Raw genomic sequence first — 57,671 nt, forward strand, 5'->3', positions numbered from 1 at the left:
CCTCTCTTACTTGCGCTTACGGGGTTAGCTGTCGGGTTCGGGCATAAGAGAGACGCCCTATCTCAGGTCACCCGCTCACGGCGGTTGCCCTCAAATTCACCCCAAAGACCACGTGAAGAAATCAAATAAAGTCTGCGGCAATTCTGTGTTGTACTCTATGTACGGGCATGCGGCAGGGCATTTATTGGTTCCCCCGTTCTCCATACGGAGACTCAGCGAGACGATCCATGAAATAGTGACTGTCACAGTAACAACAGCTCACTGCACTGAAAAGATGATATCCTGTTTTGATACATGTTGTAAAGGACGATTCAACCACGTTTACGTAAAAAAATGATTAAAATATTGTAATATTCAGCCGTTTTTAGACTATAAAAGTTTAATATATCGGCTATACTTCATTTTTCACCGCTTTTTCTCCCGTTTTCAGACAATCCCAAATCGTTCCAGTGCGTTCGCATACGTAATTTCCGCCAATTCCTGTAAATCAATCCCTTTTATTGCCGCAGCTGCCTCCGCTACCAGTCTTACATGTGCGGTCTCATTCCGCTTGCCGCGGAAGGGGTGCGGAGTCAAATATGGGGAGTCCGTTTCGATCAGCAGCCGGTCCAGAGGAGTCTGGGCGAGCACCTCTTTGGGCACCCTGGCATTCTTAAACGTAATCGGTCCGCCGAAGGACAAATGGAAGCCGAGATCCAGACACATTTTGGCGCTTTCCCAGCTGCCGGAGAACGAATGCATCACCCCTCCAACCTCACCCGCTTTTTCCTCCCGCAGAATCCGGATTACATCCTCGTGGGCATCGCGGTTATGGATACAGATTGGCATCTTCAGTTCACGAGCCAGGCCAATTTGCTTGCGGAATACCTCATGCTGCACATCCTTAGGAGAGGTGTCCCAATAATAGTCAAGTCCGATCTCACCGATGGCCACTACCTTGGGATGACTGCAAAGCGAAGCGATCCATTCGAGGTCGCCCTCCTTCATACTGAATGCATCCTGTGGATGCCAGCCCACCGCTGCATAAATATAATCATATTTCTCTGCGAGCTCCATCGTTGTCGGAATCGTCTCCCGGTTGAAGCCGATATTGATCATTTTACTGACTCCGGACTCCAGCGCCCGGGCGATTACCTCCTCGCGGTCCTCGTCGAATTGCGGAGCATCCAGATGGGTATGTGTGTCGAATAACTGCATTATATTTCATCCTTTCCGCCTTGATTTCTATGATGAATTACAAGTATTTTAGGTTATTTTGCAAAAATATCTGCGATGGAGGGCGGCAGCTGTGAAAGGGCTTTCTGCAGCCTGTCCTGCGGGAAATAGAGATGGTATCTGCCTCGGTGAATCCCGCTGATTGAGCGTACAATATCCGATACCTCTGAGATCTCCCGCAGCTTATCATGACGGTCCAGAAGCAGAATCTGTTTGCTGTCAAAAGCATCCCCCGGACGGAATACATCATAAGGAAGATCTGTCGGAAAATCGATTTCCAGATCATAATCAGCACGCAGTCCGGCACCGGCAAAGCTGCGGCGGATTTCGTCAATTGTCTCTGTATCCAGATGCTCCATCTCCACATATTTATACAGTTTACGATGAATAAACCGGCTGCACAAGTCGCTTAAAATTTCATCTTTCTCCAGCGTCCACTGCATGAAGGCTGTCTGCATCAATGCCTCATCCAGCAGCAGGTACTGCTCCACCGTTACATCCCCGCGGAACAAATCACTTAGCGGCTCAATCATGAACCGGAAACCATAATCCTCCTGCACCAGCTCCTTGGCTCTGCGGAGAATCTGGCGCAGAATAATTTCCGAGCTGCGTGTTACCGGATGGAAATAGACCTGCCAGTACATCTGATAACGTGACATCAGGTAATCCTCAATCGCATGCATCCCGGATTCTTTAACAACTACCCGGCCGTCATAGGGGCGCAGCATCCGCAGAATCCGGTCAATGTCAATGGTTCCGTAATTTACCCCTGTATAATAGGCATCACGCAAAAGATAATCCATCCGGTCCGCATCCAGCGGCCCCGACACCAAATTGACAACAATTTCATGCTCATACGTTTTGGAGATCACAGAGGCTACTTTATTGGGGAAATCCTCAGCTACATCACGCAGAATAGTGGTGATTTCCGTATCCTCCAGAATGATCCGGCAGGTCCAGTCCTCATGATCCATTTCAAAAGCTTCTTCTATAGAATGGGAAAACGGGCCATGTCCCAAATCATGCAGCAGCGCCGCACACAGGGTAAGCAGACTCTCCTCAGGCATCCAATCCTTATATCCGCTCCGTTCAAACTGCGATATAATCCGCCGGGTAATTTCATAAACACCAAGCGAATGGGAAAACCGGCTGTGTTCTGCGCCATGGAAAGTCAGATAAGAGGTACCGAGCTGGCGGATGCGCCGCAGACGCTGGAACTCCTTGGTGTTAATCAGACGCCAGATAATGGTGTCCTGGACGTGAATGTAGTTATGAACCGGATCTTTAAATACCTTCTCTTCTGTCAGCGGTTGCTTCATGAGATCAACTCCTTTGAATAATATCCATAGAAATAGGGTGGAATTACAGTTATAATAATAAATATTGTCGTACTTTGTCGAATTATGACAATTTAGCAATTTACAAATCGACAAATATTTTCGAGGTTCTTTTTGGGATATATGCCTAACCAATGGCGGTATGAATGTTTCCTTCAAAGTTTCCTTAAAATTCGCCTCAAAAAAGGTTGACTGTTTTGGGAATGGTTGGTATTATAAATATCATAAAACAGTGAACAATGTCGAATATTGACGCTTTTGATAATTGAGAGGAGCAACGATTGTAATGATGAAATCAACAGGAATTGTACGTAAGGTAGATGAGCTTGGACGGGTCGTTATTCCAATTGAATTGCGCCGCACACTGGGTATTGGAGAAAAAGATGCGCTCGAAATTTACGTGGACGGTGAGCGGATCATGCTTAAGAAATATGAGCCTGCCTGCATTTTCTGCGGTAATGCTGAGAATGTAACCTATTTCAAAGGTAAAATTGTTTGTCATGAATGTATTTCTGCTATCCCTACCCCTGTGACAAACTAAACCAAATAGGTTATAATAGGAACTAATCAAATTGTTAATTCTAACCTTTTTATATCTCCTTGGCCTCCCGTTAGCGCGGGAGGTATTTTTTTGCACTTTTTTCGGGGACTTTCCCCGGATACCCCTTTACCCTATTTAAACATTAACTATTAAATTCATAACCCTTAGATCATAATCCTTAACTTCTTCTTACCCTCCCAAACCCTCCCTATAGGGAGGCCCCCAAGGGCCCCGGCCCTCTGGACACCCGGAAGCTTGGTTAACTGTGCAGATGGGGCGGAAGGAAGTCATGTTCGGCGGTGGACCGGCCCTTTTCGGACTCCCTGAAGGTGCATCCTCAGGGCCTTGCCATGCGCAGTGTTTCGCCGCACGCTTCGCTCTTGCGGCGGATGTGCGGTTACGCTCTTGAGTGACGTTGGAGTGTGGAACCGCTCTCCCTGCACGAATCGCTTTAAGTCGGAGCCGATTAGCAACTTTGGTGCGTGCTGGTTATTTGCCTTCATGTTACCTTCGTGCTGCGGCACGCTCTCCCTGCGGGAATTGCTATCTGTCAGAGTGGCAGTTAACACTGGTGTAGCCAGTTGATACGGGCAAATGTTTAGGTGCAATATTGGATAATCGGTCTTGGAAAAAATGGATAGCTGCATTCTGTACAGTTATTTAATGCCAAAGTGAGCGGATGATTAATTTAGTTGCATTTCATACAATTATATCCATACATATCCTCTAAATCATCCTTTTTCCATAAATATAAATGTACAAACTACACTTATATCTAATATAAGGAATAATTATATCCAAATAAGTGTACAGAATACAATTATTTCATCAAGCATTCTAATCATCTGAGCTATTTCGGAGTTTATCTAACAGATGCTTAACTCGCAATAATGTGATCAGTTACGCTATCCCCTTATTCCCGCTCCAGCAGCGCATTATAAATATCGCGCTTGGCCAAGCCACGGTCAGAGGCAGCTTTTTTCATCGCGTCTTTGCGCGTCAAGCCTGATGTTTCATAATGGGCAACATGAGCTTCGATGCTCAGCTCCCGCCACCAGGAGGACTCGGCGAGCTCCGCCTCTTCTTTGCTCTCTCCCTCAAGCACAATTACGTACTCACCAAGCGGAGGATGCTCCTCCAGCCAGGCACAACACTCTTTAATCGTACCGCGCAGAAACTCCTCATACCGTTTGGTCAGTTCACGGGCCAGTGTAACCCGGCGGTTGCCGAAGGCTTCCTGCAAATGGACCAGCGTCTTAGCGACACGATGTGGTGATTCATAGAAGAGCAGTGTGCCTTGAGCAGCACGGAGAGGTGCCAGAACGGCCCGGATATCCTTGCGCTCTCTGGGCAGAAAACCGATAAATGTGAAGCTGGCGGTAGGCAATCCTGAAGCAATCAAAGCTGACAGCGCCGCGTTAGCTCCAGGAATCGGAATGACCGGAATTTGATGACTTACAGCCAGTGCTACCAGGTCCGCTCCAGGGTCTGAAATCGCCGGCAGGCCGGCATCGCTGACAAGGGCTAAATTTTTACCTTCTATTATATAGCGTATCAATTCAGGTCCGCTTGCCGCCTTATTGTGCTCATGGTAACTGAAAAGCATCGAGGGTGTAATTTCAAAATGGCTCAGTAATTTACGCGTCTGTCTTGTATCCTCTGCGGCGATAATATCGCATTCCTTCAGCGTGCGCACCGCGCGGTACGTCATATCTTCCAGATTGCCGATCGGAGTAGCCACCAGATACAGACAGCCGCATCCTTCGGGCTTTGCTCCATCATTATTATTTTGAAAGCTGCTTTGGCAGGTTATCGTCATTGGCTGTTATCCTCTTTGTTCCCATAATAAATATCCATTATCTCAGGGCAGTATTGATTGTCCTCATTATATACGATTAAAGGCGGTTGTAAACGCACCTCCGGCTTCCCGTCGCGCGCCGCTTCAATCAGTACCATATTCGCCTCCAGATGCGCACGGGGATGTACAAAGCGGATCAGCTTCGGCTCCAGCCGGTGCTTACGCATTAGACTGATGATATCCACCAGACGCTGCGGCTTATGTACCATACTGACTTTGCCTCCAGTGCGGACCAGCCGGACACAGGCCTGAATGACCTCCTCCAGCGTACAGCCAATTTCATGACGGGCCATGGCCTGATGTGAATTCAGCTTCAGGTCGCTCCCGTTAAGCGGCATATAAGGGGGATTAACCGTTATTGCATCATATACACCATACCCTGCGGTATTATGCAGCTCCCGCAAATCACCTTCATGGATCAGCACCCGCTCCTCCAGCCTGTTCAAGGCTACACTGCGCCGGGCCATGTCGGCAAGACGGGGCTGAATTTCTATCCCTTCAATAGAAGCTTTGGTACGCGTGGTCAGCAGCATAGGGATAACTCCGTTGCCGGTGCATAGATCAAGTACTCTTCCGCGCGGCGGTATACTGGCGAACCGGGCCAGCAGCACAGCATCCATCGAGAAGCTGAATACTTCATCACTCTGGATAATCCGCAGATCATGGGTTAGCAAGTCATCGATCCGCTCTGCACTATGCAAGGGCACCGGGGTATCGTTAAACGAATGGGTCATTGTACATTCCTCCAAATTCAAAAAAAACCGTAGGCGAAAATCTCCTACGGCTGGATATCCTCATTTATTAAGAAAAGAAAGGCAGAACAGACAATCGCCTTCCGTCCGCAAATGCCCGAAATAGACATTGCAGATGTGGAAACCTTCATGGTACAGTCTGGCCAGGTTATCGTAACCTTCTCCGACAACCTCTTCTTTGCCTTCGGCAGCCAGTATAGCCTCCGCCTCAGCAGAAAGCGCGGCCTTATCCAGAGGGGCTTCCCTTTTCAATATGATACGTAGCTGCTCATTCTCCAGACTAAGCTTCTGATTTGCTTCCATCAGCTCTTTAACCGTCTGTTTCCAATCTCCTAGAGTGGCGCGCATTTCATCCATCTGCGCTTCCATCTCCTGCATGTGTGCAAATATATTTTTCTTCTCCAAGTTTCCACCCCGAAAGTAACCTTATAATGGTTTACTTGACGACAACATCATCCATTGGAAGTTCTTTAACTTTGCCCACTTCAAACAACTGCACATGAACCGTGCGGCTTCCGGCATTGATACCTACTACTTTGCCATCACCCAGTGAGGTTACGACGATTTTGCCTACCGCCGGCATTTCTTCCTTCGTGCTCTCATAATTATCATGCTCAAACTTCAGACAACACATCAGCCGTCCGCATAATCCCGAGATCTTGGTCGGGTTCAGCGAGAGATTCTGGTCCTTGGCCATCTTGATGGACACCGGCTCGAAATCACCCAGCCAGGAGGAGCAGCAGAGCACCCGTCCGCAAGGTCCAAGTCCGCCAAGCATCTTGGCTTCATCACGCACACCAATTTGCCGGAGCTCGATGCGGGTTCGGAAAATACTTGCCAGGTCCTTAACCAGTTCTCGGAAATCCACGCGGCCCTCGGCAGTGAAATAAAAAATGATCTTATTACGGTCAAACGTAAATTCCACATCCACGAGCTTCATTTTGAGGCCATGATCGCGGATTTTATTTAAACAGGTGGTAAAAGCGTCCTTTGCAGCACCTTTGTTCTCTTCGACCACACGGGCGTCGGTTTCACCGGCAATACGCATGACCTTCTTGAGCGGCAGTACAACGTCTGCTTCCTGCACCTCTTTTTTGCCAACGACAACCTTACCGTATTCGACCCCTCTTGCTGTCTCAACAATGACGCATTGATCGCGCTCAATCGGGAAATCAAGTGGATCAAAATAATATATTTTACCCGCTTTTTTGAAGCGGACACCTACTACGCTGTACAAAAATTAACCCCCTTGTTTGCCGGTAAAAGGAATCCTTAAGCAAGCCTGCTTCCCAGATGATTCATGCTTGTCCTTCCTCATCCGTTAAACCCGTACTTCCAGGTGCTGAAGCGTTTATCCGGAGGATTTATCATAAATAACCCGGCCTGTTAACTTTCTAACCGGATTAAGAACTGCTCCAAACACAACTGGGTATTGGTATTGGAGCGGAGCCTGCGCTTGCTCTCCACCGCAAATTCCATGTAAGCCACCCATTGTTCCGTACTCCGCTGACGGGCAGCCTTGGAAATGAAGTCTAACTGATCTATGAAAACGATACTTTCGTGCTTTCGGTACAGGAAGTAGAGCATATCTTTGAACCATAAGTGAAACATGCTGAATAGAATATCCAAATGTTCACCAAGCCCGGTCTTGAACACCTTCTGCCCTGCAGTTGCTACTGCGGAGCTGCCTTTGCCCAAAGACTCCTTTGCTAATTGTAACACTAGATTTCTCATTTCTGCAAACCAATTCTGTGCCAAAAGTTCCCTGCAGCCGTCAAGACCTGCAGTCAGTGATACCGCGCACCGTGCCAGCGGCACCGGAACCCCTTCACTGGACAGCGCCTGAAGCATAATATCCGGATGCAGCGGGCTAAAGGGAATGCGCTGGGTTCTGGACTGGATCGTCGGCAGCAGGGAACTGCTGTTATCGGAGATCAGAATTCCTACCGCAGGAGCAGGAGGCTCCTCCAGAAATTTCAGCAGACTGTTGGCGGCTTGCACCGTCATTTTGTCCGCTCCTTCTATAATATAAACCTTCGGGTTAATTCCTTCCGAGCGGTAGGAAAAAACACGCTGAAGTTCACGGATCTGGTCAATCTTAATACTCGCCCCGTCGGGCCGCAGCAATGATAAATCGGGATGGTTGCCATGCTCCACCTTACGGCACTCCAGACATTCTCCGCAGGCATCATCCTTGCACTTCGTGCAGAATATCGCTTGGGCGAACGTCATAGCCATTCTGACCTGACCGCTTCCTGGCGGGCCGGTGAACAGATAAGCATGACTTACAGCGTCCTTGCGTAAGGCATTTTGAAGCAGCCGCTTGGCATCCTCCTGGCCTAATAGATCATGAAAAGACATATATTCCTCCAAGTTTGTCAGAACGAAAGGTTAATCAGCAGCCCGCGGATCTCTCCGACCCGTCCGAGCAGATCAATCCGGCCCTGCTCGCTGTCCAGCAGATCATCTGCCATATTCAGCAGAGCGGCATCAATTTCATCCAGCAGCTTGTAGCGTTTGCCCCGGCCGCGCCGGTCCCAGCCCTTGGTCTCCTTCAGGATCACTCCGCGGCGGGCGGTCTCCTCCAGGAACCGTTTGATCATGTTCCGGTAGATAGCCAGTTCACGGACGGTCATGGATTTGGATAGCCGGTCGCCTTGCTGCTGGATATCTTTAATCTGGCGGTTCAGTTCATCTATTGTTTTTTGCTCACTTTGCTGTTGAAATACATCGGTAAAGTTCTTTTGCTGAACAGGCCGCCGGTCAGCTTCCGTGGTCGACAATTCACTTTTTAAGGGCCTGTAGCCCGGGTTGATCTTCAAAGGTATCTACCGCCCTTATGGTTTATTGCTATATTATGCGTTAGTAATGCTCGAAACGATCAACCGGAAGGACGAATACTGTAGCTCCACCTACCTGAACTTCCACGGGAAGAGGCAAATATGAATCTGTCGTACCACTCATCGGTGTTACAGGTGTGACCAATTGTTCACGTACTTTACAGCTGTTGCGGATTACACTCAGTACTGCATCAACCTGAATATCATCTACCCCAATCAGAAAAGTGGTGTTGCCCGCCCGCAGAAATCCGCCTGTACTGGCCAGCTTGGTTGCACGGAAATTCGCTTTGACTAGTTCACTGGATAGCCGGTTGCTGTCCTTGTCCTGGATAATTGCAATGATCAAATTCATCTTCGTTTCCCCTCCTGCATGTTGTGTAATCACAGAATTTCTCGCAGCAGCAGCCAGCCCGCTGCAGGTCTGTGTGTAATCATTATACCTCTATTGTTTATTTGACAAAACCTCTTAGAAATCCTTTAATATCCGGTCTTTCAGTGTCTGTACAATGTCCTGCTCCACCATATGGATCGGGCGGTTGGCATCTAGTACAACAATCCGCTGCGGATCGGAATCCACCACGAGCTGATAACCGGCCTTAACCTTCTGGTGAAATTCAAGGCTTTCCAGATCCAGACGATTGACTTCCCGGTTCTGATTGGCTGCTATCCGAGACAATCCCACCTCAGGATCAACATCAAGATAGAAGGTAAGGTCAGGCATCCTGCCGCCGGTCGCGAACCGGTTAATTCCCCACACTTCCTCGATGCCAAGTCCTCTTGCATAGCCTTGATAGACCAGGCTGCTGTCAACAAAACGGTCGCAGAGCACAGTAATCCCCTCCTGCAGTGCAGGCTCGACTACTTCCGCCAGATGCTGGCTTCTTGCTGCCGCGTATAACAGGGCTTCTGTCCGGGCATCCATAGCCGTATGGGCCGGGTCCAGAATAATGGAGCGGATCTTCTCGGCGATTTCAATTCCGCCCGGTTCGCGGGTGATTAAGTAGGGCATGGAATGATTCTGCAGATAAGCCGCTACTCTGCCGAGTACGGTTGTTTTACCGGAGCCGTCGCCTCCCTCCAGAGTAATGAAGAAACCATCTCGCTTCACTTATACTTCTCCGCCCTTCTGAATGTTGTATACCTTAATATGCTGTAAGGCGGGATCGGCACAGGCCTGAAATTTAGCCCCGCCATCGCGGAGGCTGCCCAGCCTGCCGCATATGGACTCTGTTATGATCTCTCCGGGATAAAGCAGCGGTATTCCGGGCGGATAGGGGATAACCATTTCGGCCGCCACCCTGCCCGCACTTGCTTCAAGCGATATACTCTCTGTCTCCTCAGCGGCAACCGGCTTCGTGGAGAACCGGACCGGAGCTGAGATCAGCGATGCGCTGAAATTGTTCCACGTGGAATTTGGGCTGGAAAAGGCTGACATAGCCTCTTCCCCATTATTGTATGATGCAGACGCCAGTATGGTCATGGAGGTGGGATCCGATTGAGATTCTGCGATAGGGCTAGAGGCAGCGACAAGGCCAGCGCCTGCTGCCTCATCAAGAACAGAGCCGGAACCAGCAGCATACTTGGCCCCGGAGTCACAGGCTGCTTCTGTGCCTTCCGTCTGCGGCACCCCGCAGGCTGTCTGCGCCGCGATATCCCGCAGCGCCTCCAGCAGCACCGCTGCATCCTCTGCCTTCGAGCCGAGGCTGAAGGCCAGTATTACGTGCCGGTCGTCGCTCATCTCCGGCACGATCCCTCTTTCTTCGAGCCTGCGCTGCAGCTCGAAGCCCCCCAGGACCCCGGCGGCGTCATAAATGACGGCCTTAAAGGGGTCCTGTGTCCCGTACGCCGCCCCGCACGGCGGCGGCGTATCTGTCTCTGCGGCGTCAGCATCGCCGCAGGTGCGCTGCAGCGGCCCGGCGGGCTGCAGCAGCTGGAAGCGCGCCAGCGAAGCCAGGCCGCGCCGCAGGACGTCCACGGCGGTGAGTCCCGCCGTGAAAGCACCGGCGCGCTGGCTGTGCAGCAGCCGCCGGGCCAGATCGAGCGAAGCCATCACGGGGTATGATGGGCTGGAGCTCTGCACCATGGCGAGGCGCTGGCGAAGCAGCGCGCGGTCGAGCCATGGCCCTTGCACATGCAGCATGGCGCCCATCGTCAGCGCCGTCAGCATCTTATGCGTGGACTGCACCACGCCGTCCGCGCCACAGGCAAGGGCCCCGGCTGGAAGCGCCGGGTGCTGGCCGTAATGCGCCCCGTGCGCCTCATCCACCAGCAGCGGAATCCCGCTGTCGTGACAGGCCTGCGCGAGGGGCGCAAGATCGCTGCCCATGCCGTAGTAATTCGGCATGGTAACCAGTACGGCGGCAGCCTGCGGATATGCCGCCAGTGCAGCCTGCACCGTTTCTGCCGCCGGTGCCACCGCAAGCCCGCTGCCAGGATCCATCTGCGGCTCCAGGAACACGGCATGTGCCCCGGCCAGCATTAGTCCGTGGATTACAGATTTGTGGACATTACGCTGCAGAATAAGCAGCATTCCCGGCTCATAGCAAACGGTCAGGATAAGTGCAAGGTTCCCCGCTGTGCTGCCGCCAACCAGGAAGAAGCTCTCCTCTGCGCCGAAACAATCCGCCGCCAGCTCCTGTGCCTCCTGAATTACCCCTTCAGGATGATGAAGATCATCCGTTCCGGTAATCTCGGTCGCATCATAGCGCATCACGTCAGCCAGATACCCTGCACCGCCGGTATTCAGGTAAGCTTCGCCATTCTTGTGCCCCGGCACATGATAAGATATATTGCCCTTAAGTCTATATTGTTCCAGCATTTCGTATACAGGTGCCCTGCCAGGCTGTAAATTGTTCATTTGTTCTTCCTTCCCTGGGGGTTACCTTCTATTTTAACGCAAATATACCCAAACGCCTATTATTATGCACAAAGTCTTCCCGAAACAACAAAACGGCTTCCCACACCAGACCCTGGCGGAGAAACCGTTAGAGGAACTCTTTTATTTGCAGCCAACGCGACACACATCCACCGCCCGCTCTTTATATACTTACTTGTAAATCGTTGCTGCTGTTCTCGGGTTAAGCATTCTTCTGCAGATTGATTTTCTTCATCCGGCCAATGAAAAAACGGTACTTGGCATCTTCAGCCTCTGTGCGCACCATCTCACTCTCACAATCTTCACAGATGAAATGCGAGACAATCACAATGCCCTCTTCCTTTTCTTGCCCGCAGATGATGCAGGCCTGTGCGGTTTGCTGTTCCATATTCATCCCACCTTGACTCTTTTAAGATCAGTATGGTACACCTTCTATCATTTTAAACCTTTTCATAGTTTTTTCCTAATCCTTCATAGCCTGAAATATATATATTCGCCTAATGCCCATTCGGTGTATCGGATCCCGGGTTTAATAAAACACACGGTTAGGCCGATATTAATAACAAGAGAACTTGTGAGGAGGTCTGAATTTTCTTTATGGAACCAAACACCAAAGGCGCTGCTACATTCTATCAATACAAGCTTATCAAAAAAATTAATATTTCCGCATCCCTGCTGCGGGTCTATATTGCGCTTCCTTTTGTGTTCCTTGTGCTGGAGACAGTTTTCCTGTCCTGGCTAAGCATTCTGTTCATGATTATTGCCGGACCCGTAATGCTGTGGATTCAATATGTTATTTCACGTTCAGTTCTGCTGATCTCCGGTCACCCTATCGTAAAACGGTGGAAAATGTCCCTGCACCTGCCCTGGCCCGGTTATATGCCTGATCAATATATCAACTATGGCATCTTCCGCAAAGTACAGATGCATAACCTGTGGATCGGTCTCTGTATTACAGCGCTCTTTATCGTCTGGGCACCGCCTGCATTTACCGCATCTTTAGTAATATGCCATCTTTGGCTGCTGCTGCCCCGCCTGTATACTCTTCTGCGGCTGCGCAGCGAAGGGAAAGACGGCATGCTGAAATTTAATCCGGCGGATGCCTCCTATTACGCCCAATAATCTTAAGCGATCATACATACGGGCGCATATTCAACTTGCATCCCACATAAAAAAATCGCCATCCCTACACGGACGGCGATTTTTTTATTTGCTTTTTAATCCTTTGGTGGTGACTTTCTTTTCCTTCGGGATCATTACAATGAAGTAGCCATCATGCACGGTTAAGTGTACAATAAGTCCTTCCTTCTGAAAAACGCGTGAGCTTCCTGAATCCTCATTACTCTGCTCTTCCCATCCCCATGCCTTGATCTCCTCCAGATAAGGCTCAGGTACACCCTTCTTCTCTTTCAGCCCTGGCAAAGAGTACCTTACATAATCCATGGCCACGTTCGTAGTGGTCCTGTCGGGGGAACTGGCTTCTTTAGGAACGGGAAAGCTTTTCTCATTGAGCGCACCGTCAAAAGTCTCCCAGGCCGGCTCCTTCGTTCCGCAGCCGGCCAGCATAACTCCAACTATACAAAGAATAACTAATATCCATAAAGGTTGGGTTCGCTTCATACCTTAAATCCTCCTTACCTCTACCATGCATCTAAAGACGCAAGAAAATTCAAAGTTAGAATTTATCTGTAGTTCATTCGTATTAAGGCCTCTGCTTAATATTTGCACTTTTCTATTATACTTGGAACTATCGACACGTCGGTAACAAAAATGTCACTCGTTTGTAAGCGTTTCATTTATTGTTTCTGCTTATTTGCCCTCTATTTCTCACTATATAAACAAAAAAGCCATTGTCGATTGCTCAACAATGGCTTCATGTGCTTGGCGGCGTCCTACTCTCCCAGGACCCTTCGGTCCAAGTACCATCGGCGCTGGAGGGCTTAACGGTCGTGTTCGGGATGGGTACGCGTGGAACCCCTCCGCTATCGCCACCAAACATGCGTCTGTGAAACAGACGCTGCCGCTTGAAATTCGGTTCATCACGGATGTGTGAATGAATTTCGTTGCGTTCAGGAATTTGATTCCTGAAAACTGAATCCGAAACGAATCTGCGTATTAAAAATTTGGATAAGCCCTCGACCGATTAGTATTGGTCAGCTCCATGCATTGCTGCACTTCCACCTCCAACCTATCTACCTCGTCGTCTTCAAGGGGTCTTACTAATTGGGAAATCTCATCTTGAGGGGGCTTCACGCTTAGATGCTTTCAGCGCTTATCCCGTCCGTACGTAGCTACTCAGCCATGCTCCTGGCGGAACAACTGATGCACCAGCGGTACGTCCATCCCGGTCCTCTCGTACTAAGGACAGCTCCTCTCAAATTTCCTGCGCCCACGACAGATAGGGACCGAACTGTCTCACGACGTTCTGAACCCAGCTCGCGTACCGCTTTAATGGGCGAACAGCCCAACCCTTGGGACCTACTTCAGCCCCAGGATGCGATGAGCCGACATCGAGGTGCCAAACCTCCCCGTCGATGTGGACTCTTGGGGGAGATAAGCCTGTTATCCCCAGGGTAGCTTTTATCCGTTGAGCGATGGCCCTTCCATGCGGTACCACCGGATCACTAAGTCCGACTTTCGTCCCTGCTCGACTTGTAGGTCTCGCAGTCAAGCTCCCTTATGCCTTTGCACTCTGCGAATGATTTCCAACCATTCTGAGGGAACCTTTGAACGCCTCCGTTACTCTTTAGGAGGCGACCGCCCCAGTCAAACTGCCCGCCTGACACGGTCCCCGTACCCGATTAGGGCACTAGGTTAGAACCTAGATACGATCAGGGTGGTATCCCAACGGCGCCTCCGCAGAAGCTTGCGCTCCTGCCTCAACGGCTCCCACCTATCCTGTACAGATCGTACCCAAATTCAATATCAAGCTGCAGTAAAGCTCCATGGGGTCTTTCCGTCTTGTCGCGGGTAACCTGCATCTTCACAGGTATTAAAATTTCACCGGATCTCTCGTTGAGACAGCGCCCAAGTCGTTACGCCATTCGTGCGGGTCAGAATTTACCTGACAAGGAATTTCGCTACCTTAGGACCGTTATAGTTACGGCCGCCGTTTACTGGGGCTTCGGTTCACAGCTTCGGATTGCTCCTAACCACTCCCCTTAACCTTCCAGCACCGGGCAGGCGTCAGCCCGTATACTTCGCCTTGCGGCTTCGCACAGACCTGTGTTTTTGCTAAACAGTCGCTTGGGCCTTTTCACTGCGGCCCCCTCGGGCTATTCACCCTACCGAGGCACCTCTTCTCCCGAAGTTACGAGGTCATTTTGCCGAGTTCCTTAACGAGAGTTCTTCCGCGCGCCTTAGAATTCTCTTCTCGCCTACCTGTGTCGGTTTGCGGTACGGGCACCTTCTCCTGGCTAGAGGCTTTTCTTGGCAGTGTGAGATCATGACCTTCGCTACTACAATTTTCGCTCCCCATCACAGCCCAGCCTTAGTGATGTGCGGATTTGCCTACACATCAGCCTCACTGCTTAGACGGACACATCCATCAGTCCGCGTCACTACCCTCCTGCGTCACCCCATCGCTCATAGCGGATTACGGTGGTACAGTAATTTCAAACTGTTGTCCTTCGACTACGCCTTTCGGCCTCGCCTTAGGTCCCGACTTACCCTGAGCGGACGAGCCTTCCTCAGGAAACCTTGGGCTTTCGGCGGATCAGATTCTCCCTGATCTTTTCGTTACTCATACCGGCATTCTCACTTGTATGCTGTCCAGCGCTCCTTACGGTACACCTTCAACCTGCATACAACGCTCCCCTACCCCAGATGCAAAGCATCTAGCCATAGCTTCGGTGGTGTGTTTAGCCCCGTTACATTTTCGGCGCAGAGTCACTCGACCAGTGAGCTATTACGCACTCTTTCAATGGTGGCTGCTTCTAAGCCAACATCCTGGTTGTCTGTGCAACTCCACATCCTTTCCCACTTAACACACACTTGGGGACCTTAGCTGATGGTCTGGGCTGTTTCCCTTTTGACAATGGATCTTAGCACTCACTGTCTGACTCCCGGCAAGAAGTTAATGGCATTCGGAGTTTGACTGAGCTTGGTAACCCTTGCGGGCCCCGCACCCAATCAGTGCTCTACCTCCACCACTCCATTCACCGAGGCTAGCCCTAAAGCTATTTCGGGGAGAACCAGCTATCTCCGAGTTCGATTGGAATTTCTCCGCTACCCCCACCTCATCCCCGCATTTTTCAACATGCGTGGGTTCGGGCCTCCAGTGCGTGTTACCGCACCTTCACCCTGGACAGGGGTAGATCACACGGTTTCGGGTCTACGTCCACATACTTAGTCGCCCTATTCAGACTCGCTTTCGCTGCGGCTCCGGCTTCTCACCTTAACCTTGCATGTTAAACGTAACTCGCCGGTTCATTCTACAAAAGGCACGCCATCACCCATAGATCGGGCTCTGACTTTTTGTAAGCACACGGTTTCAGGTTCTATTTCACTCCCCTTCCGGGGTGCTTTTCACCTTTCCCTCACGGTACTGTTTCACTATCGGTCGCCAGGTAGTATTTAGCCTTAGCAGATGGTCCTGCTGGATTCATACGGGGTTTCACGTGCCCCGCACTACTCGGGATCCGTCTCGGAGAGAACACAGTTTAGGCTACAGGGCTTTTACCTCTATCGCGGGCCTTTCCAGACCTCTTCGCCTACCATATTCCTTTGTAACTCCATGTGAGACGTCCCACAACCCCAAGAGGCAAGCCCCTTGGTTTAGGCTGTTCCGCGTTCGCTCGCCGCTACTGACGGAATCACTATTGTTTTCTCTTCCTCAGGGTACTTAGATGTTTCAGTTCCCCTGGTCTGCCTCTGCGTATCCTATGTATTCAGATACGAGTAACTGCGAATTACCACAGCTGGGTTTCCCCATTCGGACACCCCCGGATCAAAGCTTGCTTACAGCTCCCCGAGGCAGTTTCGTTGTTCGCCACGTCCTTCGTCGGCTCCTGGCGCCTAGGCATCCTCCGTGTGCTCTTATTAGCTTAACCGTCACTCCGGTGTTTCGCTTGCTTGCTCATCTTGTTTTGAATGCCGCTCATGGATTGCTCCATTCACCAACACATTCAAAGCCAAAGGTCGCTGCACAATCGAAAACCTTCGTTCTGCACTAATAACTATTTCAACTTGCTTACACAAGTTTCAGCTAAAAGATGTTCTAAAACGCAAATTTTTTCGGTATCCAGTTTTCAAGGATCAAGGTGCTGAAATTTCGGGACAATCACGACTGTGATGTTCGAAAATTCAGACAGTTTAAAGATGAGAGCTTAAACTCTCAAAACTGACCAACGAGTGAGTAACAGGCCTAGACCTGAGTTTTGGAAGCTTACGCTTCCGATTTGAATGTCACCGTTGCAGGTGACGATTCTCCATAGAAAGGAGGTGATCCAGCCGCACCTTCCGATACGGCTACCTTGTTACGACTTCACCCCAATCATCTACCCCACCTTCGGCGGCTGGCTCCCTTGCGGGTTACCCCACCGACTTCGGGTGTTGTAAACTCTCGTGGTGTGACGGGCGGTGTGTACAAGACCCGGGAACGTATTCACCGCGGCATGCTGATCCGCGATTACTAGCAATTCCGACTTCATGCAGGCGAGTTGCAGCCTGCAATCCGAACTGAGACCGGCTTTGCTGGGATTGGCTCCACCTCGCGGTTTCGCTTCCCGTTGTACCGGCCATTGTAGTACGTGTGTAGCCCAGGTCATAAGGGGCATGATGATTTGACGTCATCCCCACCTTCCTCCGGTTTGTCACCGGCAGTCACTCTAGAGTGCCCAGCTTCACCTGCTGGCAACTAAAGTCAAGGGTTGCGCTCGTTGCGGGACTTAACCCAACATCTCACGACACGAGCTGACGACAACCATGCACCACCTGTCTCCGATGCTCCGAAGAGGGGCACTATCTCTAATGCTTTCATCGGGATGTCAAGACCTGGTAAGGTTCTTCGCGTTGCTTCGAATTAAACCACATACTCCACTGCTTGTGCGGGTCCCCGTCAATTCCTTTGAGTTTCAGTCTTGCGACCGTACTCCCCAGGCGGAGTGCTTACTGTGTTAACTTCGGCACCAAGGGTATCGAAACCCCTAACACCTAGCACTCATCGTTTACGGCGTGGACTACCAGGGTATCTAATCCTGTTTGCTCCCCACGCTTTCGCGCCTCAGCGTCAGTTACAGCCCAGAAAGTCGCCTTCGCCACTGGTGTTCCTCCACATATCTACGCATTTCACCGCTACACGTGGAATTCCACTTTCCTCTTCTGTACTCAAGTCACCCAGTTTCCAGTGCGACCCCAGGTTGAGCCCAAGGTTTAAACACCAGACTTAAATGACCGCCTGCGCGCGCTTTACGCCCAATAATTCCGGACAACGCTTGCCCCCTACGTATTACCGCGGCTGCTGGCACGTAGTTAGCCGGGGCTTTCTTCTCAGGTACCGTCACTCCGGTAGCAGTTACTCTACCGGACGTTCTTCCCTGGCAACAGAGCTTTACGATCCGAAAACCTTCATCACTCACGCGGCATTGCTCCGTCAGGCTTTCGCCCATTGCGGAAGATTCCCTACTGCTGCCTCCCGTAGGAGTCTGGGCCGTGTCTCAGTCCCAGTGTGGCCGTTCACCCTCTCAGGTCGGCTACGCATCGTCGCCTTGGTGAGCCGTTACCCCACCAACTAGCCAATGCGCCGCAGGCCCATCCCCAAGTGGCAGATTGCTCCGCCTTTCATTCTCTCTTCAGGAGAGGAAAGAAATTATCCGGTATTAGCTACCGTTTCCGGTAGTTATCCCAGTCTTGAGGGCAGGTTGCCTACGTGTTACTCACCCGTCCGCCGCTAAGTAAGAATGGAAGCAAGCTTCCATTCTTACTCCGCTCGACTTGCATGTATTAGGCATGCCGCCAGCGTTCGTCCTGAGCCAGGATCAAACTCTCCAAATTGTATTTAGAAAGAGCGATTGCTCATTTTGAAACATCTGACGAGAATTTTCATTCTCTTTTTTGGAAGTCACTTTCGTGATTTCCGATACTCACTCGTTGTTCAGTTTTCAAAGATCAAGCTCGTTGTCAGCGCCGCTCATCGCGTCACCAGCAACTCTTATAATATATCACATCCAGCCGATCAATGCAAGCTCTTTTTTCAACTTCTTTTTCGAGCTCGGCGTTGATGTTTCGCGGCCAGAAATAGAATATATCATGTATGGATTCTGATTGCAAGCATTATTTTGAAATCAATTATAAAAGCTATGCCCCTAATAACCGCCCATACGCGGCCAGCCACAGATGACATAGCTTCTGTTCATCGTACGCGCTTCCCCTTAAGCAATAATCTCCTGAATATGCAGCTCGCGTTCATTGACCAGATTCACAATCCTGCCCTCTACCTGAACCATTGGTCTTGTGGGATTAGTGCGATCCGTGAAGATGATTTCTCCGTGACGCCCGTCGCTGAGCCGTATCCGTGTGCCATTATACAGATCCGTTGTTTTTTGAATGAAGGTTTGTACAATAACCGGGTCGAGCTTCCCGAAGCTCTCCTTCTGAAGCTGCTCCAGTACCAGATAAGGCGACTGAGCCTTTCTGTAGGCCTTTTCAAGCGTCATGGCATGAAAGATATCGGCTACTGCAACAATCTTGGCGTAGAAGTGAATCTGGGTGCCTTCCAGCTTAAGCGGATAACCGGAACCGTCGACCTTCTCATGATGCTGCAGGGCGGCTAGTCTGACGCCTTCGTTGATTGCTGTAACATTACGCAGCAGCTGGTATCCATAAGTGGTGTGCCTGCGTACTTCTTCTATCTCCGCACCCGTCAGGGGAGTCGGTTTGTGCAGCAAAGTCTCATCTACCTTAATGTTACCTATATCATGAAGCAAGCCGGCAAAGGCAGCCTGCATCCAATCCTTTTGCGGATATCCGCACCACTGGGCAATTTTATATGAAGTTAGGGCAGATAATACAGCGTTATGATAATTATAATCCTGGTCAAACAGGACACGCGGTGTAAACTTCAGGACATGATAATCCTTCAAATGGCTGATCAACAGCTCCAGTTGGCTCCGTAATTCAAAAATCGGAAGTACCGCTGCGGTTGCTGCACGATAGCTCTGCTTGATAAGCACCAGCATTTTCTCATATTCATCATGAAGCGGAGAATTACTTTTGGCTAGTACGGACTCATTGATCAGCGCACCTGTTTTGGCGGTCTGCTGCTTCGCTGGCGGTTTGGACACCTCTGGGGCTTTGTCCTCTCCCTGAACTCCCTCAATTTCAACTTGTCCTATCAAAAAAGCTTGGAGAATCTCAATATCCCGCGGAAGTATGATCTTGCCTTTACCGAATAACACTCCTCCCAAAGGAGTAATTACATCCTTAATAATCTTTGATCCCGCCTTGATCTCTCCAACGGATATGTTTGGCATAAATTCAGCCCCTTTATTTCTGTGACACCTGTAATTCTCTAATTATAGTATGTAACCCGGCAAGCGGCTAGAGAGAGGACTTCCATTCCATAAATAAAAAAGCATGAGCTTCTATAATCAGAAACTCATGCTTTTGCTGCAAAGGATTATTCGACGCTATCGTCTTCGTTCCCGGTATCAGTTTCCGCTTCAGGCTCGCTGACTTCGCCATTGCCTTCCACTACTGTACCTTGAATTTCTTCGCCATCCTCTTGCTCGGACTGGTCATCTTCCTCTTTATCTACTCTGCTCAGCGTTGCAACTGCGTCATCCTCACGGATATTAATCAGCTTAACACCCTGCGCATAACGGCCCATGGTAGAAATTCCATCCATGCTGGTCCGGATCAGTGTTCCACTCGTTGTAATAATCATCAGGTCCTCGTCATTCTTGACAACCTTCAGCCCCACAACCGGTCCGTTCTTATCTGTAAGGTTAATGGTCTTGATGCCTTTACCGCCACGGGTCTGGGAACGATAATCGCCGGCAGGCGTCCGTTTACCATAACCCTTGGTTGTTACGATCAGCACTTCAAGCTTCTTGTCCACACAGTCCATACCAATGACATGGTCATTGTCGTCAAGCGTGATACCCTTAACCCCTGTAGCACTGCGGCCCATGGAACGGACATCGCTCTCCGAGAAAGTAATCGACATTCCGCGTGCCGTACCGATAATCAGATTCTGCTCTCCATCTGTCAGCTTCACTTCGATCAGTGAATCTTCCTCGCGAAGATTGATCGCTATCAGACCGCCCTTGCGGATGTTGTTGTAGTCTTCCAGAGGTGTCTTCTTCACGATTCCCTCACGGGTAGCGAAGAACAGGTATTTGTCGCTGTCCGCTTCCTCCACCTGGATTACCGCACTAATCTTCTCGCCCTGCTCAATTTGAATCAGGTTGATGATCGGCGTTCCCCGGGCGGTGCGGCCAAGCTCCGGAATCTCATAAGCCTTAATCCGGTACACCTTACCCTTGTCGGTGAAGAACATCAGGTAGTTGTGGGAGTTACTCACGAAGAGATGCTCCACAAAGTCCTGGTCCTTGGTGTCCATCCCGATTACCCCGCGGCCGCCGCGCTTCTGACTGCGGTAAGTGCTGACCGGAAGACGTTTGATGTAACCGGTATGTGTAATCGTGATTACAACCTCTTCACGCGGAATCAGATCCTCATCGAGAATACTCTCTTCCCCAACCGTAATTTCCGTACGGCGGTCATCAGAGTACTTATCACGAATCTCCTGCAGCTCATTGCTGATAATCTCCAGTACGAGATGCTCGTTAGCCAGAATCTCCTTGTATTCAGTGATTTTGGCGAGCAATTCGTTATATTCATTCTCGATCTTCTCACGTTCCAGACCGGTCAGGCGCTGCATCCGCATATCGAGGATCGCCTGAGCCTGCTCCAGGCTTAGACTGAAGGTCTCCATCAAGCCTTCACGGGCAATATCTGTTGTCCGTGAAGCACGAATAAGAGCAATAACCTCATCCAGATGATCGAGGGCAACACGCAGGCCTTCCAGAATATGCGCCCGGGCTTCCGCCTTCTTCAGGTCAAATACGGTCCGGCGGCGGATAACTTCGATCTGATGCTGCAAATAATGATACAGCACATCACGCAGGTTCAGAATCTTCGGTTCATTATTGACGATAGCCAGCATGTTAATCCCGAAAGTAGACTGCATTGAGGTATGTTTGTAGAGGTTGTTGAGCACGACGCTAGGATTCACATCACGTCTCATTTCAACGACTACACGCATTCCGTTACGGTCAGATTCATCACGCAGATCCGTAATGCCCTCGATACGTTTCTCACGCACCAATTCAGCAATCTTCTCAACCAGTCTGGCTTTGTTGACCTGGTAAGGAAGCTCATGCACAATAATCCGAGCTTTACCGTTATTCTCTTCAATCGTCGCTTTGGCACGCATAGTAACCGATCCGCGTCCAGTGCGGTAAGCCTGACGGATACCTTCACGGCCCAAAATATAACCGGCCGTCGGGAAATCCGGGCCCTGAATATATTCCATAAGCTCCATAGGCGTAATGTCAGGATTCTTGATCATTGCCTGTACACCATCAATGACCTCACCCAGATTGTGCGGAGGAATATTGGTAGCCATACCGACCGCAATCCCCGAAACCCCGTTCACAAGCAGGTTAGGGTAACGCGCCGGCAATACTACAGGCTCATTCTCTTCACCGTCATAGTTGGGAGCGAAGTCAACCGTTTCTTTGTTCAGATCGCGGAGCATTTCTCCGGCAATTTTGGACAGCCTCGCTTCGGTATAACGCATCGCAGCTGCCATATCTCCGTCAATAGAGCCGAAGTTTCCGTGGCCGTCTACGAGCATATAGCGCATGGAGAAATCCTGTGCCATACGTACCATTGTTTCATAAACCGCCGAGTCACCGTGAGGGTGATACTTACCGATAACCTCACCGACGATTCTCGCTGATTTCTTGTGAGGTTTATCCGAGGACATTCCAAGTTCCGACATCGCAAACAAAATGCGTCGGTGAACAGGCTTAAGTCCGTCCCGCACATCCGGCAAAGCCCGGCTTACAATGATGCTCATTGCGTAATCCATAAAGGATTCGCGCATTTCCACGCCAATGTCCCGATCCCTGATTTGCGGGTTATTTTGTTCAGCCATGAGTTGGTGGACCTCCTTCAGTTAAAAACCGCTACCCTTTATTATATTACTTTCACAAAAGCAGCACAATTAAACATGATAGCCTTTTATCTTCTATATTGATTTTCTTTTAGTACGGATAAGGATATACGCCCTTTCCGCTGGTGTCTTCAGTACATAGACTGTAAAGACAAGAAGAATGGCTTTATGACCCTGATTTCGTCCAAAAAAGCATAACCCCATATCCTTATATTATAACATTGTTTAGTTAGATTGTCCTGAAAATTCGCCACAGATGAACAAACGGATATACGTTCATCTGTGGCAAAACCGGCAACCGCACAACTACCCAAGGAGGCAGAAAATGAGGATTCAGCGCGTGTCCAGCAAGTGGGCAAAAACGAAAGTCATTCTTCAGAACCGCCTGCTCTCGGTCTTCATTCCGGAAACACGTAAATACGCCCTGGAAGATTTGAAAGAGCTGCTGGGTCTGTACGGAACGGTATATATCAAACCTGACCGCGGCACCTACGGCAGCGGAGTCATGAGAGCTGAACAGCGGGTGGTACATTTAAGCCCAAGCGAGCAGCAGCCGGACTTCAGCCAACCGGAAACAGAACCTTTGACATGTGAAACAGAAGCACCGGCAGAACCCAAGCTGATGTATATTCTGAGATACGCCAAGGATGCAGAAATTTTCAATACACCGGAAGAGCTTCATGCTGCCCTATTGCCGCGGATTAAGGGGCGTTCCTATCTCGTTCAGCAAGGCATTGATTTGCTTCAGCATCAGGACCGGCCGTTTGACCTGCGGGTACTGACCCAGAAGAATCTTCAGGGGTCCTGGGAGACTACAGGCATGCTCGGGCGGGTGGCTGCGCCGCAAAAGGTGGTCACCAACTATCACAACGGAGGCAGCATTTTTTCGTTGGATGCTCTGTTCAAAGAACATATGACGCCCGAAGAAAGGACGGCAACCATCCAGCAGCTGAAATCGCTGGGAGTCAGAATCGGGTCCCAGCTGGAAACTGCCTATCCGGGTCTCAAAGAAATTGGACTGGATGTGGCGATGGATCAGCATCATGATTTATGGCTGCTTGAAGTGAACACACTGCCTTCGATCATTGTTTTCAAAATGTTTCCGAACAAAGCCATTTACCGCAGAATCCACCGCTATGCTGTTGCCTATGGACGCTTGAAGCGCACCCGCCCGTCGCCAACCTACCGCCGCAGACGAACAGTCAAGCATTAAAATCACGCCAAAAAACTCTCTGCCTGCATTAAAAAACCTCCGGTCCCCCCTATAAGGGAGGATCGGAGGTTCGTTATACAGCTTGCATTTAAATATCGAGATTTTTGACGGACTGGGCATGCTCCTGAATGAATTCACGGCGCGGCTCTACGTTATCACCCATCAGTGTATCGAAAATGCTGTCGGCCAGCATGGCATCCTCAATCGTTACCTGCAGCATCGTGCGGCTCTCAGGATCCATTGTAGTATCCCAAAGCTGCGCGGCATTCATCTCACCCAGACCTTTGTAGCGCTGAACGTTTACTTTGACGTTCTCACCAAAGCCGGCAATGATCTCATCGCGTTCCTTCTCGGTCTGCGCATAGCGGATGACTTTGTTGCGTTCGATCTTGAACAGCGGCGGCTGGGCGATATAGATATATCCGGCATCGACAATCTTCCGCATGTATCGGTAGAAGAACGTCAGCAGCAAGGTTCTGATGTGGGCACCGTCGACGTCCGCATCGGTCATAATTACAACCTTGTGGTAACGTGCCTTCGACAGATCAAAATCATCGCTGATGCTAGTCCCGAGAGCGGTAATAATCGCCCGGATTTCCGCATTGGACAAGATCCGGTCGAGCCGGGCTTTCTCTACGTTCAGGATCTTACCGCGCAGCGGCAGGATCGCCTGGAAATGACGGTCACGGCCTTGCTTGGCCGATCCGCCCGCAGAGTCACCTTCGACGATGTACAGCTCACTGATCGACGCATCCTTGGAGGAGCAGTCAGCCAGCTTACCCGGAAGGGCGCTGACTTCAAGCGCACTCTTACGGCGGGTCAGCTCACGGGCCTTGCGGGCCGCTTCACGGGCACGGGAAGCCTGCAGCGACTTCTCCAGCACCTTGCGTGAGACAGCAGGATTCTCTTCCAGGAACTCCTGCAGCTTCTCGCCGAACAGAGATTCGACGATCCCGCGGACTTCACTGTTCCCCAGCTTGGTCTTGGTTTGGCCTTCGAACTGCGGCTCAGGAATTTTGACCGAAATAATCGCCGTCAGACCTTCACGGACATCATCTCCGGTAAGATTCTGGCTGCTATCCTTGATTACGCCTGCCTTGCGGGCATAATCATTGATAATCCGCGTCAAAGCACTCTTGAAGCCGGATTCATGCGTTCCGCCCTCATGGGTGTTGATATTGTTGGCGAAGGAATAGATGTTCTCTGTATAAGAATCGTTATATTGGAGAGCCACTTCAACGGCGATCATATCCCGCGAGCCTTCCACGTAGATCGGATCATCATGCAGGGCTTCTTTTTTCTCGTTGAGATACTTCACATACTCCACAATACCGCCGTCATACTTGAACGTATTGGACACTCCGGTCCGTTCATCCAGCAGAGACAGCTCAATGCCCTTGTTCAGGAAGGCAAGCTCGCGGATGCGGGTAAGCAGAGTGGAATATTCAAACACAGTAGTCTCGGTAAAGATCTCCGGATCCGGATGGAAGGTTGTTGTCGTCCCTGTCTCCTCGGTATCGCCAATTACCTTGATATCATATTGCGGCGCACCGCGTCTGTATTCCTGCTGGTAGACATGTCCGTCACGTTTGACCGTTACAACTACTTTCTCGGACAGTGCGTTAACTACCGAGATCCCCACACCGTGAAGACCGCCGGAAACCTTGTAACCCCCGCCGCCAAATTTACCGCCTGCATGCAGGACAGTCATTACGACTTCAAGCGTGGATTTCTTCAGCTTTACGTTCTCGCCGACAGGTATTCCCCGGCCGTTATCAATAACAGTCACACTGTTATCTTCATGAATTTTCACTTGAATCCGGTCGCAAAAACCTGCCAGCGCCTCATCGATACTATTATCGACAACCTCCCAGACCAAATGATGCAGACCTTTGGCGCTAGTGGAGCCAATGTACATGCCGGGACGTTTCCGAACCGCTTCCAGCCCTTCCAGTACCTGAATCTGGCTCTCATCATATGTCGGTTGATTCATTGACATGCCTTCACCTACTTCTTTCAGATTATCTCCTGTAACTACCGAAACATTATATTTCTAACAAGATTTTGGCTCTTTTTTTGAGAGTGGAGGAGGAGATAGGGGAGTAGTAGACAGTATTCTTGGTGACGACAATAGACTTCGCTTCCTCTTCACCAATGCGCTCCAGCTTCTTATCCTGCTGGGAATGAGTCATAAATTGCTTCGACACCTTGGAGGACTTCTCAATCGATATATCAAATATAGCAATCAACTCTGAGGATCGAATAATTTTCTCTCCGCCCAAATGAATATACATTGTCTTCCTCCGCTCTTTATAGCTCCACTGTGCCGCCGTGCACATGATACAGGCTTGCGCCTTTTAATTTATCGGCATTCAGTCCCTCTACACCGGTGGCGGTGATGAAGGTCTGTACCTTGCTTTGAAATGTTTCGATAAGCTGGGTCTGACGATAGGGATCAAGTTCGGACAAAACATCATCAAGAAGCAGCACAGGATACTCTCCGATCTCCTCATGGATCAGTTCAATTTCCGCCAGCTTGAGCGATAAAGCTGCCGTACGTTGCTGTCCCTGGGAACCGTAGACCTGAGCTTCTCTTCCGTTGATAAAAAAGGACAGGTCATCCCTATGGGGACCCGTCAGCGTCATGCCGCGCCTGATTTCCTGATCTCTTGTTTGTGATAACTTTAACATAAATTTGTCCAATAAGACAGCTTCATCTTCCTCTTCGCGCTCACCGAAAGAGGGGACATAGAGCAGTTTGAGCTCTTCTCCGCCGTTTGTAATGCCGCGATGGATGCTTTCTGCCCATATCTGCAGCTTCTTTATGAATTGTTTCCTTTTTTTGACGATTTTAACACCATGCTCTATAAGTTGCGCATCCCATATCTCCAGAAGTTCCTTGCCGGCAGCTTCTTTTCCCCATAGCTGCTTCAGCAGATTCCCTCTTTGGAGCAGCACCTTCTGGTATTGCTGCAGGTGAAACAGGTAGCTGGGCTGGACCTGGCCAATCTCCATGTCAAGGAACCGGCGCCTGATGCCCGGGGTGCCTTTGACAATCTCGAGATCCTCCGGAGCAAACATCACCACATTCAGTGAACCTACGAATTCACTAAGCCGGCGCTGCTCCAGTCCGTTAATTCTGGCTTTTTTGCCTTGGGGTGACAGGGTAAGCTCCAGCTTAAGATCACCGTATTTGCGCTCCACTTCGGCCACAATCTGTGCGGAACCTGCAGGAGCATCGAAGGATATGAGTTCCTTGTCCTTGGAGGTACGGTGGCTTTTGGTCATCGCCAGGACGAACAAAGCCTCCATGAGATTTGTTTTGCCTTGGGCGTTCTGACCGAGAATGAGGTTCACATCACCCAGGCTCTCCAGACGCAGCAGCCCATAGTTGCGGTAATACTGCAGACCGATATTTTTGACAAACAAGACCCTGTGCCTCCTTGGGTGTACTACTCTTTGACTCCGCCGCCTTCAACCTCGAATACGCCGTTATCCTGTACCTCTATCTTATCACCCGGGTAGAGCTTTCTGCCACGCCGTTCTTCTTTCTCCCCATTCACTTGTACGTGCCCTTCCTGCAGCAGCGCTTTGGCCATGCCGCCTGTGGATACACAATCCGCCAGTTTCAAAAACTGGTCCAGCTTGATATATCCACTGTGGATAACTATTTTTTTCATCTTTTTTTCCTTTCCACCACTTATCCACAGGCCATGGACAGGGCATTAATTGGTTGTGCGGTAAGGCAGAATGACGTACAGGCTGCGGCTCTCGTCGAGCGGTCTGAGGATAATCGGACTCATCATGCCGGTGAAGGCAATCACGAGCTGCTCACTCTCCACAACCTTCAGCACATCGAGCATATATTTGGAGTTGAAGGAGATCCGCAAAGGCTCACCTTTGAAATCAATTACTTCAAGTTCTTCCCGGACTTTCCCCAGCTCTGATGAGCTGGAAGAAATCTCTACGTCGCCATTCTCAAGAGTCTGCATCCGGACGATGTTCGTTTTTTCTTCACGGGACAGCAAATAAGCGCGGTCAATCGATTCGCTGAGTTTTTTTGTATCAAGAGTTAGTTCTGTTTTGTAGGTGCTTGGAATAATTCTAGAAGTATCCGGATAAATTCCGTCCAGGATCCGCGAATAGAACAGCACTTTGTCGATTTTGAAGAGGACCTGGTTATCCGCAACGACAATATCCACCAGCATATTCTGATCCGGGATAATTTTGCTGAGCTCGTTCAGCGTTTTGCCGGCAATAACAATATTCGCAAACTGAACATTCTCTGTACCTTCCAGATGTGCTGCTCTTGTTGCCAGACGGTGGCGGTCGGTAGCCGTGAACTTGAACTCGTTATCGGCAAGATTCCAGAGAATACCTGTCAGAATTGGTGTTGTCTCTTGGGTAGAGATGGAGAACGCGGTTTGTTTAATCATATTCTTCAGCAAATCGCCTGGCATTGAGATGGTTTCATTCTCCTCAATGCTTGGCAGAACAGGGAATTCTTCAGGGTCCAGGCCAACAATCTGAATCTCCGTAGATCCGGAAGAGATATAGGTTTGAAAGCCCTCTTTGACTTCCATGTGAATTTCTTTGGAGGGAAGCTTCTTGATGATCTCGACAAAGAACTTGGCTGGAAGCACTACGCTGCCGGGCTGTTCCACTTTTACGATCGTATGGCTGTCATTCTCGGCAGGGATGAAGGATTGGATTGAGATATCCGTGTCGCTTGCCGTCAATGTTACTCCCTGGTGGCTAACCTCAAGCTTTATTCCGGTCAAAATAGGGATGGTTGTTCTGCTCGAGATCGCCTTGGAGACATGGCCTATAGATTCGTTGAGTTCATTTTTGAGAATGCTGATTTTCATGATTTCACTCCTAGCTGAAAAATTGGGAAATGGGTGTACGTTTGACCTCTTTGAAACCTGCTCTTAGAAGATGAATTATTATAGTTATTTAATAGTATTAGTAGTAGGGGCTCCGTTTATGTGGATAAGTCGCTAAACAGCATAAAATTAAGCCTACCCACATGTGTATAGATTGTGTATAGGCTCTTTGTTCCTCTTAGGAAGGATTTTTAATTTTCTCCGCAAGATTATTTACCACTTTGTACAACTCCTGGTCTACCTTTAATTGCTGCGTAATCTTCTCATGGGCATGGATAACTGTCGTATGATCGCGCCCTCCGAAGGCTTCACCGATCTTGGGAAGCGAATAATCCGTTAATTCGCGGGAGAGATACATAGCAATCTGCCTTGGAAAAGCAACAGCCTTCGTACGTTTCCGTGCTTTGAAATCCTCCATGCGCAAATTGTAGTATTCGCCGACTTTTTGCTGAATATCGTTGATGGTAATCATCTTCGGCCGGCTGGAGGGGATGATATCCTTCAGCGCTTCAGCTGCCAGATGCGTTGTCACATCCTGGTTAGTCAATGATGAATAGGCCACAACGCGGATCAGCGCACCTTCAAGCTCGCGGATATTCGTGTCGATCTGATTGGCAATGTACATCATCGCTTCATTCGGGATATCCAGGTTCTCCGCCTTGGCTTTCTTACGGAGAATCGCGATACGTGTCTCCAGATCCGGAGGCTGAATATCGGTGATTAGTCCCCATTCAAACCGGGAACGCAGCCGTTCTTCCAGTGTGGGAATCTCCTTGGGCGGCCGGTCGCTTGAGATGATAATTTGCTTGCGTTCTTCATGAAGAGCATTGAACGTATGGAAAAATTCCTCCTGCGTAGACTCTTTGCCGGCCAGGAATTGAATATCGTCAATCAGCAAAATGTCAACGTTGCGGTATTTGTTACGGAAGCTTTCGCCGCGGTTGTCACGGATGGAGTTGATGAATTCATTCGTAAATTTCTCGGACGAGATGTAGATAACCTTATTGTTGGGGTTATGCTCCAGCACGTAGTGCCCGATGGCATGCATCAAGTGGGTTTTCCCGAGACCCACGCCTCCGTACAAAAACAAAGGATTGTAAGCTTTGGCAGGCGCTTCGGCTACAGCCAGCGAGGCTGCATGCGCAAAACGGTTGCCCGAACCGATCACGAACGTATCAAAAGTGTATTTGGGATTGAGCAAATGCGTCTGTGCTTCTTCGCGTGAAACTGCGGGAGTGGGCGCCATTTGTTGAACTATTGGCTCAGAGGGTTTGTTCTCTTCAATTACAAATTTGACGTCAACCTGTTGTCCGGTGACCTCATAAACCGTTGCTCCTACCAATTTGGTGTAGCGACTTTCCAGCCATTCTACGGCAAAAGTTGTAGGCGCCGAGATAATAAGAGCCTGGGGGCTAAACGTTAAGGCCTTGGTAGCCTTAAACCAGGTATCAAAGCTCGGCTTGCTTAGTTTGGTTTGAATAATCGATAAAATTTGCTGCCATAATTCGGAAGTATGGCTGTCCACAGACTGTCACTCCTTTAAATCTTCCAAATGTGGCATCAGCCATGAAGTGGAAATGTCGAAGAAAATGGGTTGTTGCTGAATCTTATCCCCAATATGCAATATCAAGAGACAAAAAAATATGGATAAATTTGAATTGTTCACAACTTTATCCACAGCTTGTTGATAATATAGAGAACAAACAAATCTATTCACATTCAAAAGTAATACCATCATAGCAAAACCCCCCTTGTTTTTCAATGAGCCACGCTATTTTATCCACAAATTCAATCACTTGTGTATAATTTTTAGGAACACCACTACATATTGTTGATAAATTGTTTACCGTTCGACAGTTTCCGTCATGGCTTCGATATTTTTATACACAGGTTGTGCTCAGTTGTGAGCAGTCGACTATTTTTTTTGATCACAGGTGGATAACTATAATGTCCTGTGGATTACTTTTTGAGACAAAAGGGCTGTGGATAAGACGCGGAGGCCGAATTTTGGAGGGACGGAAGCAATCTGGGGATAGATAGACAGCAGCAGCTGAAGAGACCTGTGGAGAAATAAAAAAGAGGGAGGAAGGGGACAAGGTTGACTTTTGCCTTGATTATGTGTTTAAATATATAAAGGTGTTTTCTGTGAGGATATGTCTCCAAATTTAATTGATAATACTTGTAGATACTGTCCCTACTCTAAGGACGGCTTAGTCCGTTTCTGCTTATATGACAGTAATTAAGTTCCTGTAAGGGAGGTGCAATACATGAGACCGACGTTCAGACCGAATGTGAGCAAACGCAAAAAGGTGCATGGTTTCCGCAAAAGAATGAGCACGAAAAACGGCCGCAAAGTGCTGGCAGCCCGCCGCTTGAAAGGCAGAAAAGTTTTGAGTGCGTAAGTTAGGCCACTTAGGGACCACTGCGGTGGTCCTTTTTTACAAGATGAGAATTCAATGGGGTCCCCATAAAGTACCTGAGTAATCATCGAAGCAAAGCCCCACTTTGTGGGGTTATTTTACATGGGATCCCCGCAAAAGTTACGGATCACGCTTCACTACAGAGCCGCACTTTGCGGGGCTTTTTTTGATTGTTATATAAGGAAGGAAGAGGAGCCCCGGCATTTTTCCCTTCTATATATAGCGCAGAATTGGATGCATCTCCTCAGAGCGGGAGGACCACTGTTATTCTGCAGCTGCAACAATAAAAGTTTGGCTCTGCAGAGGATGATAGCGCTACTGCGGGGTTTTTTTGAAAGATGAAAATGTATACGCTTTGCATTATGAAGGAGCCTTATCTTTCCGCTGTAACAGATGCCGTTTATGGCATCACCTGAATGACTATACTAATTAGAAGATGAAATTCCGGAGCTTACGCGAAATCCGGTATTTGAATAGGAGAGTCCCGTGCACAAAAGTCTACGATTACGAAACCGTGCCGACTTCAGCCGCGTATACCGCCATGGGAAGTCATTTGCGAATCATCAATATGTGGTGTACTGGTTTCCCAGAAAAGAGGTGGAGCGTTTCCGCGTAGGTATATCTGTCAGCAAGAAGGTTGGAAACGCCGTGGTACGCAACCGTATGAGGCGGCTGGTAAAGGAAATTGTCCGTCACCATGAGCCGGAAATTATCGGGGGTCTGGACATCGTGTTCATCGTAAGAAAAGGAGCTCTCTCCAAGGATTACGGCGAGCTCGAGAAAAGCGTGCTGCATGTGCTTCGCAAAGCCAAGCTGCTCAAGGCTTTGCACAAGTAAGAGGGGCACAGGGGGCTTGTTTATTTGTATCCATAATTATGTTATGATTTACGGTGCAATGGAATGTTTATGAGAGGGGTTTTGAAGTGTCTCTAATGAAGACTAAGCGAGGAAAAATGTTTCTTCTCCTCGGGTTAATGGTTCTAATGATTGCTGTTCTGTCGGGGTGTTCTCCGTCTGGGGCGGCATCAGTGACGCACACTACGGAAGATTTGAAAAATGGAGGCTTCTGGCAGAGTAATGTCGTCTATTATTTCGCCATTGCACTGGATACTTTCGCGAAGTGGTTTAATGGCCAGTACGGATTAGCCGTACTTGTAATGGTTATCATTGTGCGTACGTTAATTTTGCCGCTTACCATGAAACAGGTTAAGAGTTCACGTGCGATGCAGGCCATCCAACCGGAACTTGAGAAGATTAAGAAAAAATATAAAGATGAGCCCGAAAAGGTACAGCAGGAAACGATGCGCCTGTTCCAGGAGAACAAGGTAAATCCGATGGCAGGCTGTCTGCCGCTGATCGTGCAGATGCCGATCTTCATCGCCCTGTACAACTCGATCTATTACAACCCGGATCTTAGATTGCATGACTTCCTGTGGCTGCAGCTCGGCAAGCCCGATCACCTGTTCATTCTGCCGCTTCTTGCCGCTGCTACGACATTCATTCAGACCCGTATGATGACCAAAATGAACCCGGTACAACAGCAGGGTCCAATGCAGTTCATGATGATGGTATACCCGGTTCTGATTTTCATCATGTCCTACAACTTCCCGTCTGCGCTTCCGCTGTACTGGTTCTATAGCAATCTGTACACCATTATTCAGAACTACTTCTTGTACCGCAACAACGATAAACATAAAGCGGCTATTGCCGCTGCAAGTGCCACCGCTAACGCTACTGCGGGTAACGGCAAAGCCAAAGAAGTGAATTTGACGAAGAGCAAGAACAGCAACAATAACGCCCGCAAAGATGTTACTCCTGCTGCAAAAGGTAATAGCAGCAAAGGGAAGAAGGGGGTCAAAAAGTCAAAATGAGCAAAGTCGTCGCGACAGGGAAAACCATTGAAGAAGCTGTAGAACGGGGACTTAACCAGCTTGGAGTTCAGAAGGACCGGGTAACGGTCAACGTACTTGAACAGCCGTCAAAAGGATTCCTTGGATTGATCGGTGCGAAGGGAGCCAAGGTAGAATTGACCTTGATCTCTGAAGCCGCACCGGCATCAGCGGCGAGTGCTCCGCTACTGTCTCAGCAGTCAACAAGAGAGAGCAAACCAGAGGCGATCAGCGGCGTACCGCGCCAGGATTCCGGACAACCGGTGGAGGAAGCTTACCAACAGGCCGTTCATTTCATTGTGGATGTCGCCAAGAGCATGGGGCTCGAGGTGGAAGTTGAAATCGTTCATACCAAGGAATCAACTGTTCTGCAAATATCCGGTCCGGATCTCGGGCTGCTGATCGGCAGAAGAGGACAAACTCTCGATGCTCTGCAGTATTTGGCTAATATTGTTGCCAACCGCTATTCCGACAGCTTCATCCGCCTTGTGCTGGATGCGGAGAACTTCCGTGAACGCCGCAAGAAGACGCTTGAGGAATTGGCGGACCGGCTCGCGGGACGTGTAGTCCGGACCCGTAAAGAGGTCGTCCTGGAACCCATGTCCCCGCAGGAACGCAAGATTATTCATTCCAGATTACAAGATCACCGGCAGGTTAACACGCTTAGCAAGGGTGAAGAACCGAACCGCCGCGTCGTTATAACATTGAAGTAGATCTATATGCCGCAATGACTCCTTGACCTATGCGAGGAGTCATTGTTTTTTTGAAATATAACAATTTATATGGTTCGCGAAATATATTACCCTTATATTTCCCGCTGAAACGTATGCCGTCCTTTGGAGGACGGCTTAACCGTTTCCACTTGAAGATACAAATAAGAAAAGATCAAGTCAGAGGTGAATAACAACATGCTTAGTGACACTATTGCTGCTGTATCGACGGCTCTGGGCGAGGGCGGAATTGCCATCATCCGGGTTAGCGGACCGCAGGCTATCAGCCAGGTTGCTCCATTGTTCCAAAGCCGTATCCCCCTTACGGAAGCTGAATCCCATACTGTGCATTATGGACATATTGTAAGTCCGCTGGATGGGGAGCGGATGGAAGAAGTGCTGGTTACGGTTATGAAGGGACCGCGTTCTTTTACAACGGAAGATGTAGTGGAGATCAGTGCCCATGGCGGCGTAATCTCTGTAAGAAGAGTGATGGACCTGCTGCTGCAGCAGGATATCCGGCTGGCTGAGCCGGGGGAATTCACCAAACGTGCTTTTCTGGGCGGACGGATTGATCTTTCGCAGGCGGAGGCTGTTATCGACCTGATTCGTTCCAAATCAGACCGTGCCTTCTCGGTTGCGCTTAAGCAGGTTAGCGGTTCTCTATCCGCACGGATTCATGAGCTTCGGCACACTCTTATTGAGATGCTGGCTCATATTGAAGTGAACATTGATTATCCGGAACATGATGTGGAATCCTTAACTGCCGATTTCATCAAGGACAAGAGCCAAGAGGTTATGGAAGGCATTAACAAGCTGCTTCGTACAGCTAATGAAGGAAAGATTCTGCGCGAAGGGATTACAACAGCAATTGTAGGCCGGCCTAATGTCGGCAAATCCTCCCTGCTTAACGCGCTTGCCCGCGACAACAAGGCGATTGTAACCGATATTCCGGGAACAACGCGTGATGTAATAGAAGAGTATGTTACGATTAATAATATTCCCCTGAAGCTGCTGGACACTGCCGGTATCCGTGAAACGATGGATGTGGTAGAAAGAATCGGTGTGGAACGTTCGAAGGCGGCTTTTAGCGATGCGGATCTGATTCTGCTGGTGCTGAATGCCAATGATGAGCTGCATGAGGATGAACTGGCACTTATGGAACAAATCCACGGTAGACAAGCCTTGGTCATCATGAATAAAATGGACTTACCGTCCCGTCTGGATACGGATAAGCTGCGCTCTTTTTTTGACGAATCGAGCATTGTACCGATGTCTGTGCTGGAAGAGGAAGGACTGGATAAACTGGAAGAGGCGATCTCGGCACTCTTTTTCGGAGGCAAGCTGGAGTCGGGTGACTTGACTTACGTAAGTAATGTAAGACATATTGCCCTGCTGAAGAAGGCGCATAAATCACTTCAGGATGCCTACGAAGCTGCGGAGATGCTTATTCCTATAGATATGATACAGATTGATGTGCGTCTGGCCTGGGAGCAGCTCGGTGAGATCGTTGGAGATACGGCTGCGGATTCTCTGCTGGATCAGATTTTCTCGCAGTTCTGCTTAGGCAAATAAAAGGAGGGAACAGTTATGAATTATGATGGAGGCAGCTATGATGTTGTCGTCATTGGCGCCGGACATGCCGGCTGTGAAGCGGCTCTGGCTGCTGCACGGATGGGCTGCCGCACACTGATGATCACGATTAACCTGGATATGGTGGCCTTCATGCCATGTAATCCATCCATTGGCGGACCCGCCAAGGGCCATGTAGTGCGTGAAATTGATGCGCTGGGCGGGGAAATGGGCCGCAATATAGATAAGACTTTCATTCAGCTGCGGATGCTTAATACCGGGAAAGGACCTGCTGTCCATGCACTTCGTGCACAGGCAGACAAGTTCCTCTATCAGCATGCGATGAAGGAAACGATGGAAAAGACGCCAAACCTGACACTGCGCCAGGGCATGGTGGAAGAACTGATTGTTGAGGACGGCCGCTGTGCCGGGGTTGTTACGAAGAGCGGAACCATATATCACAGCAAAACTGTTATCCTGACGACCGGAACCTATCTGCGCGGCAAAGTGATTATGGGTGAACTGACTTATGAGAGCGGACCGAACAATCAGCAGCCGTCCGTACGGTTGTCGGAGAATTTGCGTGAGCTTGGATTCGATCTTGTCCGCTTTAAGACAGGAACACCACCGCGTGTGCATAAGGACACGATTGATTTCTCCAAGACAGAAATCCAGCCGGGCGATGATAAACCGAAATTCTTCTCTTTTGAAACCAAGTCATCAGATAATGAACAGCTGCCTTGCTGGCTGACTTACACATCACCGGTCACACATCAGATTATTAATGACAACCTGCACCGGGCACCGATGTTTACCGGAATTATTGAAGGAACAGGTCCTCGCTATTGTCCATCGATCGAAGATAAGGTCGTGCGGTTCAGCGATAAATCACAGCATCAAATCTTCCTTGAGCCTGAAGGTAAAAACACATCGGAATACTATGTACAAGGTCTGTCTACAAGCCTCCCTGAGGATGTACAACTGGCAGTGCTGCGTTCCATTCCCGGTATGGAAAAGGTTGAAATGATGCGTAACGGCTATGCCATTGAATATGATGCGATGGTTCCAACACAGCTCTGGCCTTCCCTTGAAACCAAACGGTTGCCGGGACTGTTCACAGCAGGGCAAATCAACGGTACCTCCGGTTATGAGGAAGCTGCAGGGCAGGGTGTAATTGCAGGCATTAACGCAGCGCGTAAAGTACAGGAGAAGGAGCCGGTGGTGCTTGACCGGTCCCAAGGTTATATCGGTGTGCTGATTGATGATCTCGTCACCAAGGGAACCAATGAACCTTATCGTCTGCTGACTTCGCGTGCGGAATACCGCCTGCTGCTCCGTCATGATAATGCGGACCTGCGCCTGACTCCAATCGGTTATGAAATTGGACTTATTCCAGAGCAACGGTATGAGGCATTCCTTGATAAAAAAGGACGAGTGGACCGTGAAATCATCCGCCTGCAGGAAACGAAGGTTAAACCTGTTCAAGTAAATGAAGCTCTTGCCGGATATGACTCTGCACCGATTGTTGACGGAAGCAATCTGCTAACCTTAATGCGCCGTCCGGAGCTTGCCTACAGCTTCGTAGATATGATATCGCCTGCCCCAGAAGAACTGGACGAAGAGATGAAGGAGCAGGTTGAGATTCAGATAAAGTATGCCGGATATATTGAGAAACAGCTCCAGCATGTTGAGAAGCTGCAGAAGATGGAGAAGAAGAAGATCCCTGAAGATATCAACTACAATGAGATTCATGGACTTGCGATGGAAGCCCGGCAAAAGCTGACCAAGATCGCTCCAATCTCCATCGGCCAGGCTTCGCGCATCGGAGGAGTAACACCGGCGGATATCTCGATTCTGCTTGTACATCTGGAGCATTATAACCGTGTGACAGCGGCGAAAGGATAATCTATGGATACTACGGCAGCCCAGTTCACCGCTCTGCTCAAGGAGCGCGGACTACAGCTCTCAACGAAGCAGTTAGAACAATTCGAACTATACTTCCAGGAATTGATTTCCTGGAATGAGAAGATGAACCTTACAGGTATTACGGAAAGAAGTCAGGTGTATACGAAGCATTTCTACGACTCTCTATCTCTGGCTTTCTATCTGAATATGGATGAAACCAAGAGTCTTGCTGATATCGGATCGGGTGCAGGGTTTCCTGGAATTCCGCTGAAGATTTGTTTCCCGCATCTGAAGCTGACGATTGTAGACTCACTCAGCAAACGGATCTCTTTTCTACAGCATGTATGTAACACCCTGGGCCTGACTGGCGTACAACTGATCCACGGACGTGCCGAGGATGTCGCCAGACAGTTTGTACACCGTGATGCTTATGATGTGGTGACTGCACGTGCAGTTGCCCGCCTATCTCTTTTGAATGAACTTTGTCTTCCGTTCACACGTAAGGATGGAATCTTCGCCGCAATGAAGGGAAGCGACCCGGCTGAGGAATTGGCAGAAGCCAGACGCAGTTTCAAGGAACTTCGCGCTGAACTGCAGAAGGTGGAATCCTTCAGCTTGCCTATTGAAGAATCCGCCCGGCATATTATTCTCGTACGTAAGACCGGGGCAACACCAGCGAAGTATCCGCGTAAGCCAGGCGTGCCTGCGAAGTCGCCCCTTGTATAATTGTTTCACGTGAAACAATCAAAATCATATTTACGAAACCAGATCAAGCTCATGCAGAATGGGCTTGATCTTTTTTTATGAGATTTGTGGTATATGCCCCCATCAACGGCATTTTCACCTGTGCCATAACATATAACCTCAAGACTGGACCATATAGAGTTTATTTGTGAATAAGGGGACCCAGGGGGACCTTTAGGCAGGAAAAATAGGTCTATATGGAGAATAGGATTATGAGCAGAAAAGTGATAGAATACTATAGTAAGACTTTTTATAGAGAAGACTCTTCTGCTACTCTGTTACTACCCTGGTTACAGAGAAATGAAGGTCAGAAATATGGCCAGGCTGTTCTTGAATTAAAGAGCTGATCAGCGATCTGATTCATTCTTTAATTGTAGGGAAAGTGACTATGAATAGGATAGATGCTTTTCTCACGCTGTACGATAGGCTTTTCGCAAGAAAGGTTAGAAGGATCGTACTATAACGAAATTAGGTGGTTATGAACGGAATGAAAGAACAATTCACCAAGCTTTTTGGATTTACCGAGCGGAGCAGCGGAGAAGAGATCAAACAAATCCCGGTTCATGAGGTTATCAGCAGTCCATATCAACCACGGACGATATTTGATGATGACAAGATAGATGAGCTATGCCAGACTATCAAAACTCATGGAGTTATCCAGCCGATCGTTGTGCGTATGCGTGATTCCCAGTATGAAATCATTGCCGGTGAAAGACGTTGGCGGGCGGTCAAAAAGCTGGGCATGGAGACTATTCCAGCTCTTGTACGCGAATTCAATGATTCACAAGCAGCTTCAATTGCACTGATAGAGAATTTGCAACGTGAGGGTCTGACTTCTATTGAAGAGGCAATCGCCTATCAGAAGCTGATTGATCTGCATCAATTGACGCAAGAGAGTCTGGCCCAACGGCTTGGCAAAAGTCAGTCAACGATTGCCAACAAAATTCGCTTGCTGAATTTACCGGAGGCAGTCAAAGTTGCGCTAATGGAAAGAAAGATCACTGAGCGTCATGCGCGTTCGCTTTTGTCTCTGGACAGTGAAGAGATGCAGATGAAGGTGCTGGCTGAGATTATCTCCAAAGAGCTCAATGTGAAGCAAACAGAAGCACGTATTGCATTCTATAAAGCCGTTACACAGACTAAGAAATCAAAACGGGTATCCTATACAAAAGATGTTCGTCTCGCTCTTAATACCATTCGCCAATCCATAGACATGGTGTCCGGTTCGGGGATGGAAATCAAGACCTCCGAGAATGACCGTGGCGATCATTATGAGATTGTTATTCAAATCCCAAAAAGATAAATGGTTTCAAAAGCTGAAGGCGGCCCTGAGGTGATTGGCCGCCTTTTCTATGACTAGCTCCAGACGTTATCACACATACACTTTATGGATAAGTTAATGTATATTTGTCTACACTTCCCGCACATGTGATGCCGTAGTATACAAATCATTATGCCAATACAACTCATGACCTTACAAGATGATTCTTTCTAACAATTCGAGGTGAAATAAGTGTCCAAGATTATTGCCATAGCAAATCAAAAAGGCGGGGTCGGTAAAACAACAACCTCTGTAAACCTGGGTGCCGGCATGGCTACTTTAGGGAAAAGAGTGCTGCTTGTTGATATTGATCCGCAAGGCAACACTACGAGCGGCGTTGGCGTCAACAAAGCGGATGTAGCAAATTGCATTTATGATATTCTTATTAATGAAGCAAACCCGCAGGAAACGATATTGGAGACCCAAATCGAAGGCCTTCATATCATACCGGCTACTATTCAATTGGCGGGTGCGGAAATTGAATTAGTCTCTACCATATCCAGAGAACTAAAGCTGAAGAAGGCTCTAAATGCGGTCAAGGCGAATTATGATTACATCATCATCGATTGCCCTCCATCATTGGGCATTCTTACCATTAATTCTCTGACAGCAGCGGATTCAGTCATTATACCGATTCAATGTGAATACTACGCGCTTGAAGGGCTAAGCCAACTGCTTAACACGGTAAGACTGGTGCAGAAAAATCTTAACCCTCACCTTAAGATAGAAGGGGTACTGCTCACTATGCTTGATGCCCGGACCAATCTGGGGATTCAGGTGATTGAAGAAGTGAAAAAGTACTTCCAGGAGAAGGTATATAGAACCATTATTCCGCGTAATGTCCGCCTGAGTGAAGCTCCTTCACACGGACAATCCATTATTACTTATGATTCCCGTTCCAAAGGAGCGGAAGTGTATTTAGAGTTGGCAAAGGAAGTGATTTCTTATGAGTAAGCGCCTAGGCAAAGGCTTGGATGCTTTAATACCTTCTTTATCCATTAACGAGGATGACAAGGTTGTAGAAATACCCTTGTCGCAGTTAAGAGCCAATCCGTATCAGCCGCGTAAAGATTTCAACGAAGAAGCTATTCAGGAGCTGGCTGAATCTATCAGACAGCACGGGGTCATTCAACCAATCATTGTCCGCAGTGTATTGAAGGGTTATGAGATCATTGCCGGTGAACGCCGGTTCCGTGCATCCCAGTATTGCGGCAAAGCAACGATCCCTGCGGTAGTCCGCAGCTTAAGCGACCAGCAGGTTATGGAGATTGCCCTGATTGAAAACCTGCAGCGTGAGAATCTAAACGCAATGGAAATTGCGGTTGCATATCAAGGGCTAATGGATCAATTTGCTCTTACCCAAGAAGAGCTATCACTGAAGGTGGGGAAGTCCAGATCCCATATTGCCAACTTCCTGCGGCTGCTTAGTCTGCCGGAGGAAGTGAAGGATTATGTTTCACGTGGAACAATTTCTATGGGCCATGCCCGGGCAATTGTAGCGCTGAAAGATCCGGAGACGATAAAGCAATTAGCTGAACAGTGTGTGGAACAGCAGTGGAGTGTGAGAGAGTTGGAAGAGGTAGTGAAAAACCTCGACCGCAAACCTGCGAATGGGATCAAAGCTAAGGTGGTCAAACGCGATCCTTATATTGATAACGTTGAGGAAGTATTGCGGGAACGCTTCAAAACAACCGTTAAGATTAAGCAAGGTAAGGAAAAAGGAAAAATAGAATTAAATTATTACAGTGCCCAAGACCTGGAAAGACTGCTGGAGTTGCTCGGGAACTGATTTGGATATTTGTGCCGAAAACATATCCTGAGATATCCCTAAAACGGATATGGAGGGATATGTTTTTTAAACGGAAAATAGTGAGGTGAAGAGATGGAGAGACTGGTTTATCTGGATCATGCAGCAACCTCGTGGCCTAAGCCGCCTGCAGTGGCTGCTGCAATGGTGGATGCTCTGGAGCATTCAGGGGCAAATGCCGGACGCAGTAACCACTCGCTGGCGATAGGTACAGGGCGCGTGCTGGTGCGGGCACGGGCTTTGCTGGCTCAACTGTTCGCTGTCTCCAATGCTCAGAATATTGCCTTTACCCATAACACAACCATGGGGCTAAATATGGCTATTAAGGGTACACTTCAACCAGGGGATCATGTAATTTCAACGATGACAGAACATAACTCTGTACGCAGACCCTTAGAGTATTTGCGCCGGACAATAGGTATTGAAGTGGATTATTTACAGGTGGATGGTGAGGGGCAGGTTGATCTGCTAGAACTTCAAAAATCGTTCCGCCACAATACCAGAATGGTGGTTTGTAATCACAGCTCCAATCTGCTCGGGAGTATACTTCCTCTTGGAATTATTGGCGATATGGCCAAATCACACGGAGCTGTGTTTCTGGTAGATGCTGCTCAGAGTGCGGGCTCACTAGATATAAATGTGCCGGAAATGAATATCGATCTGCTGGCTTTTCCGGGGCACAAAGGGTTGTTAGGACCTCAAGGCACCGGGGGGCTGTATATATCGCCACACTTAGATCTGGAACCTCTGATGCACGGCGGAACAGGCAGCCAGTCGGAAAATAGTGATCAGCCCATGGTGCGGCCTGACCGCTATGAAGCTGGCACTCAGAACGCTGTTGGTGTAGCCGGGCTGCTGGCGGGTGTGAAGGAGATACTGGCCATGGGAACGGAACGGATTCATATGCAGGAGTGGGAGCTGACGCAGAGGCTGATGGAAGGCTTGGCCTTCATCCCGGGGATTAGGATTCTCGGCCCTGGCCTGGGCATTCAGCGTAGCGGAATTGTCGCGTTTGTAGTGGAGGGACAAGAGTCAGCGGATATTGCCCATCGCCTGGACCGTGAATATAACATTGCAGTGCGTGCAGGCATGCATTGTACGCCGCTGGCCCATAAAGCCGCAGACACTTTGGAGAGTGGTGCGGTGAGGGCGAGTGTTGGTGTAAGCTCGACAGAAGAGGATGTTAACAGATTGCTGGATGCCATGGCCGAAATGTATGGTGCTTCACGAACAAGATAACAAGTGGACATGGTGTTGGCGTCCTTTTTAAAGGACGGTACCGTTCGGCGGGAAATAGAAGGATAGCTATCATGTGAAACCTGATGAATTTTTATATTTAGACAAAGGATGGTCCATATATGTCGGAATTAAATGAAGTAATAAGTGAACAGCTGTCGGTGTTCATTATGGGTTTTGCAGTGATAATTATTCTGCTGGCAATTGTTCTAATTATTCAAGGTGCCAAGATCCGCAAGATGCGGCGCAGATATGAAGCGATGATGACCGGGAACGGCATTGAGGATCTGGAGAGCCTGCTGGTAAACCTGAAGAACCAGGGAGATATGCTGGAGGATGGTCAGCGTGAGCATAAGGCAATGATTGAAGCCGCACAAGCCAAAATGCGGGGGATGAAGTCCAAGGTAGCCATGAAACGCTATAATGCCTTTGGAGAGCGCGGCAATGATCTGAGCTTCTCGCTTGCCATTCTGGATGACAACCATAGCGGAATTGTGCTGAGCAGCCTGCACAACCGCGAGAACTCATATATATACTCCAAGCCGCTTGAAAAGGGAGAGTCGCAGTATCCTCTGTCTCCAGAGGAGAAGGAAGTTATTGCTCTCGCGCTGCAGCAGATCTAGCATGAAGGTTCCATTGCTTAAGTGCGGAGTATAGGCTGGAAGCAATGATATCGGATAATCTCATTACAAGGCTTAATCTCGTATTCTGCAGTACAAAATATTCCATGAAGCCGCCGACATTCACAATGCCTGTCAAATGGATATCGCCTACTGGCGGGAGTTGCTTGTTGACCCCTGCTCCCGGCCGGAGGGGGCCGTCTACGACCTGGATGCAGCCAACGCTTGTTGACTGGCCCAGACAGGCATCAATTCCGATGATGAACGGGTTAGGGTGCTTCTGATAAATGAGGGAGAGAGTCTCCTCCAGGTTAACAGCATGAACTGGCTCGTCCAGCGTTCCGTAGAGATGGAATAAGGGGCTATGGAAGCGGGCAAGCGCAGTGCCGACCAGCGGTCCAAGTGAATCACCGGTAGAGCGGTCTGTGCCTACACAGACAATAACAATTGGTGTATCTGTACGTGTGCGTGAAAAGTGGAAAAGAAGCCGATGAGTAATCGCAGAATAGATATCGGGATCAGCATGTGATATTTTTAAACAGGATGGTTCTTGCAGGGATGAAGCTTTAGAAGAGAAATTCATATGATCTTCCTTTCTGTTCTGATGATCCTAGTATATGGATGAAAGTGGATTTTTATACTATGGCGGCAATAGATAGGACGAATAGCCCAGAGGAGGCGCGGAGTGTGGAGGATGAACTGCTAATAGCCTTTGATTCGACCCAGCAGGCGCTGCGCGCTGAGATGCTGCTGGAATATGCGGAGATTGAAATTGATATATTTCCTACACCCAAGGAGATTACAGCCGGTTGCGCCATGTCGATCCAATTCTACCGGAATGCATTGGAAGAGGTGCGGGTCATTGTGGCGGAGCAGAATGTAGAGATACGCGGGATCTTTGCCAAATCAAGTGATGGTATAGGATATGTGGAGGTTGTGGAGAAGGAGGGGCAGGATGAATAACTGGATGCTGGAAGTGACAACGCCGGGTCAGGCAGTCGACGAAGTGGTCCGCTTTAAGGATAGAATATGGGAATGGATAACCAATGCAGATATGTGGGCTACCGTGCTGTTTTCCGGGGTGCAGATTCTGCTGCTTTTTCTTGTGACCCGGGTGATTATTAAGGTAGTCTCCAATGTTATCGACCGTTCCCTGGAGAGGGAGACGCGGGGAAGGCGCTTAGCGAATAACCGCCGATTCTCAACAGTAGGCGGACTTATGAAAAATGTGGTTGCCTTCATCTGTAATTTTGTCATGATTATGATGATTCTGTCTGTATTCCAATTCGATCTGAAACCGCTGCTGGCCGGGGCCGGAGTTGTGGGGCTGGCGATAGGGTTCGGCGCACAAAGTTTGGTCAAAGATGTAATTACCGGTTTCTTCATCATCTTCGAGGATCAATTTGCAGTAGGCGATGTCATCCAGAGTGGAACCTATAAAGGTACGGTAGAAATGATTGGCCTGAGAACGACCCGGCTGCTGAGTGCGACAGGGGAAGTGCATATCATACCGAATGGCACGATTGTAAACGTTACGAATTATTCGCTGGCTAATGCCCTGGCGGTGGTGGATGTGCCTGTCAAAATAGAGCGGGGTTTAGAAGCAACACTTGCACTGATTGGAGAAGCGCTTAAGGGGATAGAGGAACGGAACCCCAGTGTAATTGACTATCCCAATGTGCTGGGTATTCAGTCGATGAGTACTTCGGAGTATGTAATCCGGGTGGCGGCTAATTGCATGCCTAACGCCAGAGATTCCGCAGAGCGGCAGATTCAGAGTGATATTAAGCAGGCCCTGGAGCAGCAAAGCGCTTTGGAAGCAGCCAAGGCAGAACAGGAGGCTCGTGTGCAGGCAGACAGGGAGGCAAGGGAGGCTGAAGCGGCTCAAGAGGAGGAACTCTCTGAGAGCGCCCGTAGAGCCCGTGAGGAGCAGCAGGCAAGTCCGAGAAGACAGATAGCTGCTGCGCAAGAGGGAGAGGAAGGGGAAGAAGAATAATGGAACGCAAAGTATTCGGGCTGGGTGATATTGTACAGATGAAGAAGCCGCATCCCTGCGGAACGAACGAGATGGAGATTATCCGTATGGGAATGGATATCCGGATTAAATGTACCGGCTGTCAGCATAGCGTCCTAATCCCCCGTGCTAAATTCGAAAAAAACATGAAGAAGGTTCTTCATTCTGCTGAGAGCGGAGCCGAAAACAATTAAGCTTGCAGCAGAGGTAAAGCGCTAGTGCAAATAGCTTGCAATTGTAACTTTGGCATGATACAATAATTCTTGCTGCGGAGAGGTACCCAAGAGGCCCAAGGGGGCTGACTCGAAATCAGTTAGGCGTGTCACAGCGTGCGTGGGTTCGAATCCCACCCTCTCCGCCACTTCAGCATTATATACATTAACTACTATCCCTTCGTTCAGGTGACGAAGGTTTTTTTATTTCTGCATGAAGACATACAAAAAGAGAGACCTTTGCAGGTCTCTCTCCAGAGGCAGTACATCAATGATGTTTGGAAATCTCTGTCTGTAGCCGCTAAAGTGAAACAGGTTGTGCCAGGCTGCTTTTTTTAGGAACAGCCTTTACTCTCCCCGGGTTACAATAGTTGCTGATTCAGAATCCCTGTGATTGTGTTCGTCTACGACGTTCAACGGAACCACACCTCTCTTTTGTACTGCCTGAGTATAGTATGTGCAGCCGGACAGGTTTTATACATGCGATGCGATTGGTTAATTAATGCACGCGTGCTTTCTCGACTTTTTTCCACTTGCGGTTCTGATTGGAGGTCTCAGGAAACGTGTCGCCCTTCTCCATTTCAATCCGCTTGGGATTCTGGATCTCGGTATGGAAGCTGCGCGCCTCGCCTACTTCTGTATAAACCCCCGGATTGGGGGCTTTATCGCCCTTTTCGTACTCTGTTTTCTCGCCCATAGTATGATAAGCCTCCTTCTGTAAAGTGGTGAAGCGGTTATATTGTGGCCTTGCAGAGACATCTTCATGTAATTAATATCGGTCCATGATCTGGTGCGTATGAATAAAGCTTGCATTCATCAGTGGGATTTGGTATATTGATTTGGTGCGAGTCTATGTTTGTGCTCGTTCCTTGCTCCTGACGTGATCAGGGGCCTCAGACCATAAGGAGGTGAAAATTATGCGCAAATATGAAGTCATGTACATTATTCGTCCTGACATTGAACAAGAAGCCGTTCAAGCAGCAGTCGAAAAATTCCAAGGCATCATCTCCAACGGCGGAGAAATTACAAAGCACGATGTGCAAGGTAAACGCCGTCTTGCGTATGAGATCAAGAAATTCCGTGATGGCGTTTATGTTTTGGTTAACTTCAATGCAGAACCTGCAGTAGTTACCGAATTGGAACGTCTCATGAAGATTTCCGACGAAGTAATTCGTTATCTCATTACGAACGACGTTGCCTAAGATATTGACAAGCTTTGTAACGAATCGCGCTATAAGGAGGGGATTGAATTGTTGAACCGTATCATTCTGATCGGTCGGTTGACCCGTGACCCGGAACTTCGTTATACTCCCGCTGGTGTTGCCGTAACGCAGTTTACGCTTGCCGTAGACCGCAACTTTACGGGCCAGAACGGTGAACGCGAAGCGGACTTTATCCCGGTAGTAACCTGGAGACAGCTGGCTGAGACCTGTGCCAATTACTTGCGCAAAGGACGACTGGCAGCCGTAGAAGGACGCATCCAAGTACGGAATTACGAGAATAATGAAGGTAAACGTGTATACGTCACTGAAGTTATTGCTGATAATGTCCGATTCCTGGAATCCTCGCAGAACCGTGAAGGCGGAAATGCACCAAGTGGTGGAAGTACTCCCGAAGAGCCTGCCTTTGGTGGCGGCGGTAACGGCGGTAACAGTGCACGCGGAAATAACAACAATTTCTCGCGTAACAACAATACTCAAGATCCTTTTTCAGGCGATGGAAAACCGATCGATATATCGGACGATGATTTGCCATTTTAATAAGGAAGGACTGAACTGAACATGGCTTTTAAACCAAGAGAAGGCGCGGACAACGACAAAAGACCGGCACGTCGTGGTGGACGCAACAAGCGTAAAAAAGTGTGCTACTTCACTGTGAACAAGATTACTCACATTGACTATAAAGACACTGAGCTTCTTAAGAAGTTCATCAGCGAACGCGGAAAGATTTTGCCGCGTCGTGTAACTGGTACAAGTGCAAAATACCAACGCGCTCTGACCATTGCTGTAAAACGCTCGCGTCAAATCGCGCTGCTACCTTACACAACGGAATAGGACGTTTTATGAAGCAGCCGGCTAAGCCGGCTGCTTTTTTGCATGCATACAAAAGAAATACGCGGGCAAAAACTGTATAATAGGGGCAGAATACTAGCTATATAGATTGAACTTGAAAATATTCTCTGGAGTCACGGCAATCCCATAATAGAAAAAATACAAGTTCAATCTATATAGGCCATTTAAATAAAACTTGGAGGAATGAACAATGATCAGCGCAAGTCCTTACATCATTATTGAGCACGTGCAGGAGTCTGTGGAGTACTACAAGAGCGTTTTTGGCGGAGAGATCAAGGTTCTGAATGAACATAATGGCAAGCTGCTGCATGCTGAGCTGCATTTGGGGCAGACACTGATTCATTTCTCCGATGATTACGGCAAAGGTGCCAAGACAGAGAATGTAAGTGTTATTCTGGGGCTTGACAACGAAGATGAGATGCGGGCGATTTATGAGAAACTGAGCTCAGAGGGCGGGCAGGTCAAGGTGGAGCTGCAAAAAACCTTCTTCGGCGCACTTCATGGACAGGTTACCGACGGTAAAAACGGAATTACATGGGTAATGAATTGCTTTGCCGGCAATTGACAACCGGATTCCAGATGTAGTAAATTACAGGTATCCTATAACTAAAGGGGAAATTTTGATGTTGGTGAGCGTTCTTAACTAAGCAACTTCATATCATTCCGGCAGTAAGCCGCAGCGTGCTCCAATCATTGCCAGGAGCATGTCTTGTTAGACTATGTCCAGGTGACATGTCTGATTAGCCGCGGGCTGTAAGAATGAATGATTTAGTTAAGAACACACGCGAAGCGTCATGATGGCCTCTTTACGGCTATTATTCTCTTTGTGATTAACCGTGCTCTTTGCAGCACGGTTTTTTCTGTTTTCAGGAGCTTTTCATCCAGCGGGTGGGGCCAGTACCTGAAGCCGAAGAGGAGAATAGCAATCAAAAGAGGGCGAAGATTGCCGCAGTGGCGGGTCTTCGCCCTTTTTGCGTTAGGGAGCAGGCCTGAAATACAGGCATCTATACAAGGAGGAATCAGAGTGAATCTACAGAGTATGAACACCTTGGAATACGAGACAATCAAACAGGAATTAATGCGCCATGCCGTATCCTATGAAGGGAGAAGATATGTGAGCGAGCTTGCGCCGATGACCTATCTGCCGGCTATACACCGCGCACTGGATGAAGCGGACGAAGCCAAAGAACTGCTGGAGCGGGGGGCGAGTGTGCCCATTCCGTCACTGGAAGGCATTGAGTGGGTTCTGTCACTGCTTGGAACGGGTTATCTGTACAATGAGCAGGATTTTACCGCAGTATCCGTGTTCCTGCACAGCTGCGGACAGCTGCGCAAGTATATGGCATCCAAGGAGCAGAGTGCGCCGCGTATTGCTGCTTACGGAGCTTCTCTGCAGGAGCTGAGTTCTGTCAGGGATGAGATCGAACGTTGTATCCGGCTGGGTGTTATTGACGATCAGGCCAGTAAAGGACTGGAGCGGGTACGCAAACGGCTGGCTGTGGCCAAGGATCGACTGCACCGAAAGCTGGAGAGTATTATGGCGCGCCATAAGTCCATCCTTCAGGAGAGTCTGATCAGCATGCGAGGCGGCCGGTATGTGATTCCGGTGAAACGGGAGTATCACAAGCAAATCAAGGGTTCCGTGCTGGATCAGTCAACCAGCGGGCAGACCGTCTTCGTAGAGCCAGACGAGGTGGCCTCCCTTCAGGGGGAGATTGAGCTATTGTCAGCTGATGAAGCCCGGGAGGAAGGAATCATCCTAAGTATGCTGACAGGGCTGCTAGAGCAGGAACAGGCGGCTCTGCGGCTGAATATTGAAGTAACCGGCACCTATGATTTCATCTTCGCCAAGGGAAAGTATGCCAGGGTTCTTAATGCCCGGACGGTCTCACTGAATGAACGCGGCTTCCTGCGGATGAATGGAGGCAGGCATCCTCTGCTCAAGGATATGGTGCCGGTCAGTCTGGAGTTTGGTCAGGGCTACAAATCTCTGATCGTAACCGGCCCCAATACAGGCGGCAAAACAGTAGTACTCAAAACGCTGGGCCTGCTGTCGTTGATGGCGCAATCCGGTCTGTTGGTGCCGGTTGCGCCGGACAGTGATTTTACTGTGTTCAGCAATGTAATTAGCGTAATTGGCGATGGTCAGAGTCTGACGCAGTCGCTCAGTACCTTCTCTGCACAAATGAAGAGTATAGAAGGAATGCTTAGTGATGCCGGCAGAGGCGTACTTCTGCTGATTGATGAGCTGGCGGCAGGTACCGACCCCGGGGAAGGGTTCGCACTTTCGATTGCTATTCTGGAGGAGCTGAACCGTAAGGGTGCTAATATTGTGGTAACCACCCACTTCAACGAACTTAAGGTATTTGCTGCAGCTACACCGGGATTTCAGAATGCACGGATGGAGTTCGATAAAGAGACTCTGCAGCCGCTGTACCGGCTGACGATTGGCGAAGCGGGCGATAGCTATGCCTTGCAGATTGCCGAGCAGCTCGGCATAAACAAACCGGTTATTGAGCGTGCCAAACAGCTTGTAGCCGAGCAGCAGGAGCATAGAGGCAGCCAGAGGCCGTGGAATAGCCCTTACAGACAGGAACAGAGTTCAAGAGCTGCTGATGCAGAGAAGAGGAACGCTGCGTCTCAGAGCGGCAATCCGGATCAAAACCGGGATGATGCAGCTGATGCGGGGCACAGCGTGCCGGCGGCGAAGCCCGATTTTGAAGTGGGAGATGCTGTTTACGTCACTACCCTGGGGCGCACGGGAATTGTATATATGAAGAAGGACAGCCGGGGGATGGTCGGAGTGATGATCCAGAAACAGAAAATAACCGTAAACCATAAGCGCTTGAAGCCATATCTTTCCAAAGAGGAGCTATACCCGGAGGATTATGATTTTGATATTATTTTCGAGAGCAAGGATACCCGCAAGAAGCGCAAACTGATGCAGAAGAGGCATGTTGAGGGCCTTAGCATCATACATCCCGATGAGGAAAAATAAGTGTGAATACTCCAGAAGTCTGCCCGTCAGGGCAGGCTTTTTTCACATTTCACGGGGGCTTCTGCAGACCGAATAGAAATTAAAGGCTTCACTTTAGAGCGAATATTGGTTATCCTCTATTATGTGGCATATTCAAATGTCCATGAGCTGAACAATCAGAGTTATAGTAAAATTCAGTGTAGAAACCGCTTACATTAAAGCGTGATGGAACCCGGGAGGGAAGAAATATATGTCAAAACATATCATCGGCCGGCTAATGCTCCCGCTTATGCTTGCGGTGGCGTTGTCTGCATGCAGCGGACCAAGCCCAGGCGCCGAGTCTTATATGACGCGCTTAAGCAAAACAGCCGATGAACCTATAGCAGGCGGGACAGTAACATATGGATATTCATCTGCGTTTCAAGGCAATTTCGAACCGGCCTTTATTGAAGGGGAAGACGATGCAAATGTGCTTGAATTCACTACGGAAGCCATGTTCAAAGTCAACGATGACCTGTCTACGGCTCCTAACATTGCCACTTGGCAGGAATCCGAGGATCATACGGTATTTACGTTCACCATCAAACCCGGTGTCCGCTGGCATAACGGCGATGAGCTGACCGTGGAGGACTGGAAGTTTGCTCTGGAGACCATCGCCAGCCCGGATTATCCGGGCTCCAGGTATTATAGCGTGGAAATGATTAAGGGAGCCGAAGCTTACCACCTGGGGGAGGCCAAGGAAATCACCGGACTCAAGGTGATGGACCCGTATACGCTGCGCATTACGATGAATTCAGCGCGGGCAAACATGATCGATAATCTGTGGGCCTATCCGATGAACAAGAGGTATTTCGAGGGCGTCGCAGTAAAGGATATGTTGGACAGTGATCAGGTGCGTAAGCAGCCTATTGGTACCGGTCCTTTCATGATTAAGGCTATTGTACCGGGTGAGAGTGTCGAGATGGTACGGTTCGATGATTATTATAAAGGGGAAGCTCTGCTGGACGGTGTAACCTACAAGGTCATTGACAGCAAGGACATGACGGCCCTGCTTGAAGCCGGAAGCATCGATATCGGTACCCTTCCGCGGGATGCTTACCAGGCTGCAGGCCTGCTGAACAATGTGGAGATCAAAGTGACACCGGGGCTTTCTTATGAATATATAGGGTTCAAGTTTGGACACTGGGATGATGAGAGCGGCCAGGTGGTGATGGATAATCCCAAATTCCAGGATAAGCGGCTCCGCAAAGCGATGTATTATGCGCTTGACCGGCAAGGTATTATTGATAAATATTCCTATGGCCTGGGAACACTGATTGAGACCCCTATTCCCAGCTCAAGCTGGGCTAAGATCGATGACCAGGAAATAGATACCTATGCCTATCTTCCGGAGAAGGCAGAGACCCTGCTGGATGAGGCAGGATATCTCGATACGGACGGAGACGGGCTCCGCGAGGATCCAAGCGGTAAGAAATTCACGATTCATTACGACGCGATGTCCGGCAGCAAAACAGCAGAGGCGCGTACTGCAGCGATTCTGCAGAACTGGCATGATGTCGGGCTCAATGTTCAGTTAAACGGCGGGAGCCTGAAGGAGCTGAACAGCTTTTATGAAGCGGTAGAGTCCGATGATCCGTCCGTAGAGCTGTTTAACGGTGTATGGGGGCTGGCCAGCGACCCCGATCCTTCGGGCCTATGGCGGGCAACCGATTCGTGGAATTATCCGCGGTGGACGTCCAAGCGCAGCGAGGAACTCATCCGTGACGGGGTAAGCCTGAAAGCCTACGACCAGGATTTCCGCAAAGAGGTATATTATGAATGGCAGAAGCTGATTAATGACGAGGTTCCGATGATCTTTTTCTCCGAACGCTCTAATATTACCGCGGTTAATAAACGCCTCCAGGGTGTATCTACGAACGCGCTCAGCAATATACGTGATCCGCAGAACTGGTGGATCAAGGAAATCGATTAGATAAATAATGACGGTCCGATCTGTTGCCTAGGCAGGCAGTGCGGGCCGTCATTTTTAATTATTTTTTGGAAATGGGCATCAAAACGGACTTTCCTGCGTCATATACTTTAAGGAATACAGGCGGCTATCGCGCCGATGCTGTCGTTATTTGTTGTTTCTTTTTAGGTGTGAAGTGATTACAATAGAAATATTGTTTATGTGTCAAAGCAGTTTTCCAGGTTTATTCTACAATTAGAACGACCCGAATCCCGGAAAGGGGGAACCATATCCTTAAGCAGGGCAGCGCATAGCAGCAAGAAGAGCCCAGTCATGACTGTCTGAAAGTCCAGGCAGGCATTGTAAATAGAGCACGGCAATCATATGTACAATCCACCATAAAGAAGGAATTATAATTATGAAAAAAATAAAAAAACTGAAGAAAAGATACATTGCACTCATCGTAGCCCTGGTCATTGTAGCCGGAGGATTTTTGTTCCAGAAGCCGCTCGCGGTGCTGGCCTTTGACCTCTTTTTGTCGGATCAGGTGGAAACCAAGCTGGCGGAAGAATCCTACCAGCCTTTGGAGAATAACGGTACAACTACCACAACGGTTAAACCTGCCCCGGTAGTATACAAAAGCGACCCGTTCTCTTTAATGCTCCTGGGTACAGACCAGCGGGGCAATGAAGTGGCACGGTCCGATACGATGATCTATGCCGTCATCCGTCCGGAGGATTATAAGATTCTGCTGATCTCAATCCCCCGTGACACGTACACGGAAATTATCGGGCATGGTGACAATAAGAAGGACAAAATCACGCATGCTTATGCTTTTGGCGGCCAGCAAATGGCTAAAGATACCCTGGAAGCACTGCTGGGCCATGATATTCAATATTATGCCACAATTAATTTTCAGGGCCTGAAGGATGCGGTTGACGCTATTGGCGGTGTTCCGCTGCCGATCAAGAAGGATATTGTCAACAAAGGTGCGGATCATGAGAAATTCACCATTAAGGCCAATAAGTCGAATTATAGTGGTGAAGAGGCGCTTAACTACACCCGTTACCGCGAGGATAGCGACTTCAACCGGACCAAACGCCAGCAGGTATTTATCGATGTAGTAGCGAATAAAATGTTATCAATCAGCCAAATCGGCAACATCCCGGAGCTGCTGGATATTATGGGCGATAATTTCAAAACAGACATACAGCCTTCCACGATTATCAGTCTGGCCAAGAAATTCATGGGCGGCAAGGATATGGATATCTCCAGCTTCACGGTGATGGGCGAAGGCGAACGCATCAATGGCGTGTATTACGATATTGTTGATGAAGAGGACTTGAGTGAAGCTAAGGCCATGATCGATAACTGGATGAATGCCAGCACACCGGTGGACCAGCTAATTGAACCAGGCAAAGCAGAGAATGCCCTGGAGCCTGCGGCTACAGCTACAGCCCAGTAAGGGCGGACACGTACATTCTGTCCCCCATAAAAACAGCAGCCATTCGCAAGGTTAATGGCTGCTGTTTATTGTCTTCATGGTATAATGAAGTGGAACGAATTGCTGTCTCAGGCGTATAACTACGGTGGGCCTTGCAGCACGGAAGGTAGAGCATCATTCCTTCGGAACTCTTTGAGGAGGATCAAGAGATGAATATTGCGTTTTTTTTACTTCCGAAACAGGAGGTAGCTTGCGTTACACTGGATTCGACGCTGCGCCAGACCTTGGAACGGATGGAGTTTCACCGCTATACCGCAGTGCCGATTCTGAACCGGAACGGGGAATATGCCGGAACAGTCACAGAAGGTGATTTGCTCTGGTACATGAAGGAGTCGGGCGGCGCCGTTACTTTTGAGAATGCTTCCAAATATCTGCTTAAGGATGTACCGCTGCGGATGAATAATCTGCCGGTATCCATTGATGCGGATATGGAGGACTTGATTAACCTGGCCAAAGTACAGAACTTTGTACCTGTAGTTGACGACATGAAACGGTTCATTGGTATTGTGCGCCGGAGTCAGATCATCGAATATTGCGAAAAGGTTGTCTCGCGGCAATCCCAGGAATCGTTATAACCTCATCCATATGGCGACAAATGCTTAAGGAACCAAGGCCTGTATTTCCGGCGTAACGGAATGCGGGCCTTTTTTGAAAGGCAGGCTGTAGATACCTTCCGGTATGCCTGTAAAGTCCATGAATCAAGCCCGGATTTAAGGCTCCGCTATGCGGATGATCCGGGAGGCTGGCGTCCGTGTGGCTCGGAAATATTTATGCTATAATGGAGAATAATGCTTTTTGCCGGAGGTAGAGAGACGTGCCCAATGTGCCGAAGGACCTGGACGTGGCCAAACGCGCCAAGGTAATTGAGTGGTTAAAGACCGAAGTAATCGATCAAGTCTCACGGTTATTCAAAGCGTTGTGGGAAGGCAGTACCGCCCGTGTAGGCGACAGCCTGGCCAGCCTGATTATGAGCTCATATATATTGGGGCGCAGACTTGGTATCCCTTATCGTGAACTGGATGACTTGCTGATGGAGAAGCTGAGAAAGCACAGGCAGGAAGGCCATCAGCTGGAAGAATGGTACCAGGATATATCTGCACTAGAAGAACATATGCGTAAGAGGTGAATACTGTTGAAATTTCGCTGGACATCTGTGGCTTGGAGCATAGCTTATCTGCTGCTGCTGTTATCCCTGTCCACCCCATTACTGCTTATCACGACGCTGTTTATGATTATCCCGGCCATTGTGCTCTTTACGACGCTTAGCACGAAGCAGTTTATTCTGCATATAGTGCCGGTCCTGCTGATTGTGGGCCTGATTACACCGTTTTACGTATTGATAGCCATTTATTTCCTGATACCGGCCCTTGTAATGGGACGCCGGTATAAGAAACGCGCATCAGCGATGTCTACGCTAATTGCCGGTATGGTCGCAGTATTAGGTGAATTCCTGCTGATTCTGTTAATCAGTACTACATTCCTGCAGTTTAATTTGTACGATTATGTATACGATGTTCTGCAGACTTATACGGACTGGCTGGCCACTATGGGGGCAAGCAATCCCCTGCTCTCCGAGATCACCATTTCATCGGATCAGATTGGCATGATGAGCTGGATGACCATCCAGGCTATTCCGATGACGCTCATCCTCAGCGCATTTATCATAGCTGTCATTACGCATTCCATTGTCCGTCCGATTCTGAACAGCATGGAATACGCGGTGCCAAGACTGAAGCCTGCACGGGAGTGGAGACTGTCCAGAGCCTTCATCTGGTATTATCTGCTTGGCGTTGTGCTCAGCCTGCTCTTCGGCGGTGCGGACAGCGGCTTCATGCTGATGGTCTCGGCCAATCTGCTGCCGCTGCTGCAAATCGCATTCAAGATTCAAACCATCGGTTTCCTCTTCTTCCTCATACATGAACGGAAGTGGAGCAAGATAGTAGCGCTGCTGCTGGCGATACCTGTTATCGTCCTGCCGGGATTCTGGATTATCGGTGTTGTCGATCTGGCGTTTCCGCTGCGGGAGCTTGTGAAGAAATCGAAACGATAGGGTGAGAGCTCATGCCAAAATTTCTGCAAAGACGCTGGCACGGGTATCATACCGTGTGGGCGTTCTTGCTGCTGCTGGTCCTGATTATAGTGGTCAGTATCTATAACTGGGTCCTCGGTGTTGCCAGCCTCTTCCTGGCCGGCACATTGTGTTTCACCATGCTGCAGGCCGAGCTGTCGTTCCGCCGCAACCTTGTAGATTATATTAACGGCCTCTCCTTCCGCATTAAACGGGTGGAAGGTGAGGCTGTAAGTATGCTTCCCTTAGGGATTATCCTGTACAGTGAAGACCGTACAGTGGAGTGGAATAACCGCAATGCCGGCCATATCTTCTCCCGCAAGACTCTTGTGGGTGAAGATTTGCAGGAGCTGATGCCCGATGTCATTGCTTCTCTGAAGAATATACCGCAGAAGCGCGAACCCGCCAAAGACGGTGCAATGAAGGATCACCGCCAGGAGATCACGGTCGATGACCGTTATTATCAGGTGGTGGTGATTCCAAGTGAACGTCTGCTCTATCTCTACGATATCACTGAGCTGGTGGTCTTGCGTGAGCGGTATGAGGAAGAAAAGCTGGCGATCGGTATTGTAATGATGGACAATCTGGATGAAGCAGCCCAGGGAATGGACGATCAGCAGCGCACGTCGCTGATCGCCAAGGTAGCCAGCGAGATTACGGAGTGGAGCAAGCAGTTTGAAGTCTATCTGCGCCGCCTGTCTTCAGAGCGGTATCTGATGCTGCTGAATCACCGCAGTCTCCAGGCGCTGGAGGAGAGCCGGTTCGTTGTACTCGATGAGGTCCGCGAGATGACGGCTGATCTCAAGGTGCCGATGACGCTCAGCATAGGCCTTGCCTATGGCTCGGAATCGGCCAGTGAGCTCGGAGCTCTTGCCCAGTCGAGTCTGGATATGGCACTGGGCCGGGGCGGAGATCAGGCGGCTGTGAAAGCAGGCCAGCGGCTCTCCTTCTACGGCGGTAAGAGCAATGCCGCAGAGAAACGGACGAGGGTACGGGCACGGGTGATCGCCCATGCCCTGCGCGATCTGATGCAGGAGAGCGACCGGGTGCTGATTATGGGGCACAGGGTGCCTGATATCGATGCTGTAGGTGCGGCAATCGGCCTGCTCAAGGCCGCGCAGATGTACAATGTGGAAGCCAGTATTGTAATGGAGACGCCGAATCCGTCCATTACCCGCATGATGGAGCAGATCCGTAAGGATGAAGCGCTATACAAGACCTTCATCACGACAGAGCAGGCGCTGCAGGTCATGACGGAGCATACGCTGCTAATTGTTGTAGATACACATAAGGCTTCCATGACAATGGAGCCCCGGCTGGTGCAATACGCCAGCCGGATCGTAGTAGTAGACCATCACCGCCGGGGAGAAGAGTTCATCAATGATGCAGTGCTCGTGTATCTGGAGCCTTACGCATCTTCAACCTGTGAGCTGGTGACCGAGCTGCTGCAGTATATTCACGACAAGATCAAGCTCAGTCCGCTGGAGGCTACCATGCTGCTGGCGGGCATCACGGTGGATACGAAGCATTTCGCGCTGCATACCGGGTCGCGGACCTTCGAGGCAGCCGGATTCCTGAGGCGTGTCGGGGCAGATACGATTCTGATTCAGCGCATGCTGAAGGAGGATCTGCAGGAGTACATCTCCAAGGCGGAGATTATCAAGCATGCGCGGATGGTATATGATCATATCGCGCTGGTGGTTACTGCGCCGGGAATGAAAATCCCACAGCTGCTGATTGCCCAGACGGCGGATACGCTGCTGGGGATGACGAATGTGGTTGCCTCATTCGTGATCAGTGAGCGGCCTGACGGCCTGATCGGCATCAGTGCCCGGTCACTGGGGCGGATGAACGTACAAGTGGTTATGGAGAAGCTGGGGGGCGGCGGACATCTGTCCAATGCGGCTGTACAGCTTGAAGGAACCACTAAGGAAGCAGAAGCCAGACTGCTTG

52 protein-coding genes, 1 tRNA gene, 3 rRNA genes and 1 riboswitch (2 of these 57 running past the window's edge) are annotated in these 57,671 nt (G+C 49.3%); of the genes, 30 read left to right on the forward strand and 26 right to left on the reverse strand.

The genetic code is table 11. The annotated features are described in order from the left end of the window. A riboswitch (cyclic di-AMP (ydaO/yuaA leader) is annotated at positions 1–228 on the reverse strand; it reaches 2 nt to the left of the window's first position. Between the two features lie 198 nt (positions 229–426). Beyond that, positions 427–1,197: a TatD family hydrolase gene (locus NSU14_RS32215; RefSeq protein WP_039305744.1), complete on the reverse strand. Its 771-nt coding sequence runs from the start codon at positions 1,195–1,197 to the stop codon at positions 427–429. Positions 1,198–1,250: 53 nt separating this feature from the next. Next, positions 1,251–2,534 carry an HD domain-containing protein gene (locus tag NSU14_RS32220; RefSeq protein WP_340948491.1) on the reverse strand — a complete coding sequence of 428 codons (1,284 nt, stop codon included), beginning with the start codon at positions 2,532–2,534 and terminating at the stop codon, positions 1,251–1,253. Between the two features lie 304 nt (positions 2,535–2,838). On the opposite strand from NSU14_RS32220, the gene NSU14_RS32225 reads away from it, so the two are divergent. Continuing rightward, positions 2,839–3,093: an AbrB/MazE/SpoVT family DNA-binding domain-containing protein gene (locus tag NSU14_RS32225; protein ID WP_019914502.1), complete on the forward strand. Its 255-nt coding sequence runs from the start codon at positions 2,839–2,841 to the stop codon at positions 3,091–3,093. A 913-nt stretch (positions 3,094–4,006) separates the two neighbouring features. Here NSU14_RS32225 and rsmI read toward each other — a convergent pair. From rsmI to NSU14_RS32275, 10 genes are all read right to left on the reverse strand, one after another. Further along, entirely contained in the window at positions 4,007–4,912 is a 906-nt protein-coding gene (rsmI, locus tag NSU14_RS32230) for a 16S rRNA (cytidine(1402)-2'-O)-methyltransferase (protein ID WP_340948492.1), read from the reverse strand. Beyond that, a complete protein-coding gene (locus tag NSU14_RS32235) occupies positions 4,909–5,685 on the reverse strand; it encodes a tRNA1(Val) (adenine(37)-N6)-methyltransferase (RefSeq protein ID WP_340948494.1) in 777 nt (258 codons plus the stop codon). Before NSU14_RS32235 ends, rsmI begins: the two co-directional genes overlap by 4 nt. A 60-nt stretch (positions 5,686–5,745) precedes the next feature. Then, positions 5,746–6,108, reverse strand: coding sequence for a DNA replication initiation control protein YabA (yabA, locus tag NSU14_RS32240; protein ID WP_039305729.1), 363 nt, complete (start codon positions 6,106–6,108; stop codon positions 5,746–5,748). A gap of 31 nt (positions 6,109–6,139) precedes the next feature. Next, a complete protein-coding gene (locus NSU14_RS32245) occupies positions 6,140–6,940 on the reverse strand; it encodes a PSP1 domain-containing protein (protein WP_039305726.1) in 801 nt (266 codons plus the stop codon). A 149-nt stretch (positions 6,941–7,089) separates the two neighbouring features. Beyond that, the gene (gene holB, locus NSU14_RS32250; protein ID WP_042132675.1) at positions 7,090–8,064 is read right to left on the reverse strand and encodes a DNA polymerase III subunit delta'; all 975 of its coding nucleotides are present in this window, start codon (positions 8,062–8,064) and stop codon (positions 7,090–7,092) included. 17 nt (positions 8,065–8,081) lie between these two features. Further along, the gene (locus NSU14_RS32255; protein WP_039305718.1) at positions 8,082–8,525 is read right to left on the reverse strand and encodes a YaaR family protein; all 444 of its coding nucleotides are present in this window, start codon (positions 8,523–8,525) and stop codon (positions 8,082–8,084) included. A 40-nt stretch (positions 8,526–8,565) separates the two neighbouring features. Further along, a complete protein-coding gene (locus NSU14_RS32260) occupies positions 8,566–8,895 on the reverse strand; it encodes a cyclic-di-AMP receptor (RefSeq protein ID WP_036723983.1) in 330 nt (109 codons plus the stop codon). A gap of 114 nt (positions 8,896–9,009) precedes the next feature. Beyond that, positions 9,010–9,651 carry a dTMP kinase gene (gene tmk / locus NSU14_RS32265; protein ID WP_076248539.1) on the reverse strand — a complete coding sequence of 214 codons (642 nt, stop codon included), beginning with the start codon at positions 9,649–9,651 and terminating at the stop codon, positions 9,010–9,012. Next, positions 9,652–11,400, reverse strand: a complete 1,749-nt coding sequence (locus NSU14_RS32270) for an aminotransferase class I/II-fold pyridoxal phosphate-dependent enzyme (protein ID WP_340948495.1) — start codon at positions 11,398–11,400, stop codon at positions 9,652–9,654. 220 nt (positions 11,401–11,620) lie between these two features. After that, positions 11,621–11,806: a sigma factor G inhibitor Gin gene (locus NSU14_RS32275; protein WP_039305710.1), complete on the reverse strand. Its 186-nt coding sequence runs from the start codon at positions 11,804–11,806 to the stop codon at positions 11,621–11,623. 209 nt (positions 11,807–12,015) lie between these two features. Here NSU14_RS32275 and NSU14_RS32280 point away from each other — a divergent pair, with 209 nt between their 5' ends. Continuing rightward, positions 12,016–12,540, forward strand: coding sequence for a hypothetical protein (locus NSU14_RS32280; RefSeq protein WP_042132673.1), 525 nt, complete (start codon positions 12,016–12,018; stop codon positions 12,538–12,540). A gap of 84 nt (positions 12,541–12,624) precedes the next feature. Here NSU14_RS32280 and NSU14_RS32285 read toward each other — a convergent pair whose 3' ends face one another. The 6 genes from NSU14_RS32285 to gyrA form a co-directional block, all read right to left on the reverse strand. Next, entirely contained in the window at positions 12,625–13,038 is a 414-nt protein-coding gene (locus tag NSU14_RS32285; RefSeq protein ID WP_039305704.1) for a hypothetical protein, read from the reverse strand. A gap of 259 nt (positions 13,039–13,297) precedes the next feature. After that, positions 13,298–13,414 (reverse strand): 5S ribosomal RNA (rrf, locus tag NSU14_RS32290). A 127-nt stretch (positions 13,415–13,541) separates the two neighbouring features. Continuing rightward, positions 13,542–16,469, reverse strand: a 23S ribosomal RNA gene (locus tag NSU14_RS32295). A gap of 384 nt (positions 16,470–16,853) precedes the next feature. Beyond that, positions 16,854–18,411, reverse strand: a 16S ribosomal RNA gene (locus NSU14_RS32300). The 16S, 23S and 5S rRNA genes sit together here, the layout of an rRNA operon. A 377-nt stretch (positions 18,412–18,788) precedes the next feature. Further along, positions 18,789–19,889 (reverse strand): HD-GYP domain-containing protein, encoded by a 1,101-nt coding sequence (locus NSU14_RS32305; protein ID WP_340948496.1) that lies wholly within the window; start codon positions 19,887–19,889, stop codon positions 18,789–18,791. Between the two features lie 146 nt (positions 19,890–20,035). After that, on the reverse strand, positions 20,036–22,582 hold the full coding sequence (gene gyrA, locus NSU14_RS32310; RefSeq protein WP_340948497.1) for a DNA gyrase subunit A: 2,547 nt from the start codon (positions 22,580–22,582) through the stop codon (positions 20,036–20,038). A gap of 343 nt (positions 22,583–22,925) precedes the next feature. Here gyrA and NSU14_RS32315 point away from each other — a divergent pair, with 343 nt between their 5' ends. After that, entirely contained in the window at positions 22,926–23,813 is an 888-nt protein-coding gene (locus NSU14_RS32315; RefSeq protein WP_340948498.1) for a YheC/YheD family protein, read from the forward strand. An 88-nt stretch (positions 23,814–23,901) separates the two neighbouring features. Here NSU14_RS32315 and gyrB read toward each other — a convergent pair whose 3' ends face one another. The 6 genes from gyrB to dnaA form a co-directional block, all read right to left on the reverse strand. Beyond that, complete coding sequence (gene gyrB / locus NSU14_RS32320; protein ID WP_042132667.1) at positions 23,902–25,812, reverse strand: DNA topoisomerase (ATP-hydrolyzing) subunit B; 1,911 nt, start codon at positions 25,810–25,812, stop codon at positions 23,902–23,904. A 46-nt stretch (positions 25,813–25,858) separates the two neighbouring features. Next, positions 25,859–26,107, reverse strand: coding sequence for an extracellular matrix regulator RemB (remB, locus tag NSU14_RS32325; protein WP_039295738.1), 249 nt, complete (start codon positions 26,105–26,107; stop codon positions 25,859–25,861). A gap of 16 nt (positions 26,108–26,123) precedes the next feature. Beyond that, positions 26,124–27,242 carry a DNA replication/repair protein RecF gene (recF, locus tag NSU14_RS32330; protein WP_039295741.1) on the reverse strand — a complete coding sequence of 373 codons (1,119 nt, stop codon included), beginning with the start codon at positions 27,240–27,242 and terminating at the stop codon, positions 26,124–26,126. Positions 27,243–27,265: 23 nt separating this feature from the next. Further along, on the reverse strand, positions 27,266–27,493 hold the full coding sequence (gene yaaA, locus NSU14_RS32335; protein WP_039295744.1) for a S4 domain-containing protein YaaA: 228 nt from the start codon (positions 27,491–27,493) through the stop codon (positions 27,266–27,268). Between the two features lie 45 nt (positions 27,494–27,538). Beyond that, entirely contained in the window at positions 27,539–28,681 is a 1,143-nt protein-coding gene (dnaN, locus tag NSU14_RS32340) for a DNA polymerase III subunit beta (RefSeq protein WP_340948499.1), read from the reverse strand. A gap of 196 nt (positions 28,682–28,877) precedes the next feature. Then, positions 28,878–30,224 carry a chromosomal replication initiator protein DnaA gene (gene dnaA / locus NSU14_RS32345; protein WP_042132666.1) on the reverse strand — a complete coding sequence of 449 codons (1,347 nt, stop codon included), beginning with the start codon at positions 30,222–30,224 and terminating at the stop codon, positions 28,878–28,880. Between the two features lie 742 nt (positions 30,225–30,966). Between dnaA and rpmH the strand changes: the two genes are divergently transcribed. The 12 genes from rpmH to NSU14_RS32405 all read left to right on the forward strand — a co-directional run bounded on the left by rpmH (position 30,967) and on the right by NSU14_RS32405 (position 42,926). Then, complete coding sequence (gene rpmH / locus NSU14_RS32350; RefSeq protein ID WP_039295761.1) at positions 30,967–31,101, forward strand: 50S ribosomal protein L34; 135 nt, start codon at positions 30,967–30,969, stop codon at positions 31,099–31,101. Between the two features lie 504 nt (positions 31,102–31,605). Then, positions 31,606–31,956: a ribonuclease P protein component gene (gene rnpA / locus NSU14_RS32355; RefSeq protein WP_042140607.1), complete on the forward strand. Its 351-nt coding sequence runs from the start codon at positions 31,606–31,608 to the stop codon at positions 31,954–31,956. An 86-nt stretch (positions 31,957–32,042) separates the two neighbouring features. Next, complete coding sequence (locus NSU14_RS32360) at positions 32,043–32,990, forward strand: YidC/Oxa1 family membrane protein insertase (protein WP_042140606.1); 948 nt, start codon at positions 32,043–32,045, stop codon at positions 32,988–32,990. After that, positions 32,987–33,721 carry an RNA-binding cell elongation regulator Jag/EloR gene (gene jag / locus NSU14_RS32365; protein ID WP_039295766.1) on the forward strand — a complete coding sequence of 245 codons (735 nt, stop codon included), beginning with the start codon at positions 32,987–32,989 and terminating at the stop codon, positions 33,719–33,721. Before NSU14_RS32360 ends, jag begins: the two co-directional genes overlap by 4 nt. A gap of 195 nt (positions 33,722–33,916) precedes the next feature. Further along, the gene (gene mnmE, locus NSU14_RS32370; RefSeq protein WP_042140605.1) at positions 33,917–35,293 is read left to right on the forward strand and encodes a tRNA uridine-5-carboxymethylaminomethyl(34) synthesis GTPase MnmE; all 1,377 of its coding nucleotides are present in this window, start codon (positions 33,917–33,919) and stop codon (positions 35,291–35,293) included. 15 nt (positions 35,294–35,308) lie between these two features. Further along, complete coding sequence (gene mnmG, locus NSU14_RS32375; RefSeq protein ID WP_340948501.1) at positions 35,309–37,195, forward strand: tRNA uridine-5-carboxymethylaminomethyl(34) synthesis enzyme MnmG; 1,887 nt, start codon at positions 35,309–35,311, stop codon at positions 37,193–37,195. A gap of 3 nt (positions 37,196–37,198) precedes the next feature. Then, the gene (rsmG, locus tag NSU14_RS32380; RefSeq protein ID WP_340948503.1) at positions 37,199–37,921 is read left to right on the forward strand and encodes a 16S rRNA (guanine(527)-N(7))-methyltransferase RsmG; all 723 of its coding nucleotides are present in this window, start codon (positions 37,199–37,201) and stop codon (positions 37,919–37,921) included. Between the two features lie 505 nt (positions 37,922–38,426). Next, positions 38,427–39,242, forward strand: coding sequence for a nucleoid occlusion protein (gene noc / locus NSU14_RS32385; RefSeq protein ID WP_039295780.1), 816 nt, complete (start codon positions 38,427–38,429; stop codon positions 39,240–39,242). A 210-nt stretch (positions 39,243–39,452) separates the two neighbouring features. Beyond that, positions 39,453–40,214: a ParA family protein gene (locus NSU14_RS32390; protein ID WP_042140602.1), complete on the forward strand. Its 762-nt coding sequence runs from the start codon at positions 39,453–39,455 to the stop codon at positions 40,212–40,214. Next, positions 40,207–41,049, forward strand: coding sequence for a ParB/RepB/Spo0J family partition protein (locus tag NSU14_RS32395; RefSeq protein ID WP_042140601.1), 843 nt, complete (start codon positions 40,207–40,209; stop codon positions 41,047–41,049). The genes NSU14_RS32390 and NSU14_RS32395 overlap by 8 nt, the downstream gene beginning before the upstream one ends. Positions 41,050–41,142: 93 nt before the next feature. Beyond that, positions 41,143–42,306 carry an aminotransferase class V-fold PLP-dependent enzyme gene (locus NSU14_RS32400; protein WP_340948505.1) on the forward strand — a complete coding sequence of 388 codons (1,164 nt, stop codon included), beginning with the start codon at positions 41,143–41,145 and terminating at the stop codon, positions 42,304–42,306. 119 nt (positions 42,307–42,425) lie between these two features. Continuing rightward, positions 42,426–42,926 carry a DUF4446 family protein gene (locus NSU14_RS32405; protein WP_076243742.1) on the forward strand — a complete coding sequence of 167 codons (501 nt, stop codon included), beginning with the start codon at positions 42,426–42,428 and terminating at the stop codon, positions 42,924–42,926. Here the strand turns inward: NSU14_RS32405 and yyaC are convergent. Then, positions 42,898–43,506, reverse strand: coding sequence for a spore protease YyaC (gene yyaC, locus NSU14_RS32410; protein ID WP_039295795.1), 609 nt, complete (start codon positions 43,504–43,506; stop codon positions 42,898–42,900). The two genes, NSU14_RS32405 and yyaC, sit on opposite strands and share 29 nt — an antisense overlap. Before the next feature lie 104 nt (positions 43,507–43,610). On the opposite strand from yyaC, the gene NSU14_RS32415 reads away from it, so the two are divergent. From NSU14_RS32415 to NSU14_RS32430, 4 genes are all read left to right on the forward strand, one after another. After that, a complete protein-coding gene (locus tag NSU14_RS32415; protein ID WP_076243741.1) occupies positions 43,611–43,886 on the forward strand; it encodes a DUF3343 domain-containing protein in 276 nt (91 codons plus the stop codon). Next, complete coding sequence (locus NSU14_RS32420) at positions 43,879–44,919, forward strand: mechanosensitive ion channel family protein (protein ID WP_340948506.1); 1,041 nt, start codon at positions 43,879–43,881, stop codon at positions 44,917–44,919. Before NSU14_RS32415 ends, NSU14_RS32420 begins: the two co-directional genes overlap by 8 nt. Further along, the gene (locus tag NSU14_RS32425) at positions 44,919–45,131 is read left to right on the forward strand and encodes a DUF951 domain-containing protein (protein WP_039295799.1); all 213 of its coding nucleotides are present in this window, start codon (positions 44,919–44,921) and stop codon (positions 45,129–45,131) included. The genes NSU14_RS32420 and NSU14_RS32425 overlap by 1 nt, the downstream gene beginning before the upstream one ends. A 76-nt stretch (positions 45,132–45,207) precedes the next feature. Beyond that, positions 45,208–45,298, forward strand: a tRNA-Ser gene (locus tag NSU14_RS32430). Positions 45,299–45,648: 350 nt separating this feature from the next. On the opposite strand, the gene NSU14_RS32435 is transcribed toward NSU14_RS32430, so the two are convergent. Continuing rightward, positions 45,649–45,846 (reverse strand): YjzC family protein, encoded by a 198-nt coding sequence (locus NSU14_RS32435; protein ID WP_039295806.1) that lies wholly within the window; start codon positions 45,844–45,846, stop codon positions 45,649–45,651. Positions 45,847–46,066: 220 nt separating this feature from the next. On the opposite strand from NSU14_RS32435, the gene rpsF reads away from it, so the two are divergent. From rpsF to NSU14_RS32490, 11 genes are all read left to right on the forward strand, one after another. Continuing rightward, complete coding sequence (gene rpsF, locus NSU14_RS32440; RefSeq protein WP_038598251.1) at positions 46,067–46,351, forward strand: 30S ribosomal protein S6; 285 nt, start codon at positions 46,067–46,069, stop codon at positions 46,349–46,351. Positions 46,352–46,399: 48 nt separating this feature from the next. Continuing rightward, entirely contained in the window at positions 46,400–46,909 is a 510-nt protein-coding gene (gene ssb, locus NSU14_RS32445; protein WP_039295814.1) for a single-stranded DNA-binding protein, read from the forward strand. Positions 46,910–46,930: 21 nt separating this feature from the next. Further along, complete coding sequence (rpsR, locus tag NSU14_RS32450; protein ID WP_036699837.1) at positions 46,931–47,203, forward strand: 30S ribosomal protein S18; 273 nt, start codon at positions 46,931–46,933, stop codon at positions 47,201–47,203. A 208-nt stretch (positions 47,204–47,411) separates the two neighbouring features. Continuing rightward, entirely contained in the window at positions 47,412–47,786 is a 375-nt protein-coding gene (locus NSU14_RS32455) for a VOC family protein (RefSeq protein WP_042140595.1), read from the forward strand. A 459-nt stretch (positions 47,787–48,245) separates the two neighbouring features. Beyond that, positions 48,246–50,219, forward strand: coding sequence for an endonuclease MutS2 (locus tag NSU14_RS32460; protein WP_340948508.1), 1,974 nt, complete (start codon positions 48,246–48,248; stop codon positions 50,217–50,219). Positions 50,220–50,448: 229 nt separating this feature from the next. Further along, on the forward strand, positions 50,449–52,170 hold the full coding sequence (opp4A, locus tag NSU14_RS32465; RefSeq protein ID WP_042140593.1) for an oligopeptide ABC transporter substrate-binding protein: 1,722 nt from the start codon (positions 50,449–50,451) through the stop codon (positions 52,168–52,170). A 394-nt stretch (positions 52,171–52,564) separates the two neighbouring features. Next, the gene (locus NSU14_RS32470) at positions 52,565–53,611 is read left to right on the forward strand and encodes an LCP family protein (RefSeq protein ID WP_042140592.1); all 1,047 of its coding nucleotides are present in this window, start codon (positions 52,565–52,567) and stop codon (positions 53,609–53,611) included. A 188-nt stretch (positions 53,612–53,799) separates the two neighbouring features. Beyond that, a complete protein-coding gene (locus NSU14_RS32475; RefSeq protein ID WP_039295831.1) occupies positions 53,800–54,225 on the forward strand; it encodes a CBS domain-containing protein in 426 nt (141 codons plus the stop codon). A gap of 248 nt (positions 54,226–54,473) precedes the next feature. After that, positions 54,474–54,776 carry a MazG-like family protein gene (locus NSU14_RS32480; RefSeq protein WP_171717780.1) on the forward strand — a complete coding sequence of 101 codons (303 nt, stop codon included), beginning with the start codon at positions 54,474–54,476 and terminating at the stop codon, positions 54,774–54,776. 27 nt (positions 54,777–54,803) lie between these two features. Then, a complete protein-coding gene (locus NSU14_RS32485) occupies positions 54,804–55,700 on the forward strand; it encodes a DUF2232 domain-containing protein (RefSeq protein WP_340948510.1) in 897 nt (298 codons plus the stop codon). Between the two features lie 11 nt (positions 55,701–55,711). Beyond that, positions 55,712–57,671, forward strand: the 5' portion of a protein-coding gene (locus NSU14_RS32490) for a DHH family phosphoesterase (RefSeq protein WP_340948511.1). The gene runs 44 nt beyond the window's last position; the window shows 1,960 of its 2,004 coding nt (coding positions 1–1,960); its start codon is at positions 55,712–55,714; the stop codon falls past the right edge of the window.

It is taken from the genome of Paenibacillus sp. FSL R10-2771 (assembly GCF_038000205.1).
GTDB lineage: Bacteria > Bacillota > Bacilli > Paenibacillales > Paenibacillaceae > Paenibacillus_AQ > Paenibacillus_AQ phytohabitans.

Bases quoted from the DNA above. Each gene is read 5' to 3' on its own strand.
- NSU14_RS32215 (WP_039305744.1), bottom strand. From the start codon at position 1,197: ATGCAGTTATTCGACACACATACCCATCTGGATGCTCCGCAATTCGAC.
- NSU14_RS32220 (WP_340948491.1), bottom strand. From the start codon at position 2,534: ATGAAGCAACCGCTGACAGAAGAGAAGGTATTTAAAGATCCGGTTCAT.
- NSU14_RS32225 (WP_019914502.1), top strand. From the start codon at position 2,839: ATGATGAAATCAACAGGAATTGTACGTAAGGTAGATGAGCTTGGACGG.
- rsmI (WP_340948492.1), bottom strand. From the start codon at position 4,912: ATGACGATAACCTGCCAAAGCAGCTTTCAAAATAATAATGATGGAGCA.
- NSU14_RS32235 (WP_340948494.1), bottom strand. From the start codon at position 5,685: ATGACCCATTCGTTTAACGATACCCCGGTGCCCTTGCATAGTGCAGAG.
- holB (WP_042132675.1), bottom strand. From the start codon at position 8,064: ATGTCTTTTCATGATCTATTAGGCCAGGAGGATGCCAAGCGGCTGCTT.
- NSU14_RS32260 (WP_036723983.1), bottom strand. From the start codon at position 8,895: ATGAATTTGATCATTGCAATTATCCAGGACAAGGACAGCAACCGGCTA.
- NSU14_RS32270 (WP_340948495.1), bottom strand. From the start codon at position 11,400: ATGAACAATTTACAGCCTGGCAGGGCACCTGTATACGAAATGCTGGAA.
- NSU14_RS32275 (WP_039305710.1), bottom strand. From the start codon at position 11,806: ATGGAACAGCAAACCGCACAGGCCTGCATCATCTGCGGGCAAGAAAAG.
- NSU14_RS32280 (WP_042132673.1), top strand. From the start codon at position 12,016: ATGGAACCAAACACCAAAGGCGCTGCTACATTCTATCAATACAAGCTT.
- NSU14_RS32285 (WP_039305704.1), bottom strand. From the start codon at position 13,038: ATGAAGCGAACCCAACCTTTATGGATATTAGTTATTCTTTGTATAGTT.
- NSU14_RS32305 (WP_340948496.1), bottom strand. From the start codon at position 19,889: ATGCCAAACATATCCGTTGGAGAGATCAAGGCGGGATCAAAGATTATT.
- gyrA (WP_340948497.1), bottom strand. From the start codon at position 22,582: ATGGCTGAACAAAATAACCCGCAAATCAGGGATCGGGACATTGGCGTG.
- NSU14_RS32315 (WP_340948498.1), top strand. From the start codon at position 22,926: ATGAGGATTCAGCGCGTGTCCAGCAAGTGGGCAAAAACGAAAGTCATT.
- gyrB (WP_042132667.1), bottom strand. From the start codon at position 25,812: ATGTCAATGAATCAACCGACATATGATGAGAGCCAGATTCAGGTACTG.
- remB (WP_039295738.1), bottom strand. From the start codon at position 26,107: ATGTATATTCATTTGGGCGGAGAGAAAATTATTCGATCCTCAGAGTTG.
- yaaA (WP_039295744.1), bottom strand. From the start codon at position 27,493: ATGAAAAAAATAGTTATCCACAGTGGATATATCAAGCTGGACCAGTTT.
- dnaN (WP_340948499.1), bottom strand. From the start codon at position 28,681: ATGAAAATCAGCATTCTCAAAAATGAACTCAACGAATCTATAGGCCAT.
- rpmH (WP_039295761.1), top strand. From the start codon at position 30,967: ATGAGACCGACGTTCAGACCGAATGTGAGCAAACGCAAAAAGGTGCAT.
- jag (WP_039295766.1), top strand. From the start codon at position 32,987: ATGAGCAAAGTCGTCGCGACAGGGAAAACCATTGAAGAAGCTGTAGAA.
- mnmE (WP_042140605.1), top strand. From the start codon at position 33,917: ATGCTTAGTGACACTATTGCTGCTGTATCGACGGCTCTGGGCGAGGGC.
- mnmG (WP_340948501.1), top strand. From the start codon at position 35,309: ATGAATTATGATGGAGGCAGCTATGATGTTGTCGTCATTGGCGCCGGA.
- rsmG (WP_340948503.1), top strand. From the start codon at position 37,199: ATGGATACTACGGCAGCCCAGTTCACCGCTCTGCTCAAGGAGCGCGGA.
- noc (WP_039295780.1), top strand. From the start codon at position 38,427: ATGAAAGAACAATTCACCAAGCTTTTTGGATTTACCGAGCGGAGCAGC.
- NSU14_RS32395 (WP_042140601.1), top strand. From the start codon at position 40,207: ATGAGTAAGCGCCTAGGCAAAGGCTTGGATGCTTTAATACCTTCTTTA.
- NSU14_RS32400 (WP_340948505.1), top strand. From the start codon at position 41,143: ATGGAGAGACTGGTTTATCTGGATCATGCAGCAACCTCGTGGCCTAAG.
- NSU14_RS32405 (WP_076243742.1), top strand. From the start codon at position 42,426: ATGTCGGAATTAAATGAAGTAATAAGTGAACAGCTGTCGGTGTTCATT.
- yyaC (WP_039295795.1), bottom strand. From the start codon at position 43,506: ATGAATTTCTCTTCTAAAGCTTCATCCCTGCAAGAACCATCCTGTTTA.
- NSU14_RS32420 (WP_340948506.1), top strand. From the start codon at position 43,879: ATGAATAACTGGATGCTGGAAGTGACAACGCCGGGTCAGGCAGTCGAC.
- NSU14_RS32425 (WP_039295799.1), top strand. From the start codon at position 44,919: ATGGAACGCAAAGTATTCGGGCTGGGTGATATTGTACAGATGAAGAAG.
- NSU14_RS32435 (WP_039295806.1), bottom strand. From the start codon at position 45,846: ATGGGCGAGAAAACAGAGTACGAAAAGGGCGATAAAGCCCCCAATCCG.
- rpsF (WP_038598251.1), top strand. From the start codon at position 46,067: ATGCGCAAATATGAAGTCATGTACATTATTCGTCCTGACATTGAACAA.
- rpsR (WP_036699837.1), top strand. From the start codon at position 46,931: ATGGCTTTTAAACCAAGAGAAGGCGCGGACAACGACAAAAGACCGGCA.
- NSU14_RS32455 (WP_042140595.1), top strand. From the start codon at position 47,412: ATGATCAGCGCAAGTCCTTACATCATTATTGAGCACGTGCAGGAGTCT.
- opp4A (WP_042140593.1), top strand. From the start codon at position 50,449: ATGTCAAAACATATCATCGGCCGGCTAATGCTCCCGCTTATGCTTGCG.
- NSU14_RS32470 (WP_042140592.1), top strand. From the start codon at position 52,565: ATGAAAAAAATAAAAAAACTGAAGAAAAGATACATTGCACTCATCGTA.
- NSU14_RS32475 (WP_039295831.1), top strand. From the start codon at position 53,800: ATGAATATTGCGTTTTTTTTACTTCCGAAACAGGAGGTAGCTTGCGTT.